The sequence below is a fragment of the Streptomyces eurocidicus genome, from assembly GCF_002891295.1.
Taxonomy (GTDB): Bacteria; Actinomycetota; Actinomycetes; order Streptomycetales; family Streptomycetaceae; genus Streptomyces; species Streptomyces eurocidicus.
This window is the reverse complement of sequence record NZ_LGUI01000014.1, coordinates 113,930-171,600: the sequence shown is the minus strand read 5'-3', so window position 1 is coordinate 171,600 and position 57,671 is coordinate 113,930. Positions and strand designations below refer to the sequence as shown.

Here is a 57,671-nt window from a genome sequence, read left to right as displayed (position 1 = left end):
CGCGTCACCTACGAGGCCGAGTGGGCCGGCCGCCGCTTCAAGGTCGTCGACACCGGCGGCTGGGAGCAGGACGTCCTGGGCCTCGACGCCTCCGTCGCCGCCCAGGCCGAGTACGCCATCGAGGCGTCCGACGCGGTCGTCTTCGTCGTGGACGCCACCGTCGGCGCCACCGACACCGACGAGGCCGTCGTCAAGCTGCTGCGCCGGGCCGGCAAGCCCGTCGTGCTCTGCGCCAACAAGGTCGACGGCCAGTCCGGCGAGGCCGACGCCGCCGCCCTGTGGTCGCTGGGCCTGGGCGAGCCGCACCCGATCTCGGCCCTGCACGGCCGTGGCACCGGCGACATGCTCGACGCGGTGCTCGAGGCGCTGCCCGACGCCCCTGCCCAGACCTTCGGCACGGCCGGCACCGGCGGCCCCCGCCGGATCGCCCTGATCGGCCGCCCGAACGTCGGCAAGTCCTCGCTCCTCAACAAGGTGGCGAACGAGGAGCGCGTCGTCGTCAACGAGCTGGCCGGCACCACCCGTGACCCGGTCGACGAGCTGATCGAGCTCGGCGGCGTGACCTGGAAGTTCATCGACACGGCCGGCATCCGCCGCCGGGTCCACCTCCAGGAGGGCGCGGACTACTACGCCTCGCTGCGCACCGCCGCCGCCGTCGAGAAGGCCGAGGTCGCGGTCATCCTGATCGACTCCAGCGAGTCCATCAGCGTGCAGGACCAGCGGATCATCACCATGGCCGTCGACGCGGGCCGCGCCATCGTGCTGGCGATGAACAAGTGGGACACGCTCGACGAGGAGCGCCGCTACTACCTGGAGCGCGAGATCGAGACCGAGCTCGGTCAGATCGCGTGGGCGCCCCGGGTCAATGTCTCGGCGCGCACCGGCCGCCACATGGAGAAGCTGGTCCCGGCGATCGAGACGGCCCTGGCGGGCTGGGAGACCCGGGTGCCCACCGGCCGGCTGAACGCCTTCCTCGGTGAGATCGTCGCCTCCCACCCGCACCCGATCCGCGGTGGCAAGCAGCCGCGCATCCTCTTCGGCACCCAGGCCGGCACCAAGCCGCCGCGGTTCGTGCTGTTCGCCTCGGGCTTCCTGGAGGCGGGCTACCGGCGCTTCGTCGAGCGCCGACTGCGCGAGGAGTTCGGTTTCGAGGGCACGCCCATCCACATCTCGGTGCGGGTGCGCGAGAAGCGCGGGCGCAAGAAGTAAGCGGCAGCCGGAAGACGGCCCGGAAGACGGCGGGGCCCGGGCCCCGACGGCCGGGCCCGGGTTCGTCCGGCCCGATCGGTGCGGGGCCGGGAAGAGCTGATCAGAAGCCGCGCATACGACCGTCGCGCGGAGCGGGCGGCAGCGCGGCGGGCAGGTGCCCGCCGCGCTGCCGCCCGTAGTACATGTCCCAGCCGCCCGGGTGTCCCGGCGGGCCGGGATAGCCCTGCTGGACGCCGAGCTGCCCGGCGTAGCCCTGCCCGCCGTACGGGGCGTAGCCGCCGACGAGCTGGGGGCCGAAGGCCACGAACCTCAGATCCTCCTCGCCCGAGCGATCGAAGGGGAGGGCCCGGAACGAGCGGCGGTACTCGGCGTAGAGCGCATCGTAGATCGGGGTGACCGAGACGGGGTGGCTCTGCGGGGCGGCATCGCGGGATGGGCGCATACCGGGGATGTGATTCGGGTACGGGATCCGGGAGGCAGGCTCGTATGAGTGCACATATGAGCCAACGAGCCCGTGGCCCGTCGGATGCGGCCACGGGCGCGAATGCCCCGCCGGTGCGTGGGGGAACGGCTGCCCGGCGCCGGTCACGTGCCCGCGAGCGGCATGGTGGCGGCGACCAGCTGACCCCGGGACGCGGCGCGGTCCAGGGCCTCCCGCAGCAGGTCCTCGCGCGGCTGCTGCCCGATCGTGCCGACCGGCGCCGCCAGGACCAGCACCCGCTTCGTCTTGTTCACGGCCGCCCGCCAGTCGTCGGCCACCTGCATCGCCTGGTGCGCCTGCCACCACGCGCTGGCCTTGGCGCCGGGCACGGACGGCTGGAGGATCGCGTGCAGCTTCCCCATGGCCACCAGCACCGACCAGCCCGGGTTGGGCTCCGGCACCTCCTCGACCGACGCCACCGGCGCGAAGCCCTGCTCGATCAGGAGCGGCAGGAAGACGTCCACGGGCCCGGTGGTGCCGGGGCGGGCGATCGGGCCGAGCGGCTCGACGACGAGCGCCGGGATCAGCTCGTCCTTGATCAGGACCAGCCCGCTGGTCACCCCCAGCTCCGCCTGGACCGGGCCGTCCACGGCGGAGGGCCGCGGGGCCTGCGGGGTCGTCGCCGTCGGTGCCGCGGCGGGCACGCCCGGCTGTCCCGCCTCGCCGGTGATGGACCGGACGGCACCCTGGAGCTGCTCCTCCGAGACCGGCACGACCTGGGAGGGGATGCAGGCGGCGTGGGCGAAGGCCAGCACGGCCGTCTCCTCGCCGACGAAGAGCACGGTGCTGGTGCGCTCCCGCTCGGTGTCCCCGGGGGTGCGGCAGGAGGTGCAGTCATAACTGCCCGGGGCGTTCTCGCCGCCGAGCAGTCGCTCGGCCTCTTCGTCGCCGATCTCGGCGCGGACGTCGTCACTGACGTCGAGCATGCGCGGCACGGTGGCTCCTAGAACTCGGTGCGTGTGGCGCCGGGCGTCTCCCGGCTCGTATGGAGACAACGGGTGATCCACGGCCGGGGTCACGCACCGGCGCCGGGAGCGGCCGGGAACCGCCGGTGCGCGCGGAAAGTTCCCCGTTCCGCTACCGATTCCCCATCTGTTGCGGAACGAGTTGGTGATCACGGCCAACCTCCGGGGCCCGGCCACGGTCTAATCTCTCGGTAGGCGGGCTGCATGGAATGTCCGCGGCGGACGGCTGGGGACGAATGCACATCTCATTCCTGATTCACAACGCGTACGGCATCGGCGGGACGATCCGGACCACGTACAACCTCGCCGGGACCCTGGCGGAGCACCACGACGTGGAGATCGTCTCCGTCTTCCGGCACCGCGAGGAGCCGGTCTTCCCGCCCGGCGCGAAGGTGCGCCTGCGCCACCTCGTGGACCTGCGCAAGGGCGCCCCGGGCTACGAGGGCGACGACCCGGAGTACGAGCGCCCGGCCACCGTCTTCCCGCGCGCCGAGGGGCGCTACAAGCAGTACAGCGCCCTGACCGACCGGCGGATCGCCGAGCACCTGCGGAGCCTGGAGAGCGACGTCGTGGTGGGCACCCGGCCCGGCCTCAACGTGCACATCGCCCAGCAGGCCCGCCGGGGCGTCGCCCGCGTCGGCCAGGAGCACCTCACGCTGGCCACGCACTCCCCGCAGCTGAAGCTGACGCTGCGCACGCACTACCCCCGCCTGGACGCCGTCACCACCGTCACCGAGGCCGACGCCGCGACCTACCGCAAGCTGATGCGGCTGCCCGGCGTGCGCGTGGAGGCCGTGCCCAACAGCATTCCGGCGCCCGCCCTGGAGCCCGCGGACTCCACCGGCAAGTGGGTGATCGCGGCCGGCCGGCTCGCCCCCGCCAAGCGCTACGACCTGCTGATCCGCGCCTTCGAGAAGGTCGTCGCCGAGCGCCCCGACTGGCGGCTGCGGATCTACGGCGCCGGCGCCGAGCGCGCCAAGCTGCGCGCCCAGATCGACAAGCGCGGGCTGTACAACCACGTCTTCCTGATGGGCCCGGCCACCCCCCTGGACCCCGAGTGGGTCAAGGGCTCCATCGGCGCCGTCACCTCCAGCCTGGAGTCCTTCGGGATGACCATCGTCGAGGCCATGCGCTGCGGCCTCCCCGTGGTCTCCACCGACTGCCCGCACGGCCCCGGCGAGATCATCGACAACGGTGTCGACGGGCTGCTCGTGCCCACCGGCAAGGTCGACGGGATCGCGGCCGGCCTGCTCAAGCTGATCAACGACGACGAGCTGCGGCGGAGCATGGGCCGGGCCGCCCTGGCGAGCTCCGCGCGCTTCGACCCGGCCCGGGTCGCCGGGCGCTATGAGTCGCTCTTCACCGATCTGACCTCCCGCGGCGGCCTGCGCGGCTCGCTGCACCGCACCCGGGGCGCCCTGCTCAGCAGCGCCTTCCGGACCACGGACCGCAGCCGGTCCGCCCTGCGGAAGGCGCGAGCGGCATGACCCCTCCCGCCGAGAATCCCGCCGGCGATCCCCCCGAGCACACCCCGTCAGCCCCGACCGGACCTTCCGACCCCGAGGAGCCCACCACCGTGTCTGCCCCTCCCCTCTTCGGCGCGGGGGACCCCAGCGCCGACTGCATCGCGGACTCCGCGGGCGGGCTCACCTTCGACCTCGACGCACCCGGCCTCCCCGACACCACGGGCGACTGGTCCGCGGCGCTCGTCCTGCGCCGCCGGGGGAGCGAGGAGGAGACCGAGGAGGTGCGCCTGCCGCTCGCGCCCGACGGGAACGGGCGGCTGCGCGCCGTGCTGCCCAGCACCGTCGCCCTCCCCGAGGGCCGCTGGGACGTCTACGCCGCCTCCGCCGACGCCGAGCCCCGGCGGCTGGTGCCCGGCCTCGCCGACCTCCGCTCCCTGGTCGACCGCCGACCCGGCCCCAGCACCTCCCCGCTGGCCGTGCGGATCCCCTACGCGACCAAGCACGGCAACCTCTCGCTCCGCAGCTGGCTGCGCGGCCCGCACGCCGAGGCGGGCGACCTTCTGCTCAGCCCCACCGGTCTCACCGGACACGGCCGTCTCTACCGCGTCCAGGACCCCGCCGCCTGGCTCTCCGGCGCAGTGGTCGAGGCCCGGCTGCGCCGTGACCCCTCAGTCGTCCGCACCGCTCCGGTCACCGCCGCCGAGGGCGCCGCCACCGACGGCACGGACGGCCAGGACTTCTCCTTCACCCTCCGCTGGGCGGAGCTGGCCGGGGAGTGGCACGGCGGCCTGGACGTCTGGGACCTGTGGCTGCGCACCGCCGACGGCACCGGCTCGGCGCGGATGGCCCGGCTCCTCGACGACATCGCCGACAAGAAGCAGATCTTCACCTACCCGGCGAAGGACGTCGACGCCGCGTACGCCCCCGCGCAGGCCGGCCCGTACTACACGGCCGACAACGACCTCGCGATCCGCGTCGACGAGCGCCCGCCGGCCGCGCGCTGACCGCGCGGCCGGCAGCTGCCGGTCAGGGAGCGGCCGGTTCGGGCCGCTCCGTGACCGGTGGCTCCGCCTCCTTGGCGACCTCCGGGTGGTGCAGGTCGAAGGCCGGCGACTCGGAGCGGATACGGGGGAGCGTCAGGAAGTTGTGCCGGGGCGGCGGGCATGACGTCGCCCACTCCAGCGAGCGGCCGAAGCCCCAGGGGTCGTCCACCTCGATCCGCTTGCCGTACTTCGCGGTCTTCCAGACGTTGTAGAGGAACGGCAGCGTCGACAGGCCCAGCAGGAACGCGCCGATCGAGGACACCGTGTTCAGGGCCGTGAAGCCGTCGGCCGCCAGATAGTCCGGGTACCGCCGGGGCATGCCCGCCACGCCCAGCCAGTGCTGGACGAGGAAGGTGGTGTGGAAGCCGACGAACAGGGTCCAGAAGTGGACCTTCGCCAGGCGCTCCTCCAGCATCCTCCCGGTGAGCTTCGGCCACCAGAAGTAGAAGCCCGCGAACATCGCGAACACCACCGTGCCGAACACCACGTAGTGGAAGTGCGCCACCACGAAATAGCTGTCCGTGACCTGGAAGTCCAGCGGCGGCGAGGCCAGGATCACCCCGGTCAGCCCGCCGAACAGGAAGCTCACCAGGAAGCCGACGGCCCACAGCATCGGCGCCTCGAAGGACAGCGAGCCGTGCCACATGGTGCCGATCCAGTTGAAGAACTTCACCCCGGTCGGCACCGCGATCAGGAAGGACATGAAGGAGAAGAACGGCAGCAGCACCGCGCCCGTGGCGAACATGTGGTGAGCCCAGACCACCACCGACAGGGCCGTGATCGCCATCGTCGCGCCGACCAGCATCACATAGCCGAAGACCGGCTTCCGGGAGAACACCGGGATGATCTCCGTGATGATGCCGAAGAACGGCAGCGCGATGATGTAGACCTCGGGATGGCCGAAGAACCAGAACAGGTGCTGCCACAGCAGTGCCCCGCCGTTCTCCGAGGCGAAGATCCGCGAGCCGAACCGGCGGTCCGCCTCCAGGCAGAGCAGGGCCGCCGCCAGGACCGGGAACGCCATCAGGACGAGGATCGAGGTGAACAGCACGTTCCAGGTGAAGACCGGCATCCGGAACATCGTCATCCCCGGCGCGCGCATCCCGATGATCGTGGTCAGGAAGTTCACCGCGCCGAGGATCGTGCCGAACCCGGCCAGCGCCAGGCCCATGATCCACAGGTCGGTGCCGATCCCCGGTGAACGGACCATGCTGTTCAGCGGGGCGTAGGCGGTCCAGCCGAAGGTGGCGCCGCCCTGCGGCATCAGCAGACCGCTCACCACGATCAGGCCGCCGAACAGGTACAGCCAGTACGAGAACATGTTCAGCCGGGGGAACGCCACGTCCGGCGAGCCGATCTGCAAGGGCATGACCGCGTTGGCGAAGCCCGCGAACGCCGGGGTCGCGAAGAGCAGCAGCATGATCGTGCCGTGTGCCGTGAACGCCTCGTTGAACTGCTCGTTGGTCACCAGCTGGAGCCCCGGGCGGGCCAGCTCGGCGCGCATCAGCATCGCCAGCAGCCCGGCCACCAGGAAGAAGGCGAACGAGGTGATCAGGTAGAGATGGCCGATCTTCTTGTGGTCGGTGGTCGTCAGCCAGTCCACCACGATCCGGCCGGGCTGCCGCTCCCGCGCCGGAGTGGCCGCCTGCGCGGTGTCCGTCCCCATCTGCGCTCCCTCGATGTCATCTTCGACGGGCTTTCGGGCTCACGCCATGATGCTCGCCGCGGGGTCGGCGCGCGAGGGCGCCTCCGGCGCGTCACGGCGCTCCTTCGTCCCGCCCCGGCCGGGGGCGGCTCGCACGGCTCCCACGGCGGGTGCGGCCCGGCCTCCTCGGCCGTGGGTTTGGGCGGCAGGTATCGGAATATTGCATTCCGGGTTTCGCCGGTGCGGAGGAAGAGGGAAAGCGGCCCGAAAAGACGCCCGGGTCTTTCCGTGACCCCTGAGGAGCGGAGGAATTCGTGGGATGCCGTGAGAAGTTATAGGTGTCATTCCGTCAAATCCCGGAGCGTTTACCAGCGATGATTTACGCGACCCCCGCACGGGATAGCGGAAGGCCCGTACGGGTGAGGTGTCCGGCGGTAAACCGGCGCGGGTTTTCTGTGACAGAAGCGTGACCAGTGGCGGACCGGAAGCGGACGGAGGTGTGGGTCGGCCGATGCTTCCACCGAGGTGCGCGGCGGCCTACGGTGAGTCCCATGGCACCTCTCCCGAACGTCCCCGCCGAACCCGACGACGCCCCCGACGGATACACCGGCCTGGCGGTCGCCGAGGCCGCCCGGCGGGCGCGCGAGCGCGGCTGGGCGACCGTGCGCACCCTCGCCCCCGGCACCTTCGTCACCATGGAGTACCAGGTGGGCCGGCTGAACTTCGAGGTCGAGGACGGCACCGTGCGGCGCTGCTGGAAGGGCTGACCGGCCGGGAACGAGCGGCGGCCCCGGGACCCCTTGGGAAGGGGTCCCGGGGCCGCCGTGCGCCCGCGCGGGGGAGTGCGTACCACTCGCGCGGACGGATGGGCCCGAGGCGGTCTCAGCCGCCGACGGTACGGCCGCGGCCCGTGGCGGGGCCCAGCGGCGAGGTGCGCGGCGCGCGGTCGGAGTGCGGCGGCCGGCGGCTGCCGGTCGGGGTGACCGGGGTCCGCTCGGAGCGGGCCGTGTGCGGCCGGGGCGGCAGGTGGGGCCTGCCGTCCGGCACCCGGCCGCCCGCCGAGCGGCTGCCGACGCCCACGGGCTCGCGGGCGGCGGGCCGCTGGTCGTCGGCCGGGGCGCGCGGGGCGCCGATGGGGGTGAGCGGGGTGGTCGCGGCGGGCACCGGCGTGGCGCGCTCGCGGATCCGGTGCCAGCCGGTCAGCAGCCATGCCTCGGCGACGGCCATCGGGGCCTCGAACCACGGCAGCGCCAGCAGGACCAGCAGCCCGGCGCTCCAGCCGAGGGTCACATCGCTCATCCAGTGGGTGCCGAGGTAGACCGTGGTCATGCCGACGCCCAGCGCCAGCAGCGCGGCGATCACGGAGGCCACCCGGCGGGTTCTCGGCGTGGTGGCCAGATAGGCGAGGACGCCCCAGGTCACCACGGCGTTGGCGGTGTGACCCGAGGGGAATATGTCGCCGCCCGCGAACATCTCGTTGGAGCCGATCGAGGTGGCGTAGTGCGGACCGAGCCGGCCCATGCCGATCTTGGCGGCGCCGACGGTGGCGTTGAGCAGCAGCAGCGAGGTGCCCAGCACCAGCAGCGGGCGCAGCGTCTTCTGCTTGTAGGTGCACCAGCCCAGCCAGGCGGCCACGGCGACGGCGGTGGGGCCGCGCTGGCCGAGGACCACGAAGTAGTCGAGGAAGGTGTGGATCTCCGGCCACTGCTTGTACGGCCGGAAGAGCATGACCTGCCAGTCGAACCGCACCGGCCAGGACGTGGTGAGCACGCCGACCACGATCGCCAGATAGACCACGGAGGTCGCCACGAAGATCCCGAGACGGGTCCGGGTCATCCGCGGCCGCACGGGCTCGGTCGGGCGCTCCTCCGGGGGGACGAGCTCGTCTTTGGTACGCACTGAATCGACGTTACATTGCGTGACGGGAGGCTTCGGCCGATCGGGCCTGTTTGTGATGACGATGTGATGTGGAATGCGTCTCAAACATGACTTACAGCACGTTTGGAGAGGACCAACGTCCCTGTAATGAGGGCGGAATGAAAAACGTCCTCGCTTTATGACGAACCGTAGGGGCAGATGGGTCCGGGCGGCCCTTCCTTATTCCCCGGTCTCGTTTATCGGGGATTGGCCGGGGCTTCGCCGGGAGTTCTCCACCGGTAATTCCGGCCGCCCCGCACCGGCCCCGGCGGCGCCTTCACCCGCGGGTCGCGGGCGGGTGCGCGGGCGGGGTCACGGCGGGCCGGAGCCGTGCAGCCAGAACGCTCCGTAGACCGCCGATGCCAGCGCCACCAGAGACACCGTCAGCACCGCCCGTACCGTCCGTAGCCGGGCCACGGCCGTCGCGAGCGGGAGCAGCAGGGGGAACGCCGGCATCATCAGCCGGGGCTTGGAGCCGAAGTACCCCTTGGCCGTCAGGGCCAGCAGCAGCACCACGCCCCCGTACACCAGCAGCGGCAGCGGTTCGCCGCGCCGCACCCCGGTCGCATACAGCCACACCACCAGGCACACGCCGATCAGCAGACCCAGGCCGGCGGGCCAGGCGGAGCCCGTCAGCCGCTCGCCGACGAAGGTGCCGAAGGCCACCCCGCCGTCGAAGCCGTTGCCCCAGCCGCCCTGCACGTCGAGATAGCCCGTGACCGAGCCGGTCCGCGCGCCGACCCAGGCGAAGTACGCCAGCCAGCCGAGCGGGGCGAGGGCCGTGCCCAGCAGCATCCGGCCCGCCGGCCGGCGGCCGCCGCGCCACCACACCACCGCGGCCGTGATCCACACGGCCGCGACGACGGCCGCCCCCACCGGCCGGGTCAGCCCGGCCAGCGCGGCCAGTGACCCCGCCCACACCCACCGGCCGGTGAGCACGCAGTAGACGCTCCACGCGGCCAGCGCCGTGAAGAGCGACTCGGAGTAGGCCATCGACTGCACGATGCCGACCGGCAGCGCCGCCCACAGCGCCACCAGGGCGACGCCCGCGCGCCCGCCGTGCAGCCGGTCGCCGGTGAGGAAGATCGCCCAGGCGGCGAGCAGCGAGGCGACCCCGCTCACCAGGAGCCCGGCGTCGGCCGCCGAGAGCGGCAGCACCGCGGACAGGCCCCGCTCCAGCCAGGGCAGCAGCGGGAAGAACGCCAGATCGGAATGGACCTTCCCGCCGGCCAGCTCCAGGGTGTAGCCGTAGCCCCGCTCGGCGATCCGGGAGTACCAGAGGGAGTCCCAGCGCGCCGACAGCAGCTGGTGCGCGTCCCGGCCCGCCGCCCATGCCCACACCGTGAGCACCACCAGCCCCAGCGCCCGCACCCCCGCGAACACCACCAGGGCGGGCGCCGCGCGGTGCAGCGCCCGGCGGGCCCCGGCGGCGCCGGACGGGCCGCCCGCCCCGGCGTCCGTACCGGCGGGAGAAACGAGATCAGTCACCGATCAATTGTCCAGCATCCACGACACGCCCCCGGCCAGGGACGATGACGTGACACGCGGCACGTATCCGTGGCCGGGACTCGCGTACTCTGTCGACTCACCCGCCCTCGACACCTTCCCCGGCCCTTCCCCAGCCACCGCTGGGGGCGCCTCCGGGAGGTGCCGCCAGCCCACAGCTCCCAGCCCCGCGGTCGGCGGCGAGCGCACGACACGGAGGTGTGTATGTCCGGGACGACCACGGCCGGCCCCCGACGGGCGGCGGGCGTCCCCCGGCAGCGGTCCCGGTACGGGCAGTGGCTCCCGCCGCGCCCGCCGTCCGGCGGTGCCGCCGGGGCCAGTCGCTGGACCGTGCTCGTCGTCCTCTGCGTCAGCCTGCTCCTCGTCGCCGTCGACGCCACGGTCCTGCACGTCGCCGTCCCGGCCGTCACCGAGGACCTGCGGCCCGGCGCCATCCAGCTGCTGTGGATCGTCGACGTCTACCCCCTCGTCTGCGCCTCGCTCCTCATCCTCTTCGGCACCCTCGGCGACCGCGTCGGCCGCCGCCGGCTGCTGCTGCTCGGCTACGGACTCTTCGGCGTGGCCTCCGCGCTCGCCGCGGTCGCGCCCACGCCGGAGGTTCTCATCGGGGCCCGCGCGCTGCTCGGCGCCGGCGGTGCGATGATCATGCCCGCGACGCTGTCCATCCTCCGGCAGGTCTTCCCCGACCGGCGGGAGCGGGCGCTGGCCGTCGGCGTGTGGAGCGCGGTCGCCGCCGTGGGCGCCGCCTGCGGGCCGCTGATCGGCGGCTTCCTCCTCGAACACTTCTGGTGGGGCTCGGTCTTCCTCATCAACATCCCGCTGATGGCGGTCAGCCTGCCCGTCGGCCGCTGGCTGCTGCCGGAGTCCACGGGCGACGGCGACGGCCCGTGGGACGTGCTCGGCGCGCTCATGGCCGCCTTCGGGCTCTTCGGCGTGGTCCTCGCGGTGAAGCGGCTGGGCGGCGGCGAACCGCCGCTGACCCTGGCGACGGTCGTGCCCGGCGCGGTCGGCGCCGCGCTCCTCGTCCTCTTCGTACGCAGGCAGCGGCGGCGCGCGCACCCGCTCGTCGACCTCCGGATGTTCGCCCGGCCGGCCTTCGGGACGTCCGTGGGCTGCATAGTGCTGGCCATGCTGGCGCTGGTCGGCCTGGAGCTGATAGCCGCCCAGTACCTCCAGCTCGTGCTCGGCCTCACCCCGCTGGAGACCGGTCTGCGGCTGCTGCCGCTCACCCTCGCCGCGATGGCCGCGGGCCTGGTCGGCTCCCGGCTGCTCCAGCGGCTCGGCCCGCGCGCGATGGTCGCCGTCGGCTTCGTGCTGACCGCGGCGGCGGTCACCGCGCTGACCGCGATGGGCACACAGGACCGCCCCACGGTGCTCCTGTGCGGCTTCGTCCTCCTCGGCTTCGGCCTGGAGACCACGCTCTTCGGGGCCTACGAGTCCATGCTCAGCGAGGCGCCCCCGGAGTCCGCCGGCGGGGCGGCGGCGATCGGCGAGACCTCGTACCAGCTCGGCGCGGGCATCGGCATCGCCCTGCTGGGCAGCGTCATGAACGCCACGTACGCGCCCGGCGTCGCGGGCGCGCGCGGGGTGCCGAGCGCGGACTCGGCCGCCGCGAGCCACTCCCTGGGCGAGGCGTACGACGTCGCCTCCCGGCTCGGGGGCCCGGCGGGGGAGGCGCTGCGGGTGGCGGCGCGGGACGCGTTCGTCCACGGCCTGCACGTGACGCTGCTGATCAGCGCGGGGCTGTTGCTGCTGGGGGCGGTGGCGGCGATGCGGCTGCCGAAGGTGATGGACTGCGGGGGAGCCCCGGACGCCCCCTCGCCGGTGGCGGCGGAACGGACGGACTGAGCGCCCGGCCCGCCGGCCACGCGTTCCTTCCCGGGCGGGGCCGGCGCCCCGCGCGCGGTGCCCCCGGACTCCCCGGCCACCACCGGGGGTCCTGGAACCCGGCCACCACCGGGGGTCCTGGAACCCGGCCACCACCGGGGGTCCTGGAAGGCGTCCCCGGACGGTCGGCGCCCCGCGCGGGCCGGCTCCGTACCGGAGCCCGCGGCGACCGGCTCGTACCGGCGCCCCCGGCGCCCCGCACGGTGTCCCCGGTCCGCCCGGGTCCGCCGCCGCACCCGGCAGTCCGCCGGTGCCCCGCGCGCGGTGTCCCCGGGCTCCCCGGCCACCACCGGGGCCCGGAAGGCGTCCCCGGACGGCCGGAGCCTCGCGCGGACCGGCTTCGTCCGCTGGTCGCGATGAAGCCCGCGACCGTCACGCCGGCGCCCCGCGCGGGCCGGCTCCGTACCGGAGCCCGGGGCGACCGGCTCGTACCGGAGCCCCCGGAGGCATCTGGACGGGTTCGTGAACGGGCGTTAGCGTCGGGCCGTGATCAGGCCGGCCGCCGCGGCCGGCGCCGTAGTGTCGGAGGCTGGCATGTCCGTACCCTCGTCCCCCCGCAGCGCGACCGCGTTCGATCCGCACGACCCCCTCGGCATCGACGATCTGCTGACGCCCGAGGATCTCGCCGTCCGCGACACCATCCGCCGCTGGGCCGCCGACCGCGTCCTGCCGCACATCGCCGACTGGTACGAGCGCGGCGAGCTCCCCGTACTCCGGGAACTCACCCGTGAACTCGGCGCCATGGGCGCCCTCGGCATGCCGCTCACCGGCTACGGCTGCGCGGGCGCGAGCGCCGTGCAGTACGGGCTGGCCTGCCTGGAGCTGGAGGCCGCCGACTCCGGCATCCGCTCCCTCGTCTCCGTGCAGGGCTCCCTCGCGATGTACGCGATCCACCGCTTCGGCTCCGAGGAGCAGCGGCGGCGCTGGCTGCCCGGCATGGCCGCCGGTGAGATCATCGGCTGTTTCGGGCTCACCGAGCCCGACCACGGCTCCGACCCGGCCGGCATGCGCACCCGCGCCAAGCGCGACGGGAGCGACTGGCTGCTCACCGGCCGCAAGATGTGGATCACCAATGGCTCCGTGGCCGACGTGGCCGTCGTCTGGGCCCGGACCGACGAGGGCATACGGGGCTTCCTCGTGCCCACGGACAGCCCCGGCTTCTCCGCGCCCGAAATCACCCATAAGTGGTCACTGCGTGCGTCCGTCACGAGTGAACTGGTCCTCGACGAGGTGCGGCTGCCGGCCGACGCGGTCCTCCCGGAGGTCACCGGGCTGCGCGGCCCGCTCGGCTGTCTGAACCACGCCCGCTACGGGATCGTGTGGGGCGCCATGGGCGCGGCGCGCAGCAGTTTCGAGTCGGCGCTGGACTACGCCCGTTCCCGGGAGCAGTTCGGACGGCCCATCGGAGGCTTCCAGCTCACCCAGGCCAAGCTCGCCGACATGGCGCTGGAGCTGCACAAGGGCATCCTGCTCGCCCACCACCTGGGGCTGCGCATGGACGCGGGGACGCTCCGCCCGGAGCAGGTCAGCTTCGGGAAGCTGAACAACGTGCGCGAGGCGATCGGCATCTGCCGCACGGCCAGGACCGTCCTCGGGGCCAACGGGATCTCGCTGGAGTACCCCGTCATGCGGCACGCCACGAACCTGGAGTCGGTGCTCACCTACGAGGGCACCGTGGAGATGCACCAGCTGGTGCTGGGCAAGGCGCTCACCGGTCTCGACGCGTTCCGCTGAGCACCCGCCCGCGAGGGGCGTCAGCTCTGGTTGAAGAAGCCTCCGTTCGTCCGCCCCGTGGGTTCGCCGTTGAGCACCTGGTAGTCGGCGGGGGTGAGCAGGAAGACCCGGTTGGCGACCCGCTCGATGGAGCCGCGCAGCCCGAAGGTCAGCCCGGCGGCGAAGTCCACGACGCGCTTGGCGTCGTTGGGCTCCATGCCGGTGAGGTTGACGATCACCGGCACCCCTTCGCGGAAGAGCTCGCCGATGCCCCGGGCGTCCCGGAAGCCGTCCGGGGTGACGGTCGCGATCCGCGTGCCCTGTTCCTGCGCGGTCTCGTCCGCCACCCGCACCTTCGGGTTGGTCACCCAGGAGTCGCCGGGCTCGGGCCCCTCGGCGTAGTCGTCGTCGTAGTAGCGCTCGTCATCGCTGTCGTCGACGAGGCCGAGCCAGGCACTCGCCTTGCGCACCGATCCCATGGACGCCTCCTCTCACACGCGGTGTGGTCCGACCGCATCTCTATCGTCGTCCATGATGCGGATGATGTGCCAAGTGGATGGCCGCCAAGCGAGGATTTCGTGACGCATCTGGTGCAAAGCGCTTGGCGGTGCGTCAGAAAGCCCGAGAGCTTCGCCACACGCTCTGGACCTGGGCATATGCGGTACGGGGAACGGTCCGCGGGCTGCGGACCGGTGTGGTTGTCCGGTGATTAGGATGCCCGGGTCCATCCACACCACACACGGGGGCCTGAATTGTTCGGGATCATCAGACCATGTCGGCACCGGCTCTCGGAGTCGATGCGCACGGAGTGGATGGCCCACTTGTGCGGGCTCTGCCTCGCCCTGCGCGGTGACCACGGACAGTTCGCACGGGCCGCCACCAACTACGACGGACTCGTCATATCGGTGCTCGTCGAGGCCCAGTCGGAGCGGCCGGCCGACGGGGCCGGCTCCTGGCGGCGCACGGCCGGGCCCTGCCCGCTGCGCGGCATGCGCACCGCCCCGGTCGCCCGGGGCGAGGGCGCGCGGCTCGCCGCCTCCGTCTCGCTCGTCCTCGCCTCGGCGAAGATGCGCGACCATGTCGCCGACGGTGACGGACTGTTGGCCCGCCGCCCGGTCGCCGCGGCGGCCCGGCGGGTCGCCGCGAAGTGGGACCGGGCCGGCGCCCGCACCGGATCGGACCTCGGTTTCGACACCGCCGTCCTGGTCGACGCGGTCGACCGGCAGGCCGGCGTCGAGGCCCTCGCGGGCCCCGGCACCCCGCTGCTCGACGTCATCGAGCCGACCGAGACGGCGACCGCGGCGGCCTTCGGCCACACGGCCGTGCTCGCCGGCCGGCCCGGCAACAAGGAGCCGCTGGAGGAGGCCGGCCGGCTCTTCGGCCGGCTCGCACACCTCCTCGACGCCGTCGAGGACCTGGCGGAGGACCGGGAGGCCGGGGCGTGGAACCCCGTCGCCGCCACCGGCACGGACCTCACGGAGGTGCGCAGGCTGTGCGACGACGCCGTGCACGGCGTACGCCTCGCCCTGCGCGAGGTCGACTTCGCGAGCAAGGCCCAGGGCAGGCTGGCGCACCTGCTCCTCGCGCACGAGCTGGACCGGGCCGTGGACCGGGCGTTCGGCACCTCGGGCTGCGGCCACCAGGGACACGCGGAGGCGGCCGCGGGTGCCCCCGGGGCCCCCGGCGGGCAGGCCGCGGGCGCCTTCGGGCCGCCGCCGGTCATGCCGCCCGGCGCGCCGCCGGAGCCGCCGCGCCGGGGCAAGCAGCGCGGGCTGATCGCCGGCTGCGCGGTGTGGAGCGGGCTTCTGTGCACCTGTCAGCTGTGCTGCGCCGACCCGTTCCACGACCCGTGGACCGGGCAGCCGCGCCAGGGGTGCTGCCACAAGTGCGACTGTGGCCCCAGTTGCGATAGCTGCGGCGATTGTTGTGACTGCTGTGATTGCTGCGAGAACTGCGACTGTTGCGACGGTGGTTGTGACTGCAGCTGCTGAACGGACTTACAGGCGAATGTCCGTGGGAACGGCGTGCGAGGGGAAGCGCGGCCTGCGGGCCGCGCGGGCACAGCGGGGGTGAAGGCGTACGAGGGCGCGCGGGGGACGCGTCGGCCCTGACGGGAGGACGGGCGCGGAGCCGGACCGGGGTCCGGGCACGGGGCCGGGCATCAAGCCGGACAGGACCCCGGACACGCCGCCGACCAGACATGACCGAAGTCGATGTGGTCCCGGGTGACCAGCCGTTGCCCTGAGTGCATGGGCCAAGTGGAACAGCCATCCGGTTCTCCGTCAACCGGCCTCCGGCCGTCCGTCCGGCATATGGACCACGATATGGACACTCGCCCGGAGACGCTTGACAGCGGGCCGTGGCCCCGGCTTAGCCTCGGGGTCCGGCCGTGCTGAGGGGCGCGGTCCGGGTGTGAAGGCGTCAACTCCCGTGTTCGATCCCGCATCCACGGAGCCTTCGCATGTCCGCGCACCCGGCGGCGCCGTCCGCCCCTCCCGCATCCCCCGCCTCCCCGTCGCCCGTCGGCCCCGGCCCCGCGAGTCCCATCGGCCGGGGCCGGGACGGCTCACCGCCCGCCCCGGCCCCCGTCCCGTCGCTCGTCGTCATCGGCGCCGGTCCCCGGGGCACCGGCATCGTCGAACGCCTCGCCGCCAACGCCCCCGAGATCCTCGCGGGCCGGCGCCTCGACCTCCACCTCGTCGACCCCTGGCCGGACGGCGCTTCCCCGACCAGGAGTCGCTCCAGGACGGGCTGCGCGCCCATGTCGAGGCCGACCTCGCCCGCCGCCACGACCGCCGGCACAGCCCTGACCTCGCCGTCTTCCTCGGCCTGCTCTCCGTCCACGGGCAGCTCGCCCGGCTCGGCGACGTGGGCCCCTGGTGGCACGGCTTCTTCAGCTACCTGGCCTCCGGGCCGCCCGGCCCCCGGCTGCGTCGGCTCCTCGCGCTCTCCCGGGCCGGCGTGGTGCGCTTCGTCGGCGCCGACATGACCGTGACCGCCGACCACGAGCGCGGGCTGTTCCGCGCGCACAGCGCCAGCGTCCCGGGGCGGTACACCGAGGCCGCCGCCCTCGTCGAGGCCCGGCTGCCCGCGCCCACGGTCGACCGCTCCGCCGACCCGTTGCTGCGCGCCCTGCGCGCCGAGGCCGGGGCCACCCCCGCCGGGCTGCTCGCGGTCGACCCCGACGACGGCCGCGTCCTCGACCCCACCGGCCGCCCGCACCCCCGCCTGTTCGCCCTCGGCCCGCACACCGACGCCCGCGCGTCCGGAGCCTTCGCCAGACCGGGCACCAACGCGCCCGCGTTCCGCCAGAACGACGCCACGGCGCGCGCGGCGCTCTTGGCGCTGCGCGCCTTGCCGGTCCGGGCGGCGCCTGGTGGCTGACCGCACTCGCGGCGTGCCAGCCCCGTTCCCGTGACCGGGGCCGGCGCCCCGGGCCCCGTTCCGCGCTGACGCGCGGTGGCCTCAAACGCCGGCCGGGCTGGATTTCGCGCCTGTCCGATGTCGGCTTCCGGGTGCCGATCCAGCCCGTCTGGGGGCACCCCCAGCGGTAGCTGGGGGTGTTTGAGGACCGGGGCCCGGGGCGGAGCCCCGTTCGGGAAGGGGCGGGGCCGGGGAAAGGCCCGCCGCAGGCGCACCGCCCCCCACCCCGTCACCCCCGCACGTGCGCCCCGTACCCAACCCCGTACCCAACCCCGTACCCAACCCCGTACCCAACCCCGTACCCACCCCCCGCAAAGGACCTCCATGCCCACCCCCACCCGCCCCTGCACCTGTCCGTCGCCCTCGACCGGATCGCCGGTCACGGAGCCGAGCCCTATCTGCGCGCCGCCCGCCTCGCCGAGCGCGGCAGGCTGGACTTCGTCACCCTCGGCGACAGCCTCGGGCCGCCCCGCCGGGGCGTGAGCCGGCTGGACGCCCTCGCCGTCCTGGCCCGGATCGCCCCCGCCACCGAGCGCATCGGCCTGGTGCCGACCGTCACCACCACCCACACCGAGCCCTTCCACGTCTCCTCCGCCGTCTCGACGCTGGACTGGGTGAGCCGCGGCCGGGCCGGCTGGACCGTGGACGTCTCGGCGGACGAGGCCGCGGCCCGGCACTTCGGCCGCCGCGCCGCCGCCCCCGCCGCCGAACTCTGGCGCGAGGCCGGCGAGGTCGCCGACGTCGTCGCCCGGCTCTGGGACAGCTGGGAGGACGACGCCGAGATACGCGACACCGCCACCGGACGCTTCATCGACCGCGACAAGCTCCACTACGTCGACTTCGAGGGCACCGGCTTCTCCGTCCGCGGCCCCGCCATCGTGCCCCGCCCGCCCCAGGGCCACCCGGTCACCGCCGTCGACGCCACCGACCCGCTGCCCCGCGCGGTCGCCGCCGCCCACGCGGACCTCGCCTTCCTGCGCGTCCCCCGGCACGGCGACGCCACCCGCGCGCTCCGCGCCGCCCGCGACGACCTGCGCCGCCGCGCCCGGGACGCGGGCCGGGGCGAGCCGCTCCCCCTCGTCGTCGCCTCCCTGCCCGTCGCGCTGTACGCGGCCGCCGACGCCGTCGCCCTCGCGGATCTGGCGGGCGCCTGGTACGCGGACGGCCTCGTCGACGGCCTCCACCTCCGGCCCGAGGACCCCGACCGGGACCTCGCCCTCCTCGTCGACGGGACCGTGCCCGTACTCCAGCACCGCGGCCTGCTGCGCTCCTTCTACCCGGGCGGCACGCTCCGCGAGCACCTGTGCCTGCCCCGCCCCGCCAACCGCTACGCACGCGCACTCGCCGGGGGGACCGCATGACCCACGACCACGGCGCCCACCGGGGCCGCAAGCGGATCCATCTGGCCGCCCACTTCCCGGGCGTCAACAACACCACCGTCTGGGCCGACCCCCGCTCCGGCAGCCAGATCGACTTCTCCTCCTTCGTCCATCTCGCCCGCACCGCCGAACGCGGCCTGTTCGACTTCTTCTTCCTCGCCGAAGGACTGCGGCTGCGCGAGCACCACGGCCGCGTCCACGACCTCGACGTCGTGGGCCGCCCCGAGTCCCTCACCCTGCTCAGCGCGCTCGCCGCCGTCACCGACCGGCTCGGCCTCGCCGCCACCGTCAACGCCACCTTCAACGAGCCCTACGAGCTCGCCCGCCGGCTCGCCTCCCTGGACCACCTCAGCGGCGGCCGCGCGGCCTGGAACGTCGTCACCTCCTCCGACGCCTTCACCGGCGAGAACTTCCGGCGCGGCGGCTTCCTCGACCGGGCCGACAGGTACACCCGCGCCGCCGAGTCCGTCGCCACCGCCCGGGAACTGTGGGACTCCTGGCCGGCGGGCGCCCCGCGCCCCTTCGCCCACCACGGGCGGCACTTCGACATCTCCGGCACCTTCGACGTGGCGCGTCCCCCACAGGGCCACCCCGTCATCATCCAGGCCGGCGACTCCGCCGAGGGCCGGGAGTTCGCGGCCTCCGCCGCGGACGTCGTCTTCAGCCGGCACGGCGGCCTCGACGCCGGCCGCGCCTTCCACGCCGACGTCAAACGCCGGCTCGGCGCGTACGGCCGCCGCCCGGAGGACCTGAAGATCATGCCCGGGGTCACCGTCGTGCTCGGCGACACCGCCGCCGAGGCCCAGGAGAAGGCCGCGGAGATCCGTCGGCAGCAGGTGTCACCGCAGACCGCCCTGCTCACCCTGGAACAGGTCTGGGGCCGCGACCTCTCGGCCTACGACCCGGACGGACCGCTGCCCGACATCGACCCCGACCCGGCCGGGGACGTGGCGCACGGCCGGGTCAGGGTCGCCGACCCGCTCGCCGTGGCCGCCCGGTGGCGCGCCCTCGCGGAGGCCAAGGGCCTCTCCATCCGGCAGACCGTCATCGAGACGTCCGGCCGGCAGTCCTTCATCGGCACCCCCGGGGCCGTCGCCGCGGAGATGGCGGAGTTCGTGGCGAAGGGCGCGGCCGACGGCTTCATCCTCGTCCCGCACCTCACCCCCGGCGGGCTCGACGACTTCGTCGACCGGGTCGTACCCCTGCTCCAGGAACGTGGCGCGTTCCGTACGGAGTACACGGGCACGACCCTCCGCGAACACCTCGGCCTCCCCGCCGCCCGGCAGCCTGACCATGTGAAAGGTTGACCCGTATGACCACCGACGCACAACAGCAGTGGAAGGCGTGGCACGAGGAGCGCACCGAGGCCGTCGCCGCGCCGTACGGCCCGCTCTCGCTCACCGGCACCTTCTGGCTCGCCGATCTCGCCGACGGTCGAATTCCGGCCTTCCCCGGCGACCGCGGGGAGGCGGTGCCGGGACACTGGACCCGGACCGGCGACGGCGTGCTCCTGACCGCCGCCGCCGAGGACGGGCTGACCGTCGACGGCCGCCCCGCCGAGGGGGAGTACCGCCTCACCGCCGACGGCGGCCCGGCCGCGGCCCGGGTCGCGCACGGCACGCGCAGGCTGCTCGTCATGTGCCGCGAGGACCTGTGGGCCCTCCGCGTCTACGACCCGGAGTCCGCCGCCCGCCGGGAGTTCACCGGCATCGGCGTCTTCGACCACGACCCGCGCTGGTCGCTGCCGGGCCGCTACCGGCCGTACGGGCGCGACCGCCGGATCACGGTCGAGAACGCCGACGGGCGCGAGCGCGGCCTCGGCCTCTCCGGCGAGCTGGCCTTCGACGTCGACGGCGAGGAGCGCACGCTGCGCGTCGCGGCCGAGCCGGGCGGCGGGCTGTGGGCGGTGTTCGCCGACGGCACCAGCGGCCGGTCCGGCTACCGCTTCCGCTTCCTCCACACCCCGCCGCCCGCGCCGGACGGCCGGGTGACCGTCGACTTCAACCGCGCGGTGCTGCCGCCCTGCGCCTTCGCCGACGCGTTCATCTGCCCGTTCCCCCCGCCGGGCAACACGCTGACGGCGGAGGTGGCGGCGGGGGAGCGGGCCGTTCTGTAGCCGGGCCGCCGGAAGCCGGACCCCCGGGCGGGACCGGGCGGGCCCCGCCCGGTCACCTTCCCCACCCCGGAGGGGGGCGATTCCGGGGCGAGTCCGAAAGATGCTCTTGCGCCGTGGTGCGCCGGGCCCGAATACTCCCGAACAGCGCGCTTGACAGGGGCACGGCGAAGCGGAACCCGGTGTGCCCATGCGGCCGCGCCTCACCGGGCCCGCGCCCGCACCCCACCCGCGGACCCCCGACCCCACTCGGGAGGCACTACGTGAGGACGAAGCGCACCACACCCCACCGCCGCACCGCGAGACGAACCGGAATCGCCGCTTTGGCCGCCGGCCTCGTCACCGCGTCCGCCCTGGTCGCCACCACCGCCCACGCCCAGCCCGGATCCGACGGCTCCGCGCACTCCGCCGCCGCCCTCGCCGCCGCGAGCGCCGCCGTGCTGTCGGCGGACGTCGCGGGCACCGCCTGGGTCGTCGACCAGGCCACCGGCGACCTCGTCGTCACCGCCGACTCGTCCGTCTCCGCCGCCGGGATAGCCAGGATCAGACAGGCGGCCGGGCCGAACGCGGACGCGATACGCGTCGAGCGCACCCCCGGCACCCTCCGGAAGCTCCTCGCCGGCGGCGACGCGGTCTACGCGCCCACCTGGCGCTGCTCCGTCGGGTTCAACGTGCGCAAGGGCAACACCTACTACTTCCTGACCGCCGGCCACTGCACCGAGGGCAAGCCCGCCTACTACACCAACTCCAGCCACACCACGAGCATCGGCCCCACGACCGGGACCAGCTTCCCGGGCAACGACTACGGCATCGTGCAGTACACCAACACCTCCATCCCGCACCCCGGCGAGGTCGACCTCTACAACGGCGGCACCCAGCGCATCACCGCCGCCGGCGAGGCGACCGTCGGGCAGTCCGTACGGCGCAGCGGCTCCACGACCCGGGTGCACGACGGCAAGGTCACCGGCCTGAACGCCACCGTCAACTACGGCAGCGGGCAGGTCGTGCGCGGCCTGATCAAGACCACGGTGTGCGCCGAGCCCGGCGACAGCGGCGGCGCCCTCTTCGCCGGTTCCACCGCCCTGGGCCTGACCTCCGGCGGCAGCGGCAACTGCACCTCCGGCGGGACGACCTTCTTCCAGCCGGTCGGCCCCGCACTACGGGCCTACGGGGTGAGCGTCTTCTGACCCCGCACCCGGCCCGCCCGAAACCCCTGACCGCGAGCGAGCACGACCCCTTCCCCAAGCCTTGCGGCCAGCAGCACAGGAGCCCCCGGTCCGGCCAGGGCCGGGGGCTCGACCCCCGCCCAGTACGGGCATACCGTGGAATATGACACCTGACGTGCAGGGCAGGGGGCCGTGCCATGGTCGAGGAACTGGTGCTGGCGGCAGTGGGCGCCGCGTCCGCGGGCGTGGCGTACGCGATGGCGGGCGCCCGTGTGGTCAAACAGTACGAGCGTGGCGTCGTCCTCCGGCTCGGCCGGCTCCGTGACGAGGTCCGCGGGCCGGGATTCACCATGGTCATCCCGGGCGTGGACCGGCTGCGCAAGGTCAATATGCAGATCGTCACGATGCCCGTTCCCGCCCAGGAGGGCATCACCCGCGACAATGTGACCGTGCGGGTCGACGCGGTCGTCTACTTCAAGGTCGTCAACCCGGCCGAGGCCGTGATCGCCGTCGAGGACTACCGCTTCGCGGTCTCGCAGATGGCCCAGACCTCGCTGCGCTCCATCATCGGCAAGAGCGACCTCGACGACCTCCTCTCCAACCGCGAGAAGCTCAACCAGGGCCTGGAGCTGATGCTCGACAGCCCCGCCATCGGCTGGGGCGTGCAGATCGACCGGGTCGAGATCAAGGACGTCTCGCTGCCCGAGACGATGAAGCGCTCGATGTCCCGGCAGGCGGAGGCCGAGCGGGAGAGGCGGGCCCGCGTGATCAACGCGGACGCGGAGCTGCTGGCCTCGAAGAAGCTGGCGGAGGCGGCGGCGACGATGTCCGAGCAGCCGTCCGCGTTGCAACTCCGGTTGCTGCAGACGATCGTGGCGGTGGCGGCGGAGAAGAACTCCACGTTGGTGTTGCCGTTTCCGGTGGAGCTGTTGCGGTTCCTGGAGCGGGCGGGGTCGGTGTCTGGTGCACCGGCCCCGGTTGCGGAGCCGGGTGCGGCCGCTGGGCCGGCCGCTGTCGTCGAGCCCGTCGTCGAGTCGGCGCCGGCTGCCGAGTCGGAGCGGCGGGAAGGTGGCGCGGCGTAGGGGCGTCCGGGCGGGGGCTTTTTCCCCTACCCGCCCCTTCCCGAACGGGGCTCCGCCCCGGACCCCGGTCCTCAAACGCCGGACGGGCTGATTTTCAGCCCGTCCGGCGTTTGAGGACACCGCGCGGTAGCGCGGGAAAAGGGGGCCCGGCCAATACGCCCCGGGCGCGCGTCGGCGTGCGCGCGCAACCGGGAGTCCGCCTTGTACGCGCCCTCCCGGCCCCGGGACAATCGACGCGCAACTTGGCATGGACGCGCCTTCCGTAAAGCCAGGGCGCGTCGCTGCCGTGTCCTCCGGGTTCCCGGTACCCCACTGCCGGGCCCGCGCCCCCACTGGAGGTGTCGAGTTGAAGCGATCCTGGACGCCCTTGCGCACCCTGCTGGCCGCCGTGGCGGTCGCCGCGTTCGCGGCCGTGACCCTCAGTCCGCAGGACGCCGACGCGTCGACGGCCGGGGAAACCGGTGCGATGAAGTTCTCGCGGTCCGAACTCGCCGCCAGCCAGGCCGAGCTGGACGCCGGTGAGCGGATCCCCGGTACCACATGGGGGGTGGACCCCAGAGTCGGCCGGGTCGTCGTCACCGCCGACCCCACGGTCAGGGGCGCGAAGCTGGCGCGCCTCGAACGGGTCGCCGGGCGGCACGGCGGCAAGGTGGTGCTGAGGAGAAGCGCGGCGAGGCTCACCCGGTTCCTCGACGGCGGTGAAGGCGTCCAGGGCGCCGGCACCCGGTGTTCGCTCGGCTTCAACGTCACGCGGCCCGGGAAGCCGGCCGGCTTCCTCACCGCCGGGCACTGCGGCAACGCCGTGCCGACCTGGTCCGCCACCCAGGGCGGCCCGTCGTTCGCGAGGACCGAGAGCTCGGTCTTCCCCGCCCATGACCACGCCCTCGCGGTGTACACCGATTCCACCGCCGCCCACCCGGGCGCCGTGGACCTCCACGACGGCACCACCCAGGCCATCACCGGCGCCCGTGACGCGGCCGTCGGTGAAACGGTCCGGCGCAGCGGCTCCACCACGGGGGTGCGGAGCGGCGTCGTCCGGCGCACCGGGGTGACCGTCAACTATCCGGAGGGCCGGGTCATGGGCCTGACCGAGACCGACGCCTGCGCCGAACCCGGTGACAGCGGCGGCCCCTTCTTCTCCGGCACCGACGCGCTGGGGCTCCTCTCCGGCGGCAGCGGTGACTGCGCCGCGGGCGGTACCACCTTCTTCCAGCCGGTGAAGGAGGCCCTCGCCGTCTACGGTGCGGAGCTCGGCCGTTCCTGACGGCGCCCCGGGGACGGGGCGGCCCCCGGACACACCTCCACGGTGTCCGGGGGCCGCTTCACGCCCGGGCCCTGGGGCCCGGTGCCCGTTCCTCGAATCCGCCTCAGAATTCGAAGACCAGGCCCTTGCCGGCCTTGGCCATGCAGGGGTTGGCGAACGTGTGCTCGTAGCTGATCCGGCGTCCGTCCCAGACGCCCTCGGCGGTCACGACGGTCGGGTTCCACTCCTTGGTGCAGACCGTGTCCGACTTGATCCGGGTGACCTTGTCGAAGTCACCACCGGCGGCGCGCAGCTGGGTGCAGGCGCCCTTGGCGTCCGGGTGGGTGCCGGAGGACTTCGGCGTGCAGGTCAGCGTGACCGCGCGCTGCACGCCGGACTCGGCCGCGGTGGCGCCCTGACCGATGGTCAGGACCAGCGCGGAGGGTGCGTACAGGCTCTGGGTTTGGGCTTGCGCAGCGGGGACGGGCGTGGGTGCGGCGCTCGCGGTCGTCGTTCCGGCGGCCGCCAGACCGCCGCCCAGAATCAGCGCGGCGCCCATCGCGATGCCCCCAGTGATGTACCGCATTACGAACACTCCCTTGGTCGTCGGTTCAGATAACGGACCGGAGTCTTGCCCAAGTTGGGCATGAACGCACCTCCAGCGGATACTTTCGGTCGCTGGTTGAAAACCCTGAGTAGTGGCCGGATCGGAAGTGGGGCACATCTCCTCACAGTCGTCCGGCGGCCGTTCGAGTTCGCACGCATGACCGATTTGACGGAAAGTGGGCGAATTAATGTTACGGGGATGTTGACCAGCAAAGATTCCTTGTAATCAACGATGAATTATCCAAACAGCCTTCGAAATTATGATTTGCGGTCCATTGAGCCATCGGATCTAATGAGCCGCACCCCGGGGTGGGAGACCCCCGCAACCCGGCCGAAAAGTGGCCCGCCAGATGACCCCTCGGCGGCCGGAGTGATTCAGGAGCGCGGCAGCAAATGGCCGAAGTGCACTCAAGAGGACGCCCCGAACCGCCTTCCCGCGGTCCCTTCGCCACCGCCGCGCGGGCCTTCCGGCGCGACCGGACCGGCATGGCCGCCCTCGTGGTCGTCCTCCTCTGCGGCCTCCTCGCGCTCGCCGCCCCCCTGCTGGCCGCGGCCTACGGCAAGAACCCCACGACGCACTACGGACAGGACGTTCCCGGCCTGCTCAGCGCCGAGGGCCTGCCCGTCCTGCCCAACGGGGGCATCTCCGCCGAGCACTGGTTCGGCATCGAACCCGGCCTCGGCCGCGACGTGCTCACCCAGCTCCTCTACGGGATGCGCACCTCGCTGCTGGTCGCCCTGGCCTCCGTCGCGGTGATCGCCGTCGTCGGCGTCGTCCTCGGGGTGACCGTCGGCTACCTCAGCGGCCTCGCCGACCGGGCCTTCGCCTTCGTATGCAATGTGCTGCTCGCTTTTCCGACACTCCTGCTGCTCCTCGCGCTCAGCCCGGTCATCCAGACGCGCTTCGTCGACCCCGGGGAGAACGAACCCGCCTGGATGCAGTTCACCTCGCTCATCCTGGTGTTCGCCGCCTTCGGCTGGGTGCCGCTCGCGATGGTGCTCCGCACCGCCGTGCGGTCCCTGCGCGAGCGGGAGTTCATCGAGGCGGCGCGGGCGCTCGGCGCGAGCCGTCGGCACATCGTCCTGCGTGAGCTGCTGCCCAACGTCTGGGCCCCCGTGCTCGTCCACATCACGCTCGCCGTCCCCGGCATCGTCACCGCCGAGGCCGCCCTGTCCTTCCTCGGCGTGGGCATCAACGAGCCCGTACCCGACTGGGGCCGCATGATCTCCCGGGGCTCCGAGGTCTTCTACGACGACCCGACCTACATGGTCTTCCCCGGCGTGGCGATCCTCGTCTTCGTCCTCGCCTTCAACCTTCTCGGCGACGCGGTGCGGGATGCTCTCGATCCGCGTACTGCCGCGTAGTCGGTTTTCTGCGGGCCGGTTGTGGCTGGTCGCGCAGTTCCCCGCGCCCCTTACGGGGCGCTTCCTCTCTGATCCTTTCAACGGAGTTCACATGTCCCGCTTTCGCACGCGCATCGCAGCTGTACCGGCTCTCGTCACTGCCGCCGTCATGCTGATGTGCTCCTGCTCGGCGGGCGCCGGCTCCGGGGACGCGGGCGGGAAGAAGGACGGCGCCCCCGCCGTCAAGAGCGGACAGCGGCTGACCGCCGCCCTCGGTACCGCTAAGGACAGCCAGGGCCCGGCCCCCGCGGTCCAGGGCGCCCGGGCGGGTGGCACCATCAAGATCGCCAACCTCAAGGATTACAGCCACCTCGACCCGCAGAAGATCTACGCCGGCGAGGGCTACAGCACCTCGCTGCTGTGGGGCCGGCAGCTGACCCAGTATCAGGTCGTGGACGGCAAGCCGAAGCTCGTCGGCGACCTCGCCACCGACACGGGGCGGTCCTCCGACGGCGGCCGCACCTGGACGTACACCCTCAAGGACGGCGTGGCCTGGGAGGACGGGCAGCCGATCACCTCCGAGCACATCAAGTACGGCATCGAGCGCACCTTCGCGCCCGGCTTCGAACTCGGCCCCACCTACTGGCCCGAGTGGCTCACGGACTCCGAGGACCGCACCGCCGCCGTCAAGAAGTACGGCGGCCCCAAGAGCGGCGGCCTCGACGCCATCGAGACCCCGGACGCGAAGACCGTCGTCTTCCGCTTCCCCAAGCCCCAGTCCGACGTCCCCTACATGGCCGCCCAGTCCTCCTCGTCCCCGGTCCGCGAGGACAAGGACACCGGCACCGGCTACGACACCAGGCCGTTCGCCACCGGCCCGTACAAGATCGTCGAACATAAGCAGAACCAGAGCCTCACCCTGGAGCGCAACCCGCACTGGAAGGCGGAGACCGACCCGATCCGCCACCAGTACGCCGAGCGCTTCGAGTTCACCTTCGGCAAGAAGATCCTCAACACCGCCCAGGAGGTCTTCAACGGCCGGGGCGACGGCGCCGACACCGTCACCACCAAGAGCGAGGTGCCGCCGGAGCTCTACGCCGAGGCCCAGCGCGACCCCAAGAAGAAGGCCCTCCTCGTCGCCGGCAGCCAGGGCGCCTACACCAACGACCTCTACATCAAGAACAGCCGGGTCACCGACCCCGAGGCCCGCAAGGCCATCCACTACCTCTTCCCGCGCGAGCAGGCCCGCCAGGTCCTCGGCGGCCCGCGCGTCGGCGACCTCGCCACCACGCTCTCCTCGCCCGCCGTCGTCGGCTGGAAGAAGTACGACCTTTACCCCGTCAAGCCGACCGGCGACATCGAGAAGGCCAAGGAGCACCTGGCCAGGGCGGAGAACAAGCCCGAGACGCTGACCTACGCCTACAAGACCGAGAGCCCGCAGGACGACCGGCTCGCCCAGGTGCTGGTGGACGCCTTCGCCAAGGCTGGCATCAAGCTCGTCACCAAGCCCCTGGAGCCCGCCGCCTTCACCAGCGAGGTCTTCCGCGGCGACGCCCCCTACGACCTGTGGATCTCCACCAACTCCGTGGACTGGCCCACCCCGTCGACCCTGCTCCCCGACGGCTACCACAGCAAGCTCGACGCCCTGTCCAACGGCATCCGCTACGCCAACCCCGCCGTCGACAAGGAACTGGAGCGCATCGCGGACATCGGCGACGCGCAGCGGAAGGCGGACGCGCTCATCGACCTGGAGCAGGTCGTCATGAAGGACGTCCCGGTCGTGCCCTTCCTCTACACCAGCGTCACCCAGTTCCGCGGCGAGAACATCGGCGGCGCCGCCATCCACCCGATCTACGGCTCCATCGCGGCGGCCGGGCTCTACCTCAAGAAGTCCTGACCTGACATGACCGGTTACGTCCTGCGACGTGCCCTGCAGGCCGCGGCGGTGCTCCTCGCGATCACCGCCGCCGCCTTCGGGCTCTTCTACGCCGCCCCCTCCGACCCCGCCCTCATCGCCTGCGGCCCCAAGTGCGACACCGGCCAGGTCGAGGCCGTCCGCCACAGCATGGGCCTCGACCAGCCGCTGGCCACCCAGTACGCCGACTATCTGCGCGGCCTCGTCGCCGGGCGCACCATCAGCGACGTCGACGGCACCCCCATCGACTGCGCCGCGCCCTGCCTCGGCTACTCCTACACCCTCCACCAGCCGGTCCTCGACGCCATCGGCGACCGCTTCCCCGTCACCCTCTCGCTCGCCGGCGGCGCGCTCGCCGTGATCGTCGTCCTCGGCGTCGGCGTGGGCTTCGCCGCCGCGCTCCGCCGCGGCACGGCCACCGACCGGCTGCTCTCCGGCTTCACCCTGGTCGGCGCGAGCGTGCAGATCTACTTTCTCGGCTACGCCCTCCAGTACCTGCTCGTCTACACCACCGACCTCTTCCCGGTGCCCGGCTACGCCCCCTTCGGCGACGGCCCCGGCGCCTGGGCGGCCGGGCTGCTGCTGCCCTGGCTCGTCCTCGGCTTCGTCAACGCCGCCGTCTTCGCCCGCCTCGCGCGCTCCCAGATGCTGGAGACCATGCATGAGGGGTACGTACGCACCGCACGGGGCAAGGGGATGAGCGCCCTGCACGCCCATCTGAAGTACACGGGCCGCGGCGCCGCCGCACCGCTGGTGCAGCTGCTCGGGCTGGAGGCGGGCGCCCTGTTCGGCGGGGCGTTCATCACCGAGACCGTCTTCGGGCTCGGCGGCGTCGGCAAGCTCGCCGTCGACGCCGTCGTCCAGAACGACCTGCCGACGGTCGTCGGCACCGTCCTGCTCGCCGCGTTCTTCGTGGTGCTCTTCGTCGCCCTCGCCGACCTGGTGGTGGCCTGGCTCGACCCGAGGGTGAGGCTCGCATGACATCCGCGCTCCACACGGATCCGGCACCCGCACCGGCACCGGAGGCTTCCCCGGACACGGTGCTCCGGGTCCGCGACCTGACCGTCTCCTTCGGCGGCCGTGGCCGGTCGGTGACCGCCGTCCGCGGCCTCTCCCTCGACCTGGCGCGCGGTGAGGTCCTCGGCCTCGTCGGGGAGTCCGGCTCCGGGAAGTCGACCGTCGGGCTCGCCGCGATGGGGCTGCACGACGCCGCTCGCACGACGGTGGGCGGCAGCGTCACGGTGGGCGGCACCGAGGTCGTCGGCGCGCCCGACTCCGCCGTGCGCGCCCTGCGGGGCGCGCGGATCGCGATGGTCTTCCAGGACGCCCTGGCCGCGCTCTCGCCCTTCCACTCCGTGCTGGAGCAGCTGGCCGAGGCGTACCGCCTCCACCACCGTGCGGCGGGCCGCGCCGAGGCCCGGGAGCGGGCGCGGGCGATGCTCGACCGGGTCGGCATCCCGGCGGCCCGCGCCCGTGACTACCCGCACCAGTTCTCCGGCGGGATGCGGCAGCGGGTGATGATCGCCATCGCGCTGGTCAACTCGCCCGACGTGCTGATCGCGGACGAGCCGACGACGGCGCTGGACGCGCGGGTGCAGCGGCAGGTGCTCGCACTCCTGGCGGAGTTGCGGGAGGAGAGCGGCACGGCGGTGCTGCTGATCACCCATGACGTGGGCGTCGTCGCCGCGACGTGCGACCGGATGCTGGTCATGCGGGGCGGCGAGGCCGTGGAGCAGGGCCCCACGGAGAAGCTTCTGCACCACGCGACCCACCCGTACACCCGTGCCCTGATCGGCGCGGCCCCGACCTTGGACACGGTGCCGGGCACCCGGCTGCCGACGGTGGACGACCCGGAACCGGCGGCGGGCACCGGCCCCGTCGCGGTGCCGGAAGGGGCGGCGGGCGCCGGTGCGGGGACGGCGGCCGCGCGTCGTCCGGCGGCGGGTCCCGGCAGTGCCGGGACGGCCCCGGGCCGGGAAGCGGCGGCCGCGCGCGCCGGGCGGCGCGGGCCTCTCGCGAGTGGAGGCGGTTCGGCGGCGGATCCCGGGAGCGCCGGGACGGCCCCGGGACAGGCCGCCGTCCCCGGGCGGCGCGGACCTCTCACGGGCGGGGGCGGTCCGGTGGCGGAGCCCGCCGGGGCCGTGCTGGCCGAAGTGGCCGACCTCCACGTGTCCTTCGGCGGCCGCCGTTCGCTCCTGGGCCGGCGGGCCGAGCCGGTGCGGGCCGTACGCGGGGTGAGCCTCCGGGTCGGGACGGGGGAGACCCTCGGGCTCGTGGGGGAGTCCGGGTCCGGGAAGTCCACGACGGCCCGGGTGCTCGCGGGGCTCCAGCGGCCCACCTCCGGGAGCGTCCGCTTCGACGGGCGCGACATCGCGCGGGCCGCCGTCGACACCCGGCTCCGCCGTGCGCTCAGCCGCGACGTGCAGCTGGTCTTCCAGGACCCGTACGCCTCGCTCAACCCGCGCCGCACGGTGGAGGAGAGCGTCACCCTGCCCCTGCGGGTGCACACGGACCTGGACGCGGCGGCCCGCCGGGACCGGGCCGTGGAACTCCTGGAACAGGTGGGGCTGTCGGCGGACCAGCTGGGCCGCTATCCGCACGAGTTCTCCGGCGGTCAGCGCCAGCGCGTCGGCATCGCCCGCGCCCTCGCCCTCCGCCCCCGCCTGATCATCGCGGACGAGCCGGTGTCGGCGCTCGACGTGTCCGTGCAGGCGCAGGTGCTCAACCTGCTCATGGACCTCCGCGACGAGCTGGGGCTGTCCCTCCTGTTCGTCTCGCACGACCTGGCCGTCGTCCGGCACTTCTGCGACCGCGTCGCGGTGATGCGGGCCGGGACCGTGGTGGAGAGCGGGCCGCGCGACGAGGTCTTCGACGACCCGAAGGCCGCTTACACGCGGGAGCTACTCGCGGCCGCCCTGTAGCGCGCCCGCGCCGCCGCTCGTGGAGGGGACGGGCGGCGGCGCGGGGCGCCGGGGGCGCAGCAGGTCGACCGGCGTCCCGGTGATGTCCTCGGTGAGGCTGAGCCGCCCGCCGTCCATGGGGCGGATCCGGTCACCGGGCAGGGCGGGCCCGCCGATCCAGAGGGTGAGCGCCTCGGCGTAGACGGCGGCGGCCGACACCGCCGGTGCGGGCAGCCGGCGCCGCGCCATGTCCCGGTGCAGGGCCGCGAGCGCGCGCCGGAACGACTCCCGGCGGACGGCGAGGAGTTCGGGCGCCCGCTGCCCGGGCCGCGGGGGCGCGGCGGGGGCCGGGGGGCCGGGGCAGAAGAGGGCGGCCGCGTCGTCCATCGCCCGGAAGGCCGGCAGCGCCCGGACCCCGGCCGGGACCTCGCACCCGCTGGTGTACTCGACGAGGGCGAACAGCGGCCGGGCGGGCTTCGCCGTCGCGCCGGAGTCGAGGAACTCGCGGAAGCGGGCCAGGAACCGCAGCCGCCACCCGGGCGACATCGCCGGGGCCACCATCCGCCAGGCGTCGGCCAGACCGCGCTGCAGGGCGGTGCGCGGCGGGGGAGTGCGGCCGGCGTCCGGGGGGAGGAAGGGCAGGAACTCGGGCAGCGCCTCGGTGGGCGGAAGGGCCCGCTCCCGCTCCTCGGACTGGTCGAGGAAGATAAAGAACCAGACGAGCCAGGCCGTGCCGCGCTTTAACCGCTCGCACTCCGCGTCCGGCATCACCCGCGCCGCGAACGCGGCGCAGCCCGCTCTGCGGAAGCGCCGCTGGGCGGTGAAGGACTGTATGAGCCCGGTCCGCCGCACCCACCGGTCGATGAACTCGGCGGTCTCGGCGGCATGGGGGTTCACCCGGAGGTCGGTGATCGGCGGCCGCTCACTGGGCATGGGGGTTCCTCACCGGCTGGCGCTCTCTCGGGGACCTGGGGGTCCTCAGGTTCTACCCGGTGCCACGCCGGGGCCACGGCTCATCAGCGCATTTACGGGCGCGCGCGGAGGCCGTGCGCTAGGGGCGTACGACCCCTGTCACGGGCGGTTCCGGTACGGCGCCCCGCCATGGGGCGTCCCGTCGGCCCCGCGCCGGAACACCGCGCACACCATCGTCACCGCCGTGCCGGCCACCGCCCAGGCGGAGAGCACCAGCAGCGGGCAGGTCAGCGCGTTGCCCTGGAAATAGGCGATCGAGCGGGCGGACCAGGTGCCCGCGCCCGGGGGCAGGGCCGGGCCGATGACGCGCCAGAAGGAGGGCAGCAGCGGGTAGGGGTAGGCGCCGCCCGCGCTCGGGTTGCCCAGCACCACGACGATCGCGATCGCCAGGCCGATGCCGACGATCCCGGCCAGCCCCTGGAGGGCCAGCGTGGTGGCCCCGACGGCGAAGACCACCAGGGTGCCCAGCCCCCACAGGCCGAGGACGCTACCGGGCAGCGCGTCCAGGCCGGGGCCGGTGATGACGGCGCCGAGCAGCCCCGCGACCGCCGCGTAGAGCGCGAGCGCGGTGAGCCGGAAGCCGGCCCGGCGGGCGTTGGCGGGCCGGGCGCCGGCGCTGATCGCGAGGATCGCCGCGCACAGATAGCCGCCCACGCACCAGCCCACCACCAGGTAGAAGGAGCTCAGGCCGCGGGAGTCGCCGGCCGCGACGGGGACGATGTCGGTGACCTTGAGGGAGCGCTGTTCGGCGGCCTCGGCACGGGTGACGACCGCCTCGGTGGCCTGGGCGAGGGAGGAGCCCGCGCCGCCGGCGACGAGCAGGGTGTCGGTGGTGGAGCGCGGGTCGACGATCAGCGCGGCCTCCAGGTCGCGCTCCCGGATCCGGCTGACGGCCGCCGCCCGGTCGGGCACCGCGCTGACCTCCAGGGCCCTGCCCGGCAGCTTGCTCAGCCGCTCCACCAGCTGACCGCTGAGCGCCCGGGGCGCGACCACGCCGAGCGCGACGTCCTTCGGCTTCGGGGCGTGGAAGGCGCCGACGTAGGAGGTGATGAAGGCGAGCTGGAGCACCAGCGCGCCGATCACCAGCAGCGCGGCGCGGCCGGTCACCGCCTCCCGCACCTCCTCGACGAAGGTGGGGCGGGCGTCGGTGCCGGGGGTGCGGTCCATGTCCCGAGCCTGCGGGGTCGGGCGGGCCGCCGCAGGTGGTGCGGGCCGTTCGGGCGACCGGGCACCGGAAGAGGGAGGGCGCCTCACCTCGGCATTCGTACGAATATTTGAGCGACTGGTGTGGGTGGCGTGACTTGCGCGACTGACGCGGATGGCGCGACCGGCACGGACGGCCGCGCGGGACGCGGCGCCCGGCCCGGTCCGCACGGCGCCCGCGGCCCCGGACGCCGTGACCGCCTTCCTCGCCGACGGCTCTTCGGCCACCCGCACCCGGTCCCGTACCCGCCCCCGCACTCGGTCCCTCGCCGAACCGACCGCGCCCCGCACGGCGGCTCGGGTACGGGCCGTGGCACCGCGCGCGGAGGGCCTCGGGGACGCCCGACTCGCCGCGCACCGGCCGCCATTCGGCCCCGCCGGCGACAAGGCGCGCCGCGTCGAGGCCGCCGACGGCGAGGCGCGGGCGCGCTTCGGCGCGGCCGCCGCGCAGCCCGCGGCCGGCCTCGGAGTGGCCTGATTCACTTGGTGTGATTCCTGTGGATTTGCTTGACGAAAGCAAGAAATTCCCCGCAGTCTACTCGCAAGTAAGTTCACGCCCTCGTAACGCACCCGCAACACGGCCTGCCGTGCGTTCCGGCCTGCCCTCGGGCGTGACTACCCCCCACCCGCGAGGAGTTCAGATGAACCTGCGCCGGAGATCCCTCCGTACCCTGCTGTCCGCCGTGGCGCTGACCGTGGCGGCCGCCGTGGCTCCCACCGTCGCGACGGCCACCCCGGCCCACGCCGCCGGTGTGACCAGTGGCTGGAACAACACCTCCTGCAAGCCCTCGGCCGCCCACCCGCGCCCCGTCGTCCTCGTGCACGGCACGATGGAGAACAAGACCAACAACTGGTGGTCGCTGGCGCCTTACCTGGTCGACCGCGGCTACTGCGTCTTCTCCTTCGACTACGGCCAGCTGCCGGGCGTCCCCGCTTTCTACGGTCTCGGCCCGGTCGACAAGGGCGCCGAGCAGCTCTCCGCCTTCGTCGACAAGGTGCTCGCCGACACCGGCGCGTCCAAGGTCGACCTCGTCGGTCACTCCCAGGGCGGCATGATGCCCCGCTACTACCTGAAGTTCCTGGGCGGCGCCCCCAAGGTCGGCACCCTGGTGGGCATCGCGCCCAACAGCCACGGCACCACCATGTCCGGCCTGACCAAGCTCCTCGACATCGTGCCCGGCGCCCGCGACGCGATCACCGGCGTCGCACCCGGCCTGACCGACCAGGTCGTCGGCTCGCCCTTCATGCGCAAGCTCAACGAGGGCGGCGACACCGTGCCGGGCGTCAACTACACCGTGATCGCCACCCGGTACGACGAGGTCGTCACGCCGTACGCCACGCAGTTCCTCACCGGTCCGAACGTCAAGAACATCCTGATCCAGGACCGCTGCGCCGTCGACATCTCCATGCACCTGACGCTCGGCACCATCGACCGCGTCGCCTTCCACGAGACGGCCAACGCCCTCGACCCGGCCAACGCCACGCCGTCCTCCTGCGCCTCGATGGTCAGCTGACTCCGATGCCTTGAGGTCCGGCCCCGGCGGGCGCCCGCCGGGGCCGGACGGGCGAAAATCGCTGGCCGGGACGTCCGTGGCCGGGAGAGGCTGCGTCCGGATCGACCGGCGCGTACGACGAAGAGCGAGGCACGGACATGGGCGGAAGGCTGATGGCGGGCGGCGAGGTGGCCGTCAGGCTGGTGAAGGCGGGTCGCACGAAGGTGAGTTACCCCGCCGTCGTGATCGCCGACGACGGCACGCACGCCGTCGTACGGGCGCCGTGGGCGGGGGACGTGGCCCGTGACTTCGGATTCGTCCGCTTCGAGAGCGGGGACGTCTTCACCGAGCACTACTGGCGCGACCGCTGGTACGCCGTCAAGGAGGTCCGCACCTCCGGCGGCGTCCTCAAGGGCTGGTACTGCGACGTGACCCGGCCCGCCGGCATCGCCCCGGACGGCCTCGTCGTCGAGGACCTCGACCTCGACCTGTGGGTCTCCGCGGACGGCGCGTCCGTGCTGCGCCTGGACGAGGACGAGTTCGCGGACAGCGGCCTGGAGACCCGCGACCCGGCGGCGGCGGCCGCCGCCCGGCGCGCCCTGGACGAGCTGGAGGCCGTCGCCCGCGCGAACGGCCTGGCGGAACTGCTCGGCTGAGCCGGGTGCTCACCCCGTCCGCCGCCCCCGGTACGTCATGAATCCCCAGGCCGCCACCGCCAGCCCCGCCGGTATCAGCAGCAGCGCTCCGGTGAACGCCAGCACCGCCGCCGTGAGCAGCGTGCTGACGACCGCCGCGCACCACAGGGGCGTACGGCGGGGGAGGAGGGCGAGGGCCGACAGGAGGCCGGCGAGGGTGACCGAGGCGAGACAGGCGGACGTGGCGCGCATCAGCCGGTCCAGGTCGGCCGCGCCCAGGGCGACCGCCGTGCCGACCGCCGCGCACGCCACCGCCAGCACCGCCAGGCTGTACCGCGGTACCTGGCCCGGACCGCCGCCCGCGGCGAGCCGGCGCGGGGCGGCGCCGTCCCGGCCGAGCGCGGCGCCGAGCCGGGAGGCGCCCGCCAGATAGGTGTTGACCGTGCCGAAGGTGAGGAGGAGGGCGACCGCGGCGGCGACCGGGCGGGCCACGGTGTCCATGCTCCGGGCCAGCAGCTCCGTCAGCGGGGTGTCCGTGGTGGCCGCGGCCGGGCCGAGCGCCCCGATCGTCGTCACGGCGAGCCCCAGGTAGAGCACGGAGACCACGGCCAGCGTGCAGGCCGTCACCCGGGGCAGGTCGCGCGCCGGATTCGCGAACTCGCCCGAGAGGTGGCTCGCCGCCTCCCAGCCCGCGAAGGCGAAGAACAGGACGGCCGCCGCCGAGCCGACCGAGCCCCAGCCGTGCGGCATGAACGGAGTGAAGTGCGCGGCCCGCACCTCCGGCGCCGCGGCCAGCGTGGCCCCCAGCAGCACCGCCACCAGCAGTCCCACCAGGAGCAGTTGCACCCGGCCCGACAGGTGCAGGCCCCCGCAGTTGGCGGCGAACGACGCGGCGACGACCAGTGCTCCGACCGCCACCGCGCCCGCGTCCCCCCAGGCGCTCCAGCCCAGCGCCCCCGCCACGTACTGCCCGCCGATCAGCGCCGCCGACACCACGCCCATCGGCACGGCGCCGTAGAACCACCAGCCGACCACCGCGGCCGCCCGCGGCCCCGCGGCCCGGTGCACGAAGGTCGCCACCCCGCCGCCGTCCGGGAACCGGGCGCCGAGCGCGGCGAAGGAGACCGCGACCGGCACGCTCGTGACGAGCAGGACGACCCACGCGAGGACCGACGCCGGCCCGGCCGCGTCGGCGGCGAGCGCGGGCAGCGCCAGGACGCCCGGGCCGAGGACGGCACCGGCGCACAGGGCCGTACCGCCGGCCACGCCCAGACGTCGGACGGGCGGTCGAGGAGGGGCGGGAACATGAGTGGTTCGTACGGTCACGGGGGCCGAAGCTAGCTCCATCGCCGAGTCACCGGTGGCCCGGCCGAACGAAATTCGGCGCATGCGTCACCATGGGGCCCATGGACGACATTGATTCGGCGATAGTCCGGGAACTCCAGCGCGACGCACGGCAGACCAACCGCGACCTCGCCCGCGCCCTGGGCATCGCCCCCTCCACCTGTCTGGAGCGGGTGCGCTCGCTGCGGCAGCGCGGCGTCATCACCGGCTACCGCGCGACCGTCGACCTCAAGGCCCTCAACCGGCCGGTGCAGGCACTGCTCTCGGTCCGGATCCGGCCGATGAGCCGGGAGGTCATCGAGGGGTTCAAGGCGTACGCCATCGGCCTGCCCGAGGTGCTGAACGTGTACGTGGTCGCGGGCGGCGACGACTTCCTCGTCCATGTCGCCGTCCCGGAGGTGAACCACCTGCACACCGTCCTGATGGACCGCTTCTCCGGGCGCCGGGAGGTGGTGGACTTCCGCAGCTCGGTGATCTACCAGCACGTCAGCAAGGATGTGGTCGAACCGTTGGCCCCCTGACACCCCGCCGGGCCCGCCGCCGTGGCAGGGTGATCGACATGACTGAAAACCGCCCCCGTATGTCCGCCCGCGAGCTCGTCGAGGCGGTGACCGACCCCGGCAGCTGGCAGTGCTGGGACGAGCCCGTCGAGGTGACCACGGACGACCCCGCCTACCGTGCCGACCTCCTCGCCGCCCGCGAGCGCACCGGGCTGGACGAGTCCGTCGTCACCGGCGAGGGACGGATCCGGGGGCGCCGGGTGGCGCTGGTCGCCTGCGAGTTCCGCTTCCTGGCCGGGTCGATCGGGGTGGACGCGGGGGAGCGGCTGGTCCGGGCCGTCGAGCGGGCCACCGCCGAGCGGCTGCCGCTGCTCGCGGCGCCCGCCTCGGGCGGCACCCGGATGCAGGAGGGCACGATCGCCTTCCTCCAGATGGTCAAGGTCGCCGCCGCGATCACCGACCACAAGGCGGCCGGGCTGCCCTACCTCGTCCACCTGCGCCACCCCACCACGGGCGGCGTCCTCGCCTCCTGGGGCTCGCTCGGCCACCTCACCTCCGCCGAGCCGGGCGCCCTCATCGGCTTCCTGGGCCCGCGCGTCCACGAGGCCCTCTACGGCGAGGAGTTCCCCCAGGGCGTCCAGCTGGCCGAAAACCTGCTGGCGCACGGCCTGGTGGACGGGGTGCTGCCCGCCGAGCGCCTCGCGGAGGTCGCGGCGCGGGCCCTCTCCGTGCTGTGCCGGGACGCCGACGGCGGTACGGACGCGGCGCCCGCGGTCGTGCGCCCGGCCGGCGGCGCCTCCGCCGCCCCCGTCGACATCCCCGCCGCCGAATCGATTCGCCGCTCCCGCAGGCCCGACCGCCCCGGCGTCGCGGAGCTGCTGGCCGCCGCCGCGACCGAGGTGACCCCGCTCAGCGGCACGGGCGCGGGGGAGCACGATCCGGGGCTGCTGCTCGCGCTGGCCCGCGTCGGCGGCACGCCGTGCGTCGTGCTCGGCCACGACCGGGGCAGCCACGCCACCCCCGCCTCGGGCGTCCCGGCCGCGGGCCAGGCGCTGGGGCCGGCCGGACTGCGCGCGGCCCGCCGCGGTATGCGCGTCGCCGCCGAGCTGGACCTGCCGTTGCTCACCGTGGTCGACACGGCGGGCGCCGCGCTCTCGCGGGACGCCGAGGAGGGCGGCCTGGCCGGGGAGATCGCGCGGTGCCTCGCCGACCTGGTGACGCTGCCCGCCCCGACGCTGTGCCTGCTGCTCGGCCAGGGCGCGGGCGGCGCCGCGCTCGCCCTGCTTCCCGCGGACCGGGTGGTGGCCGCCCGCCACGCGTGGCTGTCGCCGCTGCCGCCGGAGGGCGCGTCGGCGATCCTCTACCGCACCACGGAGCGGGCGTTCGAGGTCGCCGCGCGCCAGGGCGTACGGTCCGCGGACCTGCTGGAGCACGACATCGTGGACCTGATCGTCGAGGAGGAGGCGGCAGAGGGGGTCGCCGACGGCGGGTTCCTGCCGCGCCTCGGGGCCCTGCTCGGCACCGAGCTCGCCGCCCTCTCGGCACGCGACCGGGGCGAACGCCTCGCCGACCGCCGCGCACGCTATCGGCGTATCGGCCTGAACGGGTGAGGGTCCGGCGGGGATGAACGGGGCATTACGGGTATACGTCCGAAGGGAATTGACAAGGTAAGGCTTGCCTAACCTAGGGTCTTCCTTGTGAAGGAGACCACTCCCGACACCCCTCGCCCCGCCGGCGGGCGGGCGGCGCCGACGTGCCGCGCCGCCCGCCGGACGGGCCGGGAAGCCCGCCCCGCCCGGCACCGGCCGCCCGCGGAGGACGCCGCGCGGCGCGCGGACGGCGGGCCCGGGGGCGGAGCCTTCCGGTTACCGGAAGGGGCGGGCGGGGGAAGAGACCCGCCGGACACGTCCTGGCCCCACGCCCCCCCCGCGGCCTGCCGAAAGGCGTACCCCCATGCGGCTCCACCTCCTCGCGCTCAACCCCACCGACTCCGTCACCGACGGCTTCCTGCCCGCCGCCGCCCGCCTCGGACTGGACGTCACCCTCCTGACCGACCGGCCGGACGCGCACCGGCGCGCGTACGAGGAGGCCGCGGGGGAGCTTCCCGCGCTCGACGTCGTGGGCTGCGACGTACGGGACTTCCGCGAGGTCATCGGCCGGATCTCACGGTTCGGCCCCCGGCGGCGGCCCGACGCGGTCTTCACCAACAGCGACCACCTCCAGACCCAGGCCGCCCTGGCCGCCGACTACTTCGGGCTGCCCGGCAAGGACTGGAAGGCCGCGCTGCGCACCAAGAACAAGGCCGAGCTCCGCCGCGCCCTCGCCGAGGCCGGCGCCGACACCGTGCGGTCCGTGGAACTCGGCCCGGCCGAGGACCCGGGCGCGCTCGCCACCCGGGCCGCCCTGCCCTTCCCCTGCGTCGTCAAGCCGCGCGAGGGCGTGGCCAGCGAAGACGTCGTCCTCGCGGCCGACGCGAGGGAACTCGCCGCCCGCTGCCGGGAGATCCGCGCCCGCCGCCCCGGCGCCGCGCTCGTGGCCGAGGAGTACCTGGACGGGCCGCTGCACACGCTGGAGACCCTGGGCGACGGCCACGTCCTGCACGTCCTCGGCGCCTTCCGCACCGGCCTGTCCCCGCTGCCCCACTTCGTCGAGGAGCGGCTCGAACTGCTCCCCGCCCCGCCGCGGCCGCACGCCGAGCGGGTCCTCGCCCAGCTCCGCGCCCTCGGCGTCGGGTTCGGCGTCTGCCACACCGAGTACGTGGCCCAGGGCGACCGGGCCCGCCTCGTCGAGGTCAACTACCGCGCCATAGGCGACCAGTGCGACCTGCTGCTCGCCGATGTGCTGGGCATCCCCCTCTTCGCGCACGTCCTGCGCACCCATCTCGGCGAACGGCTCCCCGCCGACCTCGGCGCGCGGGTGGACGGCAGGGCGCGCGTGGAGTATGTCTGCGCCGGTCGCGGGGGTACGCTCGAGAAGGCGCCCCCGGCGAGCGACGACGAGCGCGACGGCGTACGGCTGGTCTACCGGCCGCTGAGGCGAACCGGCGAGGCGCACCCGCTCTACCGCACCAACCGCGACTATCTCGGGGTACTGCGGGCGACCGGCACCGACCAGGGCCGGATCGACCGCGCCGTCGAGGAATTCCTGGCCGTCCGGCGCTGGGAGATCGTGTCATGAGCCTGACCGGTACGGACGTGGTGGAGGACGAACTGCTCCAGCGCGTCCTCAGCACCCTGCTCCGCGAGGACGTCTACGGCCTGCGCGGCGGCGCGCGCCCCGAGGCGCGCCCCGACGGCGACTGGCTGCGGATCAGGGCCGGCGAGGAGACCCTGCTGCTGCCGGTCGGCCCCGAGGGCTTCCAGTGCGAGATCGCCGCCCGCCGGCCGGTGGTGGAGACCGCCGGCGGCACCCTCACCGGGCTGCGGCCCGTCCTCGCCCTGCTGCGCGCCGCGGCGCCCGACGAGGACCGGGCCGGCTACGACGCCTTCCTCGCCGAGTGCGACGAGGCGCTGGCCACCATCCGGTTGCAGGGCGAGGTCCGCGAGGACGTCCTCGCCCGGCTCGCCGCCGCCCACGGCCCCCGCACCGCGCACTGGACCGGACTGCGCCACTCCGTCGCCTACGACACCCTCGCCGCCTTCCGCGACCACCCCGTCTACCCCACCGGCCGGTCCCGCTCCGGCCTTACCGAGTCACAATTACGGGCGTACGCACCCGAGTTCCACCCCGCCTTCGCCCTGCGCTGGCTCGCCCTCCCGCGCACCGCCGTCCAGGGCGACACCGGCCGGCTGCCCGCCTGGTGGCCCCCGCCCTCCGTGCTCGGCCTGCCCGGCCTCGACGCCACCCACCTCGCGCTGCCCGTCCACCCCCTCACGGCCGCCGGGCCGCTGGCCGCCGCCCTCCGCGCGGCGGCCGGCAACGGCCCGCCGGGCACCGCGCACCTCGCCGAACGCCCCTGGCTGGACGTGGTGCCCACGCTCTCCACCCGCACCGTCGCCGTGACCACGGACCCGGCCACCCACCTCAAACTCCCGCTCGCCACCGCCACCCTGGGACTGCGCAACCGCCGCACCATCAAGCCCGGCACCCTCCCCGACGGCGCGGCCGGCCAGCGCCTGCTCGAAGCGGTCGTCGCCCGCGAGCCCCGCTTCGCCGGCACCGTCCTGCTCGCCGACGAGCGCACCCACCTCCAGGCCGGTCACGAACTCCTCGCCGCCCTCGTCCGCCGCTACCCGCCCGGCCTCCGGGGCGCCCACGTCGTGCCCGTCGCCGCGCTGCTCGCCCGCGCGCCGGGCGGCGCCCTCGTCGCCGAGGAGCTCGCCGACCACTACTACGGCGGCTCGCTCACCGCCCTCCTCGACGCCTACCTCACCCTCCTTCTCGACTGGCACACCACCCTCTTCGGCTACGGCATCGCCCTGGAGTCCCACCAGCAGAACACCTCCCTCGTCCTCGACCGGACCGGCCGCGGCACCCGGCTGCGGTTGCTGTTCAAGGACAACGACGGGCCCCGGGTGCACACCGCGCGGCTCGCCGACCGGCTCGGCGGCACCGCCGGGGACCTCCTCGGCTTCGACGACCGGCGGATCCTCGTCGCCGGGGACGCCCCCGTGGCCGACGTCTTCGCGACCATCACCGTCCATCTGTGCGCCGGCGCCCTCGCCTTCGAGCTCGGCCGCCTCGGCCTCGCCCCGCTCCCGGACCTCCTCGCCCTGCTCCGCACCCGGCTGGCCGAGGCCGTCGGCCGTCTCGCGGACACCGCGCCCGGCGCCGCCGCCGTCCTGCGCCTGCGCGTCCTGGACGCCGACCGGCTGCCCGTCAAGGCCATGATCACCGCCGGCACCCTGCTCACCAAGGAGCGCTCCGGCGCCACCGACATCAACAAGCACTACGTCGACGGCCCCAACTACCTCCGGAACACGGCCCGATGACCGCCTCCCCGCCCGGGAGAACCAGCGCCTTCACCGCCCCTCGCACCCCCGCGACCCCCACATACCGCACGTTCCGCACGCCCTCCACGCCCCCCTCAGCACCCGCTGGAGCCGCCGCATGTCCTCCCCACGCACCGCCCTCGCCGGGGTGGCCTCCGCCGACCACGTGGTCGCCCACACGCTGCTCAACTGCCTGCTCCGCGAGGTGTCCGGCCCCGAGCACCAGACCGCCGTCACCGACGGCCACCTGCTGCTGCGCCTGCCCCACCGCGGCGTCCTCCTCCGGGCCGGACTGCGGCGCGTCTCCCTCGTCGGCGCCCACCGCTTCACCGGTCCCGTCGCCGAACGGCGCGGCGAGACCTGGACCGAGCTGAGCTGGCGGGCCCTCGCCACGCACATCCACCGCGAGCTGGAGCTGCGCACCGGCGTCCGCAACGACGAGTTCCTGGCCCAGGTGGCCGCCAGTCACGCCGGCGTCCGCGCCGCCCTCGGCGCCGTCCGCCCGCCCGCCACCGGCGATCCGTACATGGACTCCGAACAGTCCCTGCTCTTCGGCCACCGCTTCCACCCCACCCCCAAGGCCCGCACCGGCGCCCCGGCGGACTGGGGCCGCTACGCCCCCGAGGCCCGCGCCCGCTTCCGCCTGCGCCATCTGGCCGTACGCCGCCACCTCGTCCGCGAGGAGACCGCGACCGAGGGCGCCCTCGCCCCGCTCGACCGGCAGCGCCCCGTGCCCGAGGGCCACCGCCTGCTGCCCGTGCACCCCTGGCAGTACGCCATGCTCGCGGGCCACCCCGTCCTGCGCGCCGCCCTCGACCGCGGTGACGTCCTCGACCTGGGCCCCGGCGGGCAGGAGTTCGAGCCCACCGCCTCCGTACGGACCCTCTACGACGGCCGGGACTTCCTGAAGTTCAGCCTGAACATCCGCATCACCAACTGCCTGCGCAAGAACGCCGAGTACGAACTGGCCGGCGCCGTCGCCCTCACCCGCCTCCTGGAGCCCGTCGCCACCTCCCTCACCGCCCGCTTCCCCGGCGCCGACCTGCTGCGCGAACCCGCCTACCGCACCCTCGACCTCGGCAGCAGGGACCTCGCGGAGGGCTTCGGCGTCATCGTCCGCGAAGGGCTGGCCGCCCGCCTCGCCCCCGGGCTCACCGGCCTCCTCGCCGCCGCCGTCGCCGACGAGTACCCCACCGGCGGCGCCCACCTCGGCCACCTCCTGCACGGAGCCGGCCCCGAGCAGGCCCTCGCCTGGTGGGACGCCTATCTGCGGCTGCTCGTCCCCCCGGTCCTCGCCGCCTACTTCGACCACGGCGTCGTCCTCGAACCCCACCTCCAGAACGTGATCGTCGGAGTCGACGCCGACGGCACCCCCCGGCAGGTCCTCTTCCGCGACCTGGAGGGCACCAAGCTGCTCGCCGGCCACCACGCGGCCGCCCTCGCGGCCCTCCCCGCCGACGTCGCCCGGCCCCTGACCTACGACCCCGAGCGCGGCTGGGACCGCGTCGTGTACTGCCTGCTCGTCAACCACGTCGCCGAGATGCTCGCCGCCCTCGCCGACCGCCACCCCCACCTCGAACCCGAACTGTGGTGCGCCGTCCGCCGCGTCCTCGCCGCGCGGGCCGCCGCGCACGGCGGCCCGCCGCCGCTGCGCGCCCTGGTCGCCGGGGCGCCGCTGCCCGCCAAGGCCAATCTGCTCACCCGCTGGGAACGCAAGTCCGACCGCGACGCCGGCTACGTCCGCATCGCCTCCCCGCTGATGTCGGACCTGCTGGCCACGCTCACCACCGTCGGCCGCACCGAGCCCTGGAGCGCCACCCCGTGATCACCCCCCGCGTCGCCGGCCACGCCGCACGGCTGCCCTCCGCCGGCCTGCCCGCCTACGTCTACGACCTCGCCGCCCTGGACGCCCACGCGCGCGAGGTCCGCGCCGCCCTCCCGGAACGCGTCGAGCTGTACTACGCGGCCAAGGCCAACCCCGCCCCCGGGATCCTCACCGCCCTCGCCCCCCACGTCACCGGCTACGAGGTCTCCTCCGGCGGCGAACTGGCCCATGTGCGGGCGGCCGTGCCCGGCGCGCCGCTCGCCTTCGGCGGCCCGGGCAAGACCGAGGAGGAACTGCGCCTCGCCCTCTCCCTCGGCACCGAGCGCTTCCACGTGGAGAGCGCGGGCGAGCTGCGGCTCCTCGCCGCCCTCGCCGGGGAACGGCCCGGCGGCGCGCCCGTGGACGTCCTGCTGCGCGTCAACCTCCCCGCCGCCGACGGAGAGCTGAGCGGCGCCGCGCTGGCCATGGGCGGCCGGCCCGGCCCCTTCGGCCTCGACCCGGCCGACGCCGAGGCGTGCCTGCCGCTGCCGCCCGGCGGCCCGCTGCGGCTGCGGGGCGTCCACGCCCACCTGGCCAGCGGCCTCGACGCCCCGGCCCAGCTCGCCGTCGCGGGCCGGGTCGTCCGCTGGGCCCGCGCCCTCGCCGACCGGCACGGCCTGCCCCTGGACGAGGTGAACACCGGCGGCGGCATGGCCGTCGACTACGCCCGCCCCGAGGCCCGCTTCGACTGGGCCGCCTACGGAGCGGGCCTCGCCGCCCTCGCGGCCGCGCACCCCGGCCTCACCCTGCGCGTCGAGCCCGGCCGGTCGCTGACCGCCCACTGCGGCTGGTACGTCACCGAGGTCCTCGACCTCAAGCACAGCCACGGCGAGGCGTTCGCGATCCTGCGCGGCGGCACCCACCATCTGCGCACGCCCGCCGCCAAGGGGCACGACCAGCCCTTCACCGTGCTGCCCGCCGAGGAGTGGGCCCGCCCCTGGCCGCGCCCGGCGGCCCTGGCCGAGCCCGTGACCCTGACCGGCCAGCTGTGCACGCCCAAGGACACCCTCGCGCGGCGGGTCCCGGTCGAACGGCTGCGGGTGGGAGACCGGGTGGCCTTCGCGATGGCCGGCGCGTACGCCTGGAACATCTCCCACCACGACTTCCTCATGCACCCGAACCCGACCTTCCATTTCCTTTCCTGAGGCCGGTCGCGAGGCCGGTCCCGAAGTACGGCCGGCGGTTCCGGACAACGAGGGTCCGACTCCGGCCGGTTGTCGTTCCCGAGGCGCCCGGAAGAGGATCCTCAGGTTTCGCGCGCTCTTAGATGGTGAATGCATCTATATGGCGGGTGGCGATCACCGAACGCCCGCCGGCCGACGACGGAACGCGCTGTACGGGGGCAGAGCCACGCCCGGGCACCCCACCCGGGCGGCCTACCGAGAGGGGAGACCGCGACCATGTGCGGGATCACCGGATGGATCGCCTACGACCAGGACCTCAAGGCCGGCCCCCTGGAGGCCCGGGACACCCTCGACGCCATGACCCGGACCATGGCCTGCCGGGGCCCGGACGCCTCCGGCACCTGGCTCGACACCCACGCGGCCCTCGGCCACCGCAGGCTTGCCGTCATCGACATCGAGGGCGGCGCCCAGCCCATGCGCGTCGAGCACGACGGACGCGTCCTCCTCGCCACCACCTACAGCGGAGAGGTCTACAACTACCGCGAACTGCGGGCCGAACTGGAGGGCCTCGGCCACGCCTTCCGCACCAGCAGCGACACCGAGGTCGTGCTGCACGCCTACCTCGCGTGGGGCGAGGACTTCACCGAGCGCCTCAACGGCATGTACGCCTTCGCCCTCTGGGACCCGCGCACCGAGGAACTCCTCCTGGTCCGCGACCGCATGGGCATCAAGCCGCTCTACTACCACCCGCTCGCCGACGGCGTCCTCTTCGGCTCCGAGCCCAAGGCGATCCTCGCCCACCCCGCCGTCCGCCCCGTCGTCGACGCCGAAGGGCTCGCCGAGCTCGTCGCCTTCACCAAGACCCCCGGCCACGCCATCTACAAGGGCATGTACGAACTCCCGCCCGGCCACACCCTCCGGGTACGCCGCCAGGGCCGTGTCCTCCGCCGCTACTGGGCCCTGGAGGCCCGGGAGCACACCGACGACCTGCGCACCACCGTCCACCGGATACGCGAGCTGCTCGACGACATCGTCACCCGCCAGCTCATCGCCGACGTCCCCCTGTGCACCCTGCTCTCCGGCGGCCTCGACTCCTCCGCCATCACCGCCCTCGCCGCCAAGGGACTCGCCGACGCCGGGCACGGCCCCGTCCGCTCCTTCTCGGTCGACTTCACCGGCTACACCGAGCACTTCACCCCCGACACCCTGCGCGCCACCCCCGACGGCCCCTACGCCCACGCCCTCGCGAAACACGTGGGCGCCGACCACTCCGACATCGTCCTCGACACCGCCGCCCTCATGGACCCCGCCCACCGCGCCGCCGTCCTGACCGCCCGGGACGTGCCCCTCGGCCTCGGTGACGGCGACACCTCGCTCCACCTGCTCTTCAAGGCCGTCCGCGCGCAGTCCACCGTGGCCCTCTCCGGGGAGTCCGCCGACGAGATATTCGGCGGCTACCGCTGGTTCCACAACCCCGAGAGCGTCCGCGCCGCCACCTTCCCCTGGCTCGCCCCCGGCGGCATCGACCACTTCTCCGGCGCGGGCGAGGGCCGCGTCGCCCTGCTCGACGGCGGCCTCCTCACCAAGCTCGACGTGACCGGCTACCGGGACGCCCGTTACCGCGACGCCCTCGCCGAGGTGCCCCGGCTGCCGGGCGAGAGCGGCCGGGAACGCCGTATGCGCGAGATCGGCTACCTGCACCTCACCCGCTTCGTCCAGTACCTCCTCGACCGCAAGGACCGCGCGAGCATGGCCGTCGGCCTGGAGGTCCGGGTGCCCTTCTGCGACCACCGCCTCGTCGAGTACGTCTTCAACACCCCCTGGGCCATGAAGACCTTCGACGGCCGCGAGAAGTCCCTGCTCCGCGCCGCCACCCGCGACCTCCTCCCGGCCGCGATCGCCGACCGGCTGAAGAGCCCCTACCCCAGCACCCAGGACCCGCGCTACAACGCCGCCCTGCGCACCGAACTCGGCCGGGTCCTCGCCGACCGCGACGCGCCCGCACGCCCCCTCCTCGACACCGCGAGCGCCACCGCCTCGCTCGCCGAGGGCACCGGCGGCCGCTACCGCACCGCGACCGAACTCGCCCTCGGCCTCGACGCCTGGCTGCGCCGCTACGACGTCACGCTGGAGCTGTGACGGGCCTTCTGGCGCACAATGGGTGCACGACCCGCGCCCAGCCAGGAGTCCCACCGTGGCCTTGCAGATGACCGTCGACCCCGACGCGGCCGAGCCGCCCTACGAGCAGATCCGCGCCCGGATCGCCGAACGGGCACGGACCGGCGCCCTCCCCGTCGGCTACAAACTCCCGACCGTACGGGGCTTCGCCGAGGAGCTGGGCCTCGCCGCCAACACCGTCGCCAAGGCGTACCGCGCCCTGGAGGCGGACGGCGTCATCGAGACCCGGGGCCGCAACGGCACGTTCATCGCGGCCCCGGGCGACACGGCCGCCCGCGAGGCGGCCGCCGCGGCCACGGCGTACGCACAGCGCGCCCACCGCCTGGGCCTGGACCGGACGGCGGCCCTGGCGGCGGCGGAGGAGGCGCTGCGCGTGGCGTACGGGGAGGAATAAAGCCCGTCCGGCGTTTGAGGACCGGGGTCCGGGGCGGAGCCCCGGTTACGGGAAGGGGCGGGTAGGGGAAATTCCCCCGGAGGGCCCACTGGCCCCGGCCCCGGCCCCGCCCGGACCCCGACGGCGAGCCCTCACTCCGGCCGAGGCCCCGCCAGCCCGCTCACAGATACAGACCCGCGTCCGCCCCCTCCGTCTGCGCCGGCACCGACGCCGGTCCCACCCCCCGCCGCAGCGCGAACAGCTCCGCGAGCGTGGCCCCCTCCCGCCCCAGCCCCGTCTCCTTGCCCGGGGCCTCCCGCCCCAGCCAGTCCGCCGCCTCCTTGCGCGTCAGCGGCCCCACCTCGATCCGGGCCAGACACCGCCCCGGCCGCACCACCGCCGGATGCAGCCGCTCCAGGTCCTCGTTGGTGGTGACGCCGACGAGGACGTTGCGGCCCTGGCCCAGCAGCCCGTCCGTGAGGTTCAGCAGCCGGGACAGCGCCTGGCCGGCCGTGTGCCGGGCCTCGCCGCGGATCAGCTCGTCGCAGTCCTCCAGCAGCAACAGCCGCCAGCGGCCCCGCTCCGTGCCCTCGTCCTCGCCGATCGCGATGTCCATCAGATAGCCGACGTCGTTGAACAGCCGCTCCGGGTCCAGCACACAGTCCACCTGGCACCAGTCCCGCCACGAGCGGGCCAGCGTCCGCAGCGCGGACGTCTTCCCCGTGCCCGGCGGGCCGTGCAGGAGCAGCAGCCGGCCCGCGATGTCCGCCGGGGTGATCTTCATCAGCCCGTCCAGCGCGTCGGCCACCGGCGCCGTGTAGTTGGCCCGGACCTCCTCCCAGGTGCCGGCGGAGATCTGGCGCGTCGTCCGGTGCGGGCCGCGCCTGGGCGAGACGTACCAGAAGCCCATCGTGACGTTCTCGGGCTGGGGTTCGGGCTCGTCCTCCGCGCCCTCCACCGCCTGGGCGAGCACCGATTTCGCCAGGGTGTCGCAGGTCGCGGTCACGGAGACGTCCGCGCCGCGGTTCCAGCGGGACACCAGCAGGGTCCAGCCCTCGCCCTCGGCGAGGGTCGCGCTGCGGTCGTCGTCCCGCGCGGAGCGCACCACGGTGGCGGCCGGCGGCAGCAGCGTAGCCCCGGATCTCACCCGGTCCACGGAGCGGCTGTGCGCGTAGGGCTGCTCGCCGGTGGCGAAACGGCCCAGGAAGAGCGCGTCGATGACATCGGACGGCGAGTCGCTGTCGTCCACGTTCAACCGGATCGGCAGGGAACGCTCCGCGGGCGTGGGGTCCGCTTCGGTGGGCAGGGTCTGCCTCCTGGCATCGGGGCGGCGATCGGCACACATGCCGCCCATGATCCGGCACCCACCGCCCCCGCGCACCCGGGTTTTCGCCGGATCCGCCGGAGTTCGTCCGGAAGGCGCCCATACGGATTCGGCCGCCGATACGCTTGCCGCAATGGGACGTCATCGGGTGGGACGGGCGATCGCCGGGGCGGGGCGGTGGCGGATCATCGCCCTGTCCGGCGCGGGACTGGTCGCCCTGGCACTGCTGGTCACGATGCTCGCCGGCGGCTTCCCGGGCCCCGGCGGCACGGACGACAGCGGCGGCAGAGCCCCCGCCACCCTCGGCTGGGGCTTCACCCACACCCAGTACAGCGCCGACCACGGCGACGACGACGCCCGCCGCACGGTCGCGGGACTGCTCTCCCACAGCCCCATGCCGCAGAACCAGCACATCATGGGCTGGGGCGTCGACAACCCCGAACCCAGGCCGGGCGCCTACAACTTCCGCGACCTCGACCGCCGTGTCGCCCTGATCCGCGCCACCGGCGGGACTCCGGTGCTCACCCTCTGCTGCGCCCCCGACTGGATGAAGGGCGGCGGCCCCCGCACCGACTGGTCCCAGAAGTCCCTGGAGAAGGCGCCCGACCCGGCGCACTACAAGGACTTCGCCCAGCTCGCCGGAGTGATCGCCAAGCGCTATCCGGACGTCCGCCACTTCATCGTCTGGAACGAGTTCAAGGGCTTCTTCGACGAGTCCAGGAACCGCTGGAACTACGAGGGCTACACCGAGCTCTACAACCTCGTCTACCGCGAGCTGAAGAAGCGGAACGGCGCCAACGCCGTCGGCGGCCCGTACCTCAGCCTGGACAGCAACTCCCCGGGCGGGAGCTCCAACGCCTCCTCCGTGCGCGGCCCCTGGGGCTCCGTCGACCAGCGTGCCGTCGACGCCTTCACCTACTGGAACGACCACAAGGCCGGCGCGGACTTCGTCGCCGTCGACGGCTCCAGCTACACCCGCGACGGCAACCGCCTGCTGCCCGACGAGTTCGGCGCCACCCAGAAGTTCGCCGACACCACCGCCTGGCTGCGCAAGGCCACCGGCCTGCCGGTCTGGTGGTCCGAGTGGTACGTCGAGCCGGGCGACGGCAACGACGAGCGCAAGGGCTGGACGGAGGAGCACCGCACCGCGGTCCAGGCCACCGCCATGATGCGGCTCGCGGAGGCGGGCGCCGCCACCGCGTTCTACTGGAACCCCCAGGAGACCGGCGCCGACTGCCCCGGCTGCCTGTGGCGCAGCACCGAGCTGAAGGACGGCGGGACGGGCCTGCCGATGCTGGACCTGCTCTCCCGCTTCGCCAGGACGTTCCCGCCCGGCACCGCCCTCCGCACCCCCGGGCTCACGGGCCCCGGCCGCTCCGACGTCCGCGCCCTGGCCGCCGAGGACACCGCGCTGGTCGTCAACACCCAGAACCGCCCCGTCACCGTCACGGTGGACGGCCGGGGCGTCGACCTGGGTCCCTACGAGGTCCGCTGGCTGGGCTGATCCCCGGGCCCCGGCGGGGGCCACCGGGGCCCTACGACATCGTCGCGAACCGCTGCACCAGCGAGGCCAGCAGCACCACCAGCAGCGGCAGCGCGAACCAGAACGAGCTCTGCAGCCACCGCAACTGCCGCACCCCGGGGCCCGCCACGACCCGCACCAGCTCCCGCGCCGTCAGCAGCAACAGCAGCGCCGCCGCCGCGAGCGCCCCGGCGACCGACACCGGCGTCCAGGTCACCCGGGGACCCGCCGGGCCGGGACGCGGCTCGGGCACGTCGCCCGTGGGCCGGTCGTTCAGTTCGTACAGCACCGCGTCATCGTTCGTCAGCACCCGGTGGAGCTCCGGCCGGGCGTCGAGGGCCCGGCGCAGCCGCCCGTCCCAGCCCGGGGCGTAACCCGCGTCGAACTCCAGATACACCGACTGCCCGCGGTTGACCATCAGATACGAGCCCGGCCCGGCGGCCCGCAGCTCGCCGACCAGGTCGGCCACCCGCGCCGGGTCGCGCGGGGCGAGCGTCGGACGGTAGTTCACCCGCTCCATGTCACGGCTGCCCCACGGCACGGCCGGGGTGACGCTCTTGACGGGATCGCTGCTCATCCACAGCAGCCTTACGGTCGGCCGGTCGTGGGCGTACACATAGTCCATGGCGGCGACCTCGCCGGGGCGGACGCGCTCGAAGGGCTCGTTGCCCCAGCGGGCCACCAGGAAGCCGAGGACGAGCACCAGCCCCGCCGCCAGCGCCACCGCCGGGCCCCGCATGGCCCGCACGCCCGGTCGGCCGGTGCGCGGGAAGAGGGCCAGCGCCGCGAGGACACAGGCACCGGGCAGCGCGAACAGGAAGACGCGCAGCGCCACCTCGCCGCCGTAGGACTGCATCCCGAAGGCGAGGAAGGGCACCGCCGTGAGCACCAGCAGCGCCGTGTCGCCGGTCCCCGACCGGCGGCGGCGCCACCAGCCGAGCGCGGCGCAGGCCAGCACCCCGCCCGCCAGCGCCACCCGGATGTAGAGCACCAGCTTGTGGGTGGCGCTGCCGCCCTCGATCCGGCCCGACACGGACGAGGAGACATTGCCGCCCAGCGAGCCCAGCCCGCCGAACAGCTCGTCGAAGTGACCCGACCAATAGGGCTCCGCCAGGAACCCCACCCACACCGCCAGCATCACGCCGCACAGCAGGGGCAGCCCGCGCAGCGTGCAGCGGCGCACCAGGACCAGCGCGGTCAGCACCCCCAGCATCACGAAGGGCGTGAGCTGATGACTGACGACCGAGGCCGCGAACAGCGCCACCAGCAGCGCCAGCAGCGCCCCGCGCTCCCGGCGGCCGGCCGGCACGACCTCCGCCTCGCCGGGCAGCAGCTTTCCGCGCAGCTGCCTGGGCCAGCGGAACCAGACCAGCAGCACGGCGACGAACAGCAGATAGAAGAAGTAGTTCAGCGCCTGCGGCGAGAAGTAGTCCTGCCCCACCCAGCCGCACAGGACGAACAGCCAGGCCGCCGTCCACTTCGCCCGCCAGCCGGCCCGCACCGCCCGCAGCAGCAGCGCCAGCGGCGCCAGGCAGAGCAGCTGGAGGACCGTGGGCCACCAGCGCAGCACCTCGGACAGATCGCCGACCCCGCACGCCTTGGCCGCGAAGGCGGCGAGGGCGAAGAAACCGGGCCAGCTCCAGCGCGCGTCGAGATCCGGCGCCGCGACCCCCGTCCGGTCGATGAAGTCCAGGAAGCCGAGGTGCTGCCAGGCCGTGGCGAACCGGGGCTGGTCCTCCAGCACCGCCGGGACGGCGTGCAGGGAGACCACCGTCAGCAGCAGCACCGCCACGAGCAGCGGCCGGCGCTGCTCGCCCAGCCGTAGCGCGCCCGCGAAGGCGGTCACCAGCAGCGCCGCGCCCAGCAGCGTCGCCACCGGCAGGACGGACACCAGACCCAGCCCGCCCATGGCGTCCAGGTCCGCCGGGCCCATGGACGCCAGCGGTACCCAGTACAGCGCCAGCGCCGCCGCCAGCAGCGCCCAGACCCCGGTCTCGGGCCGCCGCCACCGGGCCACCGGCCCCGGCGCCCGGGCCTCGCTTCCGGCCGCCGCGGCCACGGGCTCCCCGGCCGGGGGCGCCTCACCCTCGGGCGGGGCCACGGCGGACGCCTGGGCGGGCGCGGGCGGTGCGGCGCTCGGCCGCGCGGCCCGCTCGGGAGGGTTCTCCTCGGGGACGGGGCCGGAAGTGGCCGGGGACACGGGTGGCTGCGCGGCGGGGGACAGGGTGACCGCCTCCGGGGTGTGCCGGAGATCGGGGCGCCTCTCCAGGTGGTCGAAGTCCAGCCGCACGCCCAGCGGCATCGTGTCGGCGTCCAGCGCCGCCCGTAGTGCCCAGCGCGTGCCGTAGCCGGCGCCCTCGCGCTGCCCGGCGGCGGGAGGCCCGGCCTCCCGCCCTAACCCCCGCGCGATACCGCGCCGGACCTCCCGCCTTTCGTCCGAGGGGCCGTCCCGCCGGTCGCCCCGGTCCGCCAGGTCCGCCAGATCGCCGTCCGGGGCCACATGCGGCGCGTACGCCGCGGGGCCCGCGAACTTCGCCGCCGCCGTGGGCCGGAGGACGTTACGGAGCTTCACCGCCGCGATGGTGACGATCACCGTAAGGCTGGCGATCTCCGCCACCCCCGCGCCCGTCAGCCCCATCCGTGGCAGGAGCACCACCGTCAGCCCCAGCACCAGCACACACAGCAGCCCCTGGAGATAGGCGAGGCCCGCCGTCCGGCTCTGCGCCCGCAGCACGGCGAAATAGACCTCCATCACCACCCGGAGCGCCGCCCCGACCGCGAACCACCGCAGCAGCGGCGTCGCCGCGTGGGCGTAGCCCGGCCCGAAGACCCCCAGGATGTACGGCGCGAGGACGAAGAGCAGCACGCACACCGGCACCATGATCCGGGCCATCCGGCCCAGCGCCGCCCGGCAGTTCTCCGCCAGCCGCTCCGGGTCGTGCGCGCCCTCGACGGTCAGCGACGCGCCCATGTTGATGGCCAGCAGGTTCACCGTGCCACCTATGGTGGAGGTGATGTAGAAGAAGGCGTTGTCGGTGGAGCTGACCTGCGAGGCGACGATCACCGGCACCAGATAGACCACGGCCAGCGAGAACAGCGAGCCGGTGTAGTCACCGGCGAGGAAGCGCCCTATCTCCCGGGCGGACGCCGGCCGGGCCGTCGCCTCCGTCGCCGCCACATGGCGGCGCACCAGCCTCCGGAACACCAGCCAGCCCAGCGGCAGCACCGACACGGCGATCGAGACGACCCAGGAGACGAAGACCCCGGACATCGGCAGCGCCGACGCCACCCCCACCAGCAGCGCCAGCTTCGCCGCGGAGAAGACCGTGTTGCCGACGGGCACCCAGAACGCGCTGCGCAGCCCGGTCAGCACCCCGTCCTGGAGGGTGAGCACGGACCAGGCCACGACGGCGAGGACGAACACGGACCCGCGCAGCCCCCCGTGCAGGAAGCCGTACGACGGGCCCCACAGATCGAGCGTCAGCAGGAAGAAGCCCGCCGCGAGCGCGACGAGCAGCGAACTCCCGGCGTACGTCCGGAAGACGAGCCGGCCCGTCGTCCGGCCCGCGATGGGGATGAAGCGGGCCAGCGCCCCGGTCAGGGTGACCGCGGCGAGGCCCGCCAGGAGTTTCATCGCGGCGATGGCCGCGGAGCCCTGGCCGACCGCCTCCGTCGAGTAGTAGCGGGCGGCGATCAGCCAGTACCCCACACCGAGGACGGCGCTGATGCCGGTGTTGAGCATCAGCGCGAAGGCGTTGCGGAACAGCGGATTTCCGCCGCCCCGCCCCGGCAGCCGCAGCCTGCGGCCGGCCGGTCCCGCCGTCTCCCGTTCCTGGGCGCGGGTGGACGTGTCAGACACGGGCTTCGCTTGCCTTCCTGACGACCTGTCGGGTTCTGCGGACGACGGCGTACCCCTTCGTCAGGACCCGGTCCCTGACGAAGAGCCTGCCGAGGCCCCGGCCCTCGACGAGCCGTTCGAACTCCCCGAGACCGGTGGACCGGCGCACGGTCACCCGCTCCAGGGCGTACGGGCCCTGGGGACGCTCGGCGAGGGCGTTGCCCACGGCCAGGGATATCGTGAAGCCGGCCGCGCGCACGGTGTCCCGCACCCGCCGGTCGGAGTAACCGTAGGGATAGGCGAAGGACACGGGCGGCTCGCCCAGTTCCTCCGCCAGGATCTCCCGGCACCGGGCGACCTCGAACCACAGCTGGGCGTCCGTGAGCTGGTCCAGCTGGGGGTGGGAGTGGCTGTGCCCGCCGATCTCCACCCCGGCCGCGGCCAGCTCCCGCACCTGGTCCCAGCTCAGCATGAGGTCGAGCGCGCCACCGGATTCGTGCGCCCCGCGCACCCACCCGGTGGACGCGAACAGCGTCGCCGCGAAGCCGTGCTCGACGAGCGTCGGGAGGGCGTGCCGGTGCACGCCCTCGTAGCCGTCGTCGAACGTGATCAGCACCGGCTTCTCCGGCAGCCCGGAGCCGGTGCGCCACGCCTTCGCCAGCCGCTGGGCGGTCAGCGGGGTGAACCGCCGCTCGGCCAGCAGCCGCATCTGGGCCGCGAACGCCTCGGGTGACACCGACAGCCCGTAGGTGGCGCGGGACGGTGAGTGTGCCACGGAGTGGTACATCAGTATCGGCACACGGTCCACGCTCATGGGCCGGCCTCCGGCCCCGGCGGGTCGGGCACGGCGGACGCCGGGACGTCCGCCACGCCTGTGACACCCGCGATCGCGTACCGGCCTCCGCCCCGGTACGCACGGATCCGGCCGAGGGCGTAGCCCCCCGCGGCCGCCGCGACGCCGGCCACGATCGCCCCCGCCCGGCCCGCGCCGCCGGCCCGGCCGAGCAGGGCGTCCCGCACCCCGCGCGCGATGCCCGCGGGCAGCACGCGCGTGGTGTAGCGGCGCTCCGTGGCCAGCCCCTCCCGCGCCCCCACGCTCCGGGACACCAGGGCCTTGGAGAGGCCCTCGGCATAGGCGCGGGTGCGGAAGTAGCGGAACCGCTCGCGGGCGGCCGGGACCCGGTGGTGGATGACCGCGCGGTCGTCGATCAGCAGCACCGCCTCCGGCATCGCCCGGGTGAGCCGGATGCACAGCTCCGTCTCCTCGCAGCCCAGCGGCAGCCGGTCACCGTCCCGCCCGATGCCGCTGGCGAAGCCGCCGGCCACGGTGAACGCGGACCGGCGGAAGGAGGCGTTGCCGCCGAGGACGTTGCGCACCGGGACCCGCCCCGGGGGCAGGCCGCGATAGCTGCAGCCCACCACCCAGTCGAACTCCTCCGGGAACCAGGCGGGCCGCCGCCGGGACTCCCAGACGGGCTGGGTGCGCCCGCCCACCGCCATGACCCGGGGGTCGGCGTACGCCTCGGCGAAGTGCCGCAGCCAGTCCCGCTCGGCGACCGCGTCGTCGTCGAGGAACGCGATCACCTCGCCGGAGGAGGCGGCGATGCCGGTGTTGCGGCCGGCCGACAGGCCGCGGGGGCCCGCGTTGGCGAGCACCCGGACCCGGTCGGCCGGCGCGCCGGCGCCGTCGTCCCCGAACCGCTTGGCGAGCCGCCGCAGCAGGGCGGGGTTGTGGTCGACGACCACCAGGGTCTCCAGCGCGGGCCGGGACTGGTCGGCCACCGAGGCCACCGAGGCGAGGATGTCGCCCCAGCGGTCCTCGGTGTAGACGCAGATGACGACCGACACGCCCGGCGGGGAAGTGGTGCTCAAGACACTTCCCCGCGGTTCGCGGCGGGTGCGATGGCGAGCCGCTGCGGGCGGCGCCGGCGCCGGGCGCCGTGCTCCCGCAGGATGACCTTCAGGACCCGCAGCCCGTCGCGCACGGCCCGCAGATTGCTCGCGCCGTGGATGCGGACGAACTCATGGCTCGGGATCTCCTGGACGCGCAGTCCGGCCTTGACGACTCTGATGTTCATCAGGGTCTCCACCTCGAAGCCGGCGCAGTCCAGGGCGATCTCGTCCAGGCAGCGCTTCCAGAAGGCGTTGTAGCCGTAGCACAGGTCGGTGTAGCGGGCGCCGAACTTGTGGTTGACAAGGGAGCACAGGACGCGGTTGCCGAGCTTGCGGATCGGCGTCATGTCGTCCGTGCCGCCCCCGTTGGCGAAGCGGGAGCCCTTGGCGAAGTCCGCGCCGCCGACCAGCGCGGAGACATAGCTGACGATCTCGTTGCCGTCGGCGGAGCCGTCGGCGTCGACCATCACGATGATCTCGCCCGAGCAGGCCGCGAAGCCGGTGATCAAGGCGTCGCCCTTGCCCTTGCCGAGCTGCCGGACGACCTTGACCCCCGGCCACAGGGCGCGGGCCACCCCGATGGTGTCGTCCGTGGAATTGCCGTCGACCAGGACGACCTCGTGGATCCACTCCGGCAGCGTCTTGAAGACGTACGGGAGGTTCTCCGCCTCGTTCATGGCCGGGATCACCACGCTCACCGGTGGCGCTATCGCGAAATGCGAGCTCACCGGGCGATATGGGCCGGCCGTCGCCGGCTCCTGATCGGCCGCGGGCCGCAGGAAGGAACTCATGATGGAAGATTTCCCTCTCGTCCGGTGGACCGCTCTCCCCGAGCGGTCCGGTGACGTATCCGGTTCGAAAAGGGGGTACTCACCCAGATCCGGGCGGCATGAATCACCACATGGACAAGGTGAGATGCAACGGCTACCGACCGCGCGGTACGCGACTCGGCGACTGTGGTCCTACCGAACGCGGCACCCCCCACCGCGCTCCCGCCCCGGGCACCATCGCGACGCTTGAGCCCTCCCCTTGAGCCGCTTACCGATGGGCCGATGCGGGTGGATGTACGACGGTATTGATGCTTGAGACTGTATGGCAAGAGGTGGTGCGGTGACTCCTCCTTTGGGTGTTTTTTGCGCCCGATTCATACGTCCAGTTGACGTTGTGCGCCGTTGACGGCGCATTAGGGGCGCATTAACGGCGCAATGCGCCTCACCCGCCTTCGCGAATGCGCCCCATGCGTTTCAGCAATCGGTCCGCGGGCTCGAAGAGCTCCGGCCGGGCCAGCACGGTGTTGCGCAGCGCCCGCACCGGCGCGCGCCGTATCCGGTGTCCCAGCGCGACGGGATGACGCCGGGTCACCCAGCCCTCCGAGACGCTGAGCTCCCGGGTCTTCAGCGAGTCCTTGTACTCCTTCTCGCCGCGCCCGAGGTCCAGATAGGCCAGGCCCGCCGCGGCGGCCCCCTCCGCCATC

General features: G+C 74.0%; 45 protein-coding genes and 2 pseudogenes (2 of these 47 running past the window's edge). 31 read left to right on the top strand and 16 right to left on the bottom strand.

The window, feature by feature from the left end:
- Positions 1 to 1,209 carry the 3' portion of a ribosome biogenesis GTPase Der gene (der, locus tag AF335_RS32815; protein WP_102922071.1) on the top strand. It extends 255 nt beyond the left edge of the window, so 1,209 of the gene's 1,464 nt are visible here — the last part of the coding sequence; its start codon lies beyond the left edge, outside the window; the stop codon is at positions 1,207 to 1,209.
- A 100-nt stretch (positions 1,210 to 1,309) separates the two neighbouring features.
- On the opposite strand, the gene AF335_RS32810 is transcribed toward der, so the two are convergent.
- Both AF335_RS32810 and AF335_RS32805 read right to left on the bottom strand, forming a co-directional pair.
- A complete protein-coding gene (locus tag AF335_RS32810) occupies positions 1,310 to 1,651 on the bottom strand; it encodes a hypothetical protein (protein WP_221505491.1) in 342 nt (113 codons plus the stop codon).
- Positions 1,652 to 1,794: 143 nt separating this feature from the next.
- Positions 1,795 to 2,616: a hypothetical protein gene (locus AF335_RS32805; protein ID WP_102922069.1), complete on the bottom strand. Its 822-nt coding sequence runs from the start codon at positions 2,614 to 2,616 to the stop codon at positions 1,795 to 1,797.
- A 275-nt stretch (positions 2,617 to 2,891) separates the two neighbouring features.
- Here AF335_RS32805 and AF335_RS32800 point away from each other — a divergent pair, with 275 nt between their 5' ends.
- Positions 2,892 to 4,142, top strand: coding sequence for a glycosyltransferase family 4 protein (locus AF335_RS32800; protein WP_102922068.1), 1,251 nt, complete (start codon positions 2,892 to 2,894; stop codon positions 4,140 to 4,142).
- Between the two features lie 89 nt (positions 4,143 to 4,231).
- Complete coding sequence (locus AF335_RS32795; protein WP_102922108.1) at positions 4,232 to 5,125, top strand: hypothetical protein; 894 nt, start codon at positions 4,232 to 4,234, stop codon at positions 5,123 to 5,125.
- A gap of 22 nt (positions 5,126 to 5,147) precedes the next feature.
- Here the strand turns inward: AF335_RS32795 and ctaD are convergent, their stop codons facing one another.
- Complete coding sequence (gene ctaD, locus AF335_RS32790) at positions 5,148 to 6,830, bottom strand: aa3-type cytochrome oxidase subunit I (protein ID WP_102922067.1); 1,683 nt, start codon at positions 6,828 to 6,830, stop codon at positions 5,148 to 5,150.
- A gap of 530 nt (positions 6,831 to 7,360) precedes the next feature.
- Here ctaD and AF335_RS32785 point away from each other — a divergent pair.
- Positions 7,361 to 7,576 (top strand): I78 family peptidase inhibitor, encoded by a 216-nt coding sequence (locus tag AF335_RS32785; protein ID WP_102922066.1) that lies wholly within the window; start codon positions 7,361 to 7,363, stop codon positions 7,574 to 7,576.
- A 115-nt stretch (positions 7,577 to 7,691) separates the two neighbouring features.
- On the opposite strand, the gene AF335_RS32780 is transcribed toward AF335_RS32785, so the two are convergent.
- Positions 7,692 to 8,708 carry a phosphatase PAP2 family protein gene (locus AF335_RS32780; protein WP_184743616.1) on the bottom strand — a complete coding sequence of 339 codons (1,017 nt, stop codon included), beginning with the start codon at positions 8,706 to 8,708 and terminating at the stop codon, positions 7,692 to 7,694.
- 330 nt (positions 8,709 to 9,038) lie between these two features.
- The gene (locus AF335_RS32775) at positions 9,039 to 10,214 is read right to left on the bottom strand and encodes a hypothetical protein (protein ID WP_376697836.1); all 1,176 of its coding nucleotides are present in this window, start codon (positions 10,212 to 10,214) and stop codon (positions 9,039 to 9,041) included.
- A 222-nt stretch (positions 10,215 to 10,436) separates the two neighbouring features.
- Between AF335_RS32775 and AF335_RS32770 the strand changes: the two genes are divergently transcribed.
- Entirely contained in the window at positions 10,437 to 12,080 is a 1,644-nt protein-coding gene (locus tag AF335_RS32770; protein ID WP_102922065.1) for an MFS transporter, read from the top strand.
- Positions 12,081 to 12,653: 573 nt separating this feature from the next.
- Entirely contained in the window at positions 12,654 to 13,853 is a 1,200-nt protein-coding gene (locus AF335_RS32765) for an acyl-CoA dehydrogenase family protein (protein ID WP_102922064.1), read from the top strand.
- Positions 13,854 to 13,873: 20 nt separating this feature from the next.
- On the opposite strand, the gene AF335_RS32760 is transcribed toward AF335_RS32765, so the two are convergent.
- The gene (locus AF335_RS32760; RefSeq protein ID WP_102922063.1) at positions 13,874 to 14,311 is read right to left on the bottom strand and encodes a cell division protein SepF; all 438 of its coding nucleotides are present in this window, start codon (positions 14,309 to 14,311) and stop codon (positions 13,874 to 13,876) included.
- A gap of 273 nt (positions 14,312 to 14,584) precedes the next feature.
- Here AF335_RS32760 and AF335_RS32755 point away from each other — a divergent pair, with 273 nt between their 5' ends.
- From AF335_RS32755 to AF335_RS32715, 9 genes and pseudogenes are all read left to right on the top strand, one after another.
- Complete coding sequence (locus AF335_RS32755; protein ID WP_102922062.1) at positions 14,585 to 15,823, top strand: DUF5685 family protein; 1,239 nt, start codon at positions 14,585 to 14,587, stop codon at positions 15,821 to 15,823.
- 470 nt (positions 15,824 to 16,293) lie between these two features.
- Positions 16,294 to 16,503, top strand: a pseudogene (locus AF335_RS36770) (hypothetical protein); the annotation flags it as partial.
- Between the two features lie 29 nt (positions 16,504 to 16,532).
- Positions 16,533 to 17,216, top strand: a pseudogene (locus AF335_RS36080) (FAD/NAD(P)-binding protein); the annotation flags it as partial.
- Positions 17,217 to 17,599: 383 nt separating this feature from the next.
- Positions 17,600 to 18,616 (top strand): LLM class flavin-dependent oxidoreductase, encoded by a 1,017-nt coding sequence (locus tag AF335_RS32740; RefSeq protein WP_102922105.1) that lies wholly within the window; start codon positions 17,600 to 17,602, stop codon positions 18,614 to 18,616.
- Positions 18,613 to 19,941 carry an NtaA/DmoA family FMN-dependent monooxygenase gene (locus tag AF335_RS32735; RefSeq protein ID WP_102922059.1) on the top strand — a complete coding sequence of 443 codons (1,329 nt, stop codon included), beginning with the start codon at positions 18,613 to 18,615 and terminating at the stop codon, positions 19,939 to 19,941. The genes AF335_RS32740 and AF335_RS32735 overlap by 4 nt, the downstream gene beginning before the upstream one ends.
- A gap of 5 nt (positions 19,942 to 19,946) precedes the next feature.
- Entirely contained in the window at positions 19,947 to 20,750 is an 804-nt protein-coding gene (locus AF335_RS32730) for a DUF1684 domain-containing protein (RefSeq protein WP_102922058.1), read from the top strand.
- Positions 20,751 to 21,010: 260 nt separating this feature from the next.
- On the top strand, positions 21,011 to 21,934 hold the full coding sequence (locus AF335_RS32725; protein WP_102922057.1) for a S1 family peptidase: 924 nt from the start codon (positions 21,011 to 21,013) through the stop codon (positions 21,932 to 21,934).
- A 176-nt stretch (positions 21,935 to 22,110) separates the two neighbouring features.
- Positions 22,111 to 22,995 carry a slipin family protein gene (locus AF335_RS32720; RefSeq protein WP_102922056.1) on the top strand — a complete coding sequence of 295 codons (885 nt, stop codon included), beginning with the start codon at positions 22,111 to 22,113 and terminating at the stop codon, positions 22,993 to 22,995.
- Between the two features lie 346 nt (positions 22,996 to 23,341).
- A complete protein-coding gene (locus AF335_RS32715; RefSeq protein WP_170127856.1) occupies positions 23,342 to 24,259 on the top strand; it encodes a S1 family peptidase in 918 nt (305 codons plus the stop codon).
- 103 nt (positions 24,260 to 24,362) lie between these two features.
- Here the strand turns inward: AF335_RS32715 and AF335_RS32710 are convergent, their stop codons facing one another.
- Positions 24,363 to 24,824 carry a subtilase-type protease inhibitor gene (locus AF335_RS32710; protein ID WP_102922054.1) on the bottom strand — a complete coding sequence of 154 codons (462 nt, stop codon included), beginning with the start codon at positions 24,822 to 24,824 and terminating at the stop codon, positions 24,363 to 24,365.
- 413 nt (positions 24,825 to 25,237) lie between these two features.
- Here AF335_RS32710 and AF335_RS32705 point away from each other — a divergent pair, with 413 nt between their 5' ends.
- From AF335_RS32705 to AF335_RS32690, 4 genes are all read left to right on the top strand, one after another.
- Positions 25,238 to 26,209, top strand: coding sequence for an ABC transporter permease (locus AF335_RS32705; protein WP_102922053.1), 972 nt, complete (start codon positions 25,238 to 25,240; stop codon positions 26,207 to 26,209).
- Positions 26,210 to 26,300: 91 nt separating this feature from the next.
- The gene (locus AF335_RS32700; RefSeq protein WP_170127855.1) at positions 26,301 to 28,085 is read left to right on the top strand and encodes an ABC transporter substrate-binding protein; all 1,785 of its coding nucleotides are present in this window, start codon (positions 26,301 to 26,303) and stop codon (positions 28,083 to 28,085) included.
- 6 nt (positions 28,086 to 28,091) lie between these two features.
- Positions 28,092 to 29,084 (top strand): ABC transporter permease, encoded by a 993-nt coding sequence (locus AF335_RS32695; protein ID WP_102922051.1) that lies wholly within the window; start codon positions 28,092 to 28,094, stop codon positions 29,082 to 29,084.
- A complete protein-coding gene (locus AF335_RS32690) occupies positions 29,081 to 31,024 on the top strand; it encodes a dipeptide ABC transporter ATP-binding protein (protein ID WP_102922050.1) in 1,944 nt (647 codons plus the stop codon). The genes AF335_RS32695 and AF335_RS32690 overlap by 4 nt, the downstream gene beginning before the upstream one ends.
- Here the strand turns inward: AF335_RS32690 and AF335_RS32685 are convergent.
- Positions 31,004 to 31,936, bottom strand: coding sequence for a terpene synthase family protein (locus AF335_RS32685; protein ID WP_102922049.1), 933 nt, complete (start codon positions 31,934 to 31,936; stop codon positions 31,004 to 31,006). The two genes, AF335_RS32690 and AF335_RS32685, sit on opposite strands and share 21 nt — an antisense overlap.
- A 138-nt stretch (positions 31,937 to 32,074) precedes the next feature.
- Positions 32,075 to 33,142, bottom strand: a complete 1,068-nt coding sequence (locus tag AF335_RS32680) for an ABC-2 transporter permease (RefSeq protein WP_102922048.1) — start codon at positions 33,140 to 33,142, stop codon at positions 32,075 to 32,077.
- 151 nt (positions 33,143 to 33,293) lie between these two features.
- Between AF335_RS32680 and AF335_RS32675 the strand changes: the two genes are divergently transcribed.
- From AF335_RS32675 to AF335_RS32665, 3 genes are all read left to right on the top strand, one after another.
- Positions 33,294 to 33,656: a hypothetical protein gene (locus tag AF335_RS32675; protein ID WP_102922047.1), complete on the top strand. Its 363-nt coding sequence runs from the start codon at positions 33,294 to 33,296 to the stop codon at positions 33,654 to 33,656.
- Between the two features lie 163 nt (positions 33,657 to 33,819).
- Complete coding sequence (locus AF335_RS32670) at positions 33,820 to 34,692, top strand: esterase/lipase family protein (protein WP_102922046.1); 873 nt, start codon at positions 33,820 to 33,822, stop codon at positions 34,690 to 34,692.
- A gap of 137 nt (positions 34,693 to 34,829) precedes the next feature.
- The gene (locus AF335_RS32665; protein WP_228772849.1) at positions 34,830 to 35,327 is read left to right on the top strand and encodes a ribonuclease FAU-1 family protein; all 498 of its coding nucleotides are present in this window, start codon (positions 34,830 to 34,832) and stop codon (positions 35,325 to 35,327) included.
- Positions 35,328 to 35,336: 9 nt separating this feature from the next.
- Here AF335_RS32665 and AF335_RS32660 read toward each other — a convergent pair whose 3' ends face one another.
- Positions 35,337 to 36,572, bottom strand: coding sequence for an APC family permease (locus AF335_RS32660; protein WP_244927223.1), 1,236 nt, complete (start codon positions 36,570 to 36,572; stop codon positions 35,337 to 35,339).
- A gap of 140 nt (positions 36,573 to 36,712) precedes the next feature.
- Between AF335_RS32660 and AF335_RS32655 the strand changes: the two genes are divergently transcribed.
- The 8 genes from AF335_RS32655 to AF335_RS32620 all read left to right on the top strand — a co-directional run bounded on the left by AF335_RS32655 (position 36,713) and on the right by AF335_RS32620 (position 47,641).
- Positions 36,713 to 37,171: an Lrp/AsnC family transcriptional regulator gene (locus AF335_RS32655; protein ID WP_102922043.1), complete on the top strand. Its 459-nt coding sequence runs from the start codon at positions 36,713 to 36,715 to the stop codon at positions 37,169 to 37,171.
- Positions 37,172 to 37,209: 38 nt separating this feature from the next.
- Positions 37,210 to 38,760, top strand: coding sequence for a carboxyl transferase domain-containing protein (locus tag AF335_RS32650; RefSeq protein ID WP_102922042.1), 1,551 nt, complete (start codon positions 37,210 to 37,212; stop codon positions 38,758 to 38,760).
- A 343-nt stretch (positions 38,761 to 39,103) separates the two neighbouring features.
- A complete protein-coding gene (locus tag AF335_RS32645; RefSeq protein ID WP_102922041.1) occupies positions 39,104 to 40,327 on the top strand; it encodes an ATP-grasp domain-containing protein in 1,224 nt (407 codons plus the stop codon).
- On the top strand, positions 40,324 to 42,081 hold the full coding sequence (locus AF335_RS32640) for an IucA/IucC family protein (protein ID WP_102922040.1): 1,758 nt from the start codon (positions 40,324 to 40,326) through the stop codon (positions 42,079 to 42,081). Before AF335_RS32645 ends, AF335_RS32640 begins: the two co-directional genes overlap by 4 nt.
- Before the next feature lie 118 nt (positions 42,082 to 42,199).
- Complete coding sequence (locus tag AF335_RS32635) at positions 42,200 to 43,906, top strand: IucA/IucC family protein (RefSeq protein ID WP_146045656.1); 1,707 nt, start codon at positions 42,200 to 42,202, stop codon at positions 43,904 to 43,906.
- Entirely contained in the window at positions 43,903 to 45,090 is a 1,188-nt protein-coding gene (locus tag AF335_RS32630; RefSeq protein ID WP_170127854.1) for a type III PLP-dependent enzyme, read from the top strand. The genes AF335_RS32635 and AF335_RS32630 overlap by 4 nt, the downstream gene beginning before the upstream one ends.
- Before the next feature lie 255 nt (positions 45,091 to 45,345).
- Positions 45,346 to 47,208 carry an asparagine synthase (glutamine-hydrolyzing) gene (asnB, locus tag AF335_RS32625; RefSeq protein ID WP_102922039.1) on the top strand — a complete coding sequence of 621 codons (1,863 nt, stop codon included), beginning with the start codon at positions 45,346 to 45,348 and terminating at the stop codon, positions 47,206 to 47,208.
- A gap of 55 nt (positions 47,209 to 47,263) precedes the next feature.
- A complete protein-coding gene (locus tag AF335_RS32620; RefSeq protein WP_184743612.1) occupies positions 47,264 to 47,641 on the top strand; it encodes a GntR family transcriptional regulator in 378 nt (125 codons plus the stop codon).
- Positions 47,642 to 47,801: 160 nt separating this feature from the next.
- Here the strand turns inward: AF335_RS32620 and AF335_RS32615 are convergent, their stop codons facing one another.
- On the bottom strand, positions 47,802 to 48,965 hold the full coding sequence (locus tag AF335_RS32615) for a DUF5925 domain-containing protein (RefSeq protein WP_102922038.1): 1,164 nt from the start codon (positions 48,963 to 48,965) through the stop codon (positions 47,802 to 47,804).
- A 112-nt stretch (positions 48,966 to 49,077) separates the two neighbouring features.
- Here AF335_RS32615 and AF335_RS32610 point away from each other — a divergent pair, with 112 nt between their 5' ends.
- Positions 49,078 to 50,448: a glycoside hydrolase family protein gene (locus AF335_RS32610; protein ID WP_102922037.1), complete on the top strand. Its 1,371-nt coding sequence runs from the start codon at positions 49,078 to 49,080 to the stop codon at positions 50,446 to 50,448.
- A gap of 31 nt (positions 50,449 to 50,479) precedes the next feature.
- On the opposite strand, the gene AF335_RS32605 is transcribed toward AF335_RS32610, so the two are convergent.
- From AF335_RS32605 to AF335_RS32585, 5 genes are all read right to left on the bottom strand, one after another.
- Complete coding sequence (locus tag AF335_RS32605; RefSeq protein ID WP_102922036.1) at positions 50,480 to 54,325, bottom strand: lipopolysaccharide biosynthesis protein; 3,846 nt, start codon at positions 54,323 to 54,325, stop codon at positions 50,480 to 50,482.
- On the bottom strand, positions 54,318 to 55,118 hold the full coding sequence (locus tag AF335_RS32600; RefSeq protein ID WP_102922035.1) for a polysaccharide deacetylase family protein: 801 nt from the start codon (positions 55,116 to 55,118) through the stop codon (positions 54,318 to 54,320). Before AF335_RS32600 ends, AF335_RS32605 begins: the two co-directional genes overlap by 8 nt.
- The gene (locus AF335_RS32595; protein WP_102922034.1) at positions 55,115 to 56,176 is read right to left on the bottom strand and encodes a glycosyltransferase family 2 protein; all 1,062 of its coding nucleotides are present in this window, start codon (positions 56,174 to 56,176) and stop codon (positions 55,115 to 55,117) included. Before AF335_RS32595 ends, AF335_RS32600 begins: the two co-directional genes overlap by 4 nt.
- Positions 56,173 to 56,988: a glycosyltransferase family 2 protein gene (locus tag AF335_RS32590; RefSeq protein ID WP_102922033.1), complete on the bottom strand. Its 816-nt coding sequence runs from the start codon at positions 56,986 to 56,988 to the stop codon at positions 56,173 to 56,175. Before AF335_RS32590 ends, AF335_RS32595 begins: the two co-directional genes overlap by 4 nt.
- A 421-nt stretch (positions 56,989 to 57,409) precedes the next feature.
- Positions 57,410 to 57,671 carry the final stretch of a GNAT family N-acetyltransferase gene (locus AF335_RS32585; RefSeq protein ID WP_102922032.1) on the bottom strand. It continues 833 nt past the right edge of the window, so 262 of the gene's 1,095 nt are visible here — the last part of the coding sequence; its start codon lies beyond the right edge, outside the window; the stop codon is at positions 57,410 to 57,412.

Coding starts and splice junctions, on each gene's coding strand:
- AF335_RS32650 (WP_102922042.1), top strand. CDS start 37,210: ATGACTGAAAACCGCCCCCGTATGTCCGCCCGCGAGCTCGTCGAGGCG.
- AF335_RS32610 (WP_102922037.1), top strand. CDS start 49,078: ATGGGACGTCATCGGGTGGGACGGGCGATCGCCGGGGCGGGGCGGTGG.
- AF335_RS32770 (WP_102922065.1), top strand. CDS start 10,437: ATGTCCGGGACGACCACGGCCGGCCCCCGACGGGCGGCGGGCGTCCCC.
- AF335_RS32600 (WP_102922035.1), bottom strand. CDS start 55,118: ATGAGCGTGGACCGTGTGCCGATACTGATGTACCACTCCGTGGCACAC.
- AF335_RS32700 (WP_170127855.1), top strand. CDS start 26,301: ATGTCCCGCTTTCGCACGCGCATCGCAGCTGTACCGGCTCTCGTCACT.
- AF335_RS32680 (WP_102922048.1), bottom strand. CDS start 33,142: ATGGACCGCACCCCCGGCACCGACGCCCGCCCCACCTTCGTCGAGGAG.
- ctaD (WP_102922067.1), bottom strand. CDS start 6,830: ATGGGGACGGACACCGCGCAGGCGGCCACTCCGGCGCGGGAGCGGCAG.
- AF335_RS32765 (WP_102922064.1), top strand. CDS start 12,654: ATGTCCGTACCCTCGTCCCCCCGCAGCGCGACCGCGTTCGATCCGCAC.
- AF335_RS32800 (WP_102922068.1), top strand. CDS start 2,892: ATGCACATCTCATTCCTGATTCACAACGCGTACGGCATCGGCGGGACG.
- AF335_RS32710 (WP_102922054.1), bottom strand. CDS start 24,824: ATGCGGTACATCACTGGGGGCATCGCGATGGGCGCCGCGCTGATTCTG.
- AF335_RS32695 (WP_102922051.1), top strand. CDS start 28,092: ATGACCGGTTACGTCCTGCGACGTGCCCTGCAGGCCGCGGCGGTGCTC.
- AF335_RS32730 (WP_102922058.1), top strand. CDS start 19,947: ATGACCACCGACGCACAACAGCAGTGGAAGGCGTGGCACGAGGAGCGC.
- AF335_RS32645 (WP_102922041.1), top strand. CDS start 39,104: ATGCGGCTCCACCTCCTCGCGCTCAACCCCACCGACTCCGTCACCGAC.
- AF335_RS32675 (WP_102922047.1), top strand. CDS start 33,294: ATGGCGCGACCGGCACGGACGGCCGCGCGGGACGCGGCGCCCGGCCCG.
- AF335_RS32590 (WP_102922033.1), bottom strand. CDS start 56,988: ATGAGTTCCTTCCTGCGGCCCGCGGCCGATCAGGAGCCGGCGACGGCC.
- AF335_RS32760 (WP_102922063.1), bottom strand. CDS start 14,311: ATGGGATCGGTGCGCAAGGCGAGTGCCTGGCTCGGCCTCGTCGACGAC.
- AF335_RS32810 (WP_221505491.1), bottom strand. CDS start 1,651: ATGCGCCCATCCCGCGATGCCGCCCCGCAGAGCCACCCCGTCTCGGTC.
- AF335_RS32670 (WP_102922046.1), top strand. CDS start 33,820: ATGAACCTGCGCCGGAGATCCCTCCGTACCCTGCTGTCCGCCGTGGCG.
- AF335_RS32635 (WP_146045656.1), top strand. CDS start 42,200: ATGTCCTCCCCACGCACCGCCCTCGCCGGGGTGGCCTCCGCCGACCAC.
- asnB (WP_102922039.1), top strand. CDS start 45,346: ATGTGCGGGATCACCGGATGGATCGCCTACGACCAGGACCTCAAGGCC.
- AF335_RS32720 (WP_102922056.1), top strand. CDS start 22,111: ATGGTCGAGGAACTGGTGCTGGCGGCAGTGGGCGCCGCGTCCGCGGGC.
- AF335_RS32685 (WP_102922049.1), bottom strand. CDS start 31,936: ATGCCCAGTGAGCGGCCGCCGATCACCGACCTCCGGGTGAACCCCCAT.
- AF335_RS32690 (WP_102922050.1), top strand. CDS start 29,081: ATGACATCCGCGCTCCACACGGATCCGGCACCCGCACCGGCACCGGAG.
- AF335_RS32785 (WP_102922066.1), top strand. CDS start 7,361: ATGGCACCTCTCCCGAACGTCCCCGCCGAACCCGACGACGCCCCCGAC.
- AF335_RS32735 (WP_102922059.1), top strand. CDS start 18,613: ATGACCCACGACCACGGCGCCCACCGGGGCCGCAAGCGGATCCATCTG.
- AF335_RS32655 (WP_102922043.1), top strand. CDS start 36,713: ATGGACGACATTGATTCGGCGATAGTCCGGGAACTCCAGCGCGACGCA.
- AF335_RS32665 (WP_228772849.1), top strand. CDS start 34,830: ATGGGCGGAAGGCTGATGGCGGGCGGCGAGGTGGCCGTCAGGCTGGTG.
- AF335_RS32615 (WP_102922038.1), bottom strand. CDS start 48,965: ATGTGTGCCGATCGCCGCCCCGATGCCAGGAGGCAGACCCTGCCCACC.
- AF335_RS32705 (WP_102922053.1), top strand. CDS start 25,238: ATGGCCGAAGTGCACTCAAGAGGACGCCCCGAACCGCCTTCCCGCGGT.
- AF335_RS32640 (WP_102922040.1), top strand. CDS start 40,324: ATGAGCCTGACCGGTACGGACGTGGTGGAGGACGAACTGCTCCAGCGC.
- AF335_RS32805 (WP_102922069.1), bottom strand. CDS start 2,616: ATGCTCGACGTCAGTGACGACGTCCGCGCCGAGATCGGCGACGAAGAG.